At 45.4% G+C, this 57671-nt stretch carries 54 protein-coding genes, 1 pseudogene and 1 riboswitch (1 of these 56 only partly in view); of the genes and pseudogenes, 25 read left to right on the top strand and 30 right to left on the bottom strand.

The window, feature by feature from the left end; genetic code table 11:
* The 3 genes in view from CKQ84_RS09980 to CKQ84_RS09970 are tightly spaced (at most 35 nt apart) and all read right to left on the bottom strand, a layout consistent with a single transcriptional unit that may run on beyond the window.
* Window positions 1-436, bottom strand: partial view of a hypothetical protein gene (locus CKQ84_RS09980; protein ID WP_105251127.1) — the 5' portion only. 170 nt of this gene lie to the left of the window's left edge; 436 of the gene's 606 nt are visible here — the first part of the coding sequence; the start codon lies at window positions 434-436; its stop codon lies beyond the left edge, outside the window.
* Window positions 433-1386, bottom strand: coding sequence for an alpha/beta fold hydrolase (locus CKQ84_RS09975; protein ID WP_105251126.1), 954 nt, complete (start codon window positions 1384-1386; stop codon window positions 433-435). Before CKQ84_RS09975 ends, CKQ84_RS09980 begins: the two co-directional genes overlap by 4 nt.
* A gap of 35 nt (window positions 1387-1421) precedes the next feature.
* Complete coding sequence (locus tag CKQ84_RS09970) at window positions 1422-2393, bottom strand: virulence factor BrkB family protein (protein ID WP_105251125.1); 972 nt, start codon at window positions 2391-2393, stop codon at window positions 1422-1424.
* 81 nt (window positions 2394-2474) lie between these two features.
* Here CKQ84_RS09970 and CKQ84_RS09965 point away from each other — a divergent pair, with 81 nt between their 5' ends.
* The 5 genes from CKQ84_RS09965 to CKQ84_RS09945 all read left to right on the top strand — a co-directional run bounded on the left by CKQ84_RS09965 (window position 2475) and on the right by CKQ84_RS09945 (window position 7024).
* Window positions 2475-2696, top strand: coding sequence for a hypothetical protein (locus tag CKQ84_RS09965; RefSeq protein ID WP_006079786.1), 222 nt, complete (start codon window positions 2475-2477; stop codon window positions 2694-2696).
* 28 nt (window positions 2697-2724) lie between these two features.
* Window positions 2725-3378: a DUF2959 domain-containing protein gene (locus tag CKQ84_RS09960; RefSeq protein WP_105251124.1), complete on the top strand. Its 654-nt coding sequence runs from the start codon at window positions 2725-2727 to the stop codon at window positions 3376-3378.
* A 266-nt stretch (window positions 3379-3644) separates the two neighbouring features.
* Window positions 3645-4859, top strand: coding sequence for a 4Fe-4S binding protein (locus CKQ84_RS09955; RefSeq protein WP_105251123.1), 1215 nt, complete (start codon window positions 3645-3647; stop codon window positions 4857-4859).
* Between the two features lie 282 nt (window positions 4860-5141).
* Window positions 5142-5558: a hypothetical protein gene (locus CKQ84_RS09950; protein ID WP_105251122.1), complete on the top strand. Its 417-nt coding sequence runs from the start codon at window positions 5142-5144 to the stop codon at window positions 5556-5558.
* A gap of 440 nt (window positions 5559-5998) precedes the next feature.
* Window positions 5999-7024 (top strand): diguanylate cyclase, encoded by a 1026-nt coding sequence (locus CKQ84_RS09945; RefSeq protein WP_105251121.1) that lies wholly within the window; start codon window positions 5999-6001, stop codon window positions 7022-7024.
* A gap of 380 nt (window positions 7025-7404) precedes the next feature.
* Here CKQ84_RS09945 and typA read toward each other — a convergent pair whose 3' ends face one another.
* Window positions 7405-9216, bottom strand: coding sequence for a translational GTPase TypA (gene typA, locus CKQ84_RS09935; protein ID WP_105251119.1), 1812 nt, complete (start codon window positions 9214-9216; stop codon window positions 7405-7407).
* Between the two features lie 1010 nt (window positions 9217-10226).
* On the opposite strand from typA, the gene glnA reads away from it, so the two are divergent.
* On the top strand, window positions 10227-11636 hold the full coding sequence (gene glnA / locus CKQ84_RS09930; protein ID WP_105251118.1) for a glutamate--ammonia ligase: 1410 nt from the start codon (window positions 10227-10229) through the stop codon (window positions 11634-11636).
* Window positions 11637-11950: 314 nt separating this feature from the next.
* Here glnA and CKQ84_RS09925 read toward each other — a convergent pair whose 3' ends face one another.
* From CKQ84_RS09925 to CKQ84_RS09910, 4 genes are all read right to left on the bottom strand, one after another.
* Window positions 11951-12826: a hypothetical protein gene (locus tag CKQ84_RS09925; protein WP_105251117.1), complete on the bottom strand. Its 876-nt coding sequence runs from the start codon at window positions 12824-12826 to the stop codon at window positions 11951-11953.
* Between the two features lie 169 nt (window positions 12827-12995).
* Window positions 12996-13865, bottom strand: coding sequence for a hypothetical protein (locus CKQ84_RS09920; RefSeq protein WP_105251116.1), 870 nt, complete (start codon window positions 13863-13865; stop codon window positions 12996-12998).
* Window positions 13866-14105: 240 nt separating this feature from the next.
* The gene (locus tag CKQ84_RS09915; RefSeq protein WP_105251115.1) at window positions 14106-14975 is read right to left on the bottom strand and encodes a hypothetical protein; all 870 of its coding nucleotides are present in this window, start codon (window positions 14973-14975) and stop codon (window positions 14106-14108) included.
* 183 nt (window positions 14976-15158) lie between these two features.
* Window positions 15159-16031, bottom strand: coding sequence for a hypothetical protein (locus CKQ84_RS09910; protein ID WP_105251114.1), 873 nt, complete (start codon window positions 16029-16031; stop codon window positions 15159-15161).
* Window positions 16032-16661: 630 nt separating this feature from the next.
* On the opposite strand from CKQ84_RS09910, the gene CKQ84_RS24015 reads away from it, so the two are divergent.
* Complete coding sequence (locus CKQ84_RS24015) at window positions 16662-16847, top strand: YceK/YidQ family lipoprotein (protein ID WP_234420970.1); 186 nt, start codon at window positions 16662-16664, stop codon at window positions 16845-16847.
* A 165-nt stretch (window positions 16848-17012) separates the two neighbouring features.
* On the opposite strand, the gene CKQ84_RS09900 is transcribed toward CKQ84_RS24015, so the two are convergent.
* Together CKQ84_RS09900 and CKQ84_RS09895 are read right to left on the bottom strand one after the other, a co-directional pair.
* On the bottom strand, window positions 17013-18134 hold the full coding sequence (locus CKQ84_RS09900; protein WP_105251112.1) for an aminotransferase class V-fold PLP-dependent enzyme: 1122 nt from the start codon (window positions 18132-18134) through the stop codon (window positions 17013-17015).
* Window positions 18135-18138: 4 nt separating this feature from the next.
* Entirely contained in the window at window positions 18139-19317 is a 1179-nt protein-coding gene (locus CKQ84_RS09895) for a monodechloroaminopyrrolnitrin synthase PrnB family protein (RefSeq protein ID WP_105251111.1), read from the bottom strand.
* Window positions 19318-19581: 264 nt separating this feature from the next.
* On the opposite strand from CKQ84_RS09895, the gene CKQ84_RS09890 reads away from it, so the two are divergent.
* The 4 genes from CKQ84_RS09890 to CKQ84_RS09875 all read left to right on the top strand — a co-directional run bounded on the left by CKQ84_RS09890 (window position 19582) and on the right by CKQ84_RS09875 (window position 22934).
* A complete protein-coding gene (locus tag CKQ84_RS09890) occupies window positions 19582-20925 on the top strand; it encodes an anaerobic C4-dicarboxylate transporter (protein ID WP_105251110.1) in 1344 nt (447 codons plus the stop codon).
* Between the two features lie 190 nt (window positions 20926-21115).
* Complete coding sequence (locus CKQ84_RS09885) at window positions 21116-21781, top strand: CHAP domain-containing protein (protein ID WP_105251109.1); 666 nt, start codon at window positions 21116-21118, stop codon at window positions 21779-21781.
* 12 nt (window positions 21782-21793) lie between these two features.
* A complete protein-coding gene (locus tag CKQ84_RS09880; RefSeq protein ID WP_105251108.1) occupies window positions 21794-22384 on the top strand; it encodes a hypothetical protein in 591 nt (196 codons plus the stop codon).
* A gap of 37 nt (window positions 22385-22421) precedes the next feature.
* Complete coding sequence (locus CKQ84_RS09875; protein ID WP_105251107.1) at window positions 22422-22934, top strand: M23 family metallopeptidase; 513 nt, start codon at window positions 22422-22424, stop codon at window positions 22932-22934.
* A gap of 19 nt (window positions 22935-22953) precedes the next feature.
* Here the strand turns inward: CKQ84_RS09875 and CKQ84_RS09870 are convergent, their stop codons facing one another.
* Complete coding sequence (locus CKQ84_RS09870) at window positions 22954-23145, bottom strand: DUF2986 domain-containing protein (RefSeq protein WP_105251106.1); 192 nt, start codon at window positions 23143-23145, stop codon at window positions 22954-22956.
* Window positions 23146-23569: 424 nt separating this feature from the next.
* Here CKQ84_RS09870 and CKQ84_RS09865 point away from each other — a divergent pair, with 424 nt between their 5' ends.
* Window positions 23570-25747 carry a TonB-dependent receptor gene (locus CKQ84_RS09865; protein WP_105251105.1) on the top strand — a complete coding sequence of 726 codons (2178 nt, stop codon included), beginning with the start codon at window positions 23570-23572 and terminating at the stop codon, window positions 25745-25747.
* Window positions 25748-25800: 53 nt separating this feature from the next.
* Here the strand turns inward: CKQ84_RS09865 and CKQ84_RS09860 are convergent.
* Window positions 25801-27003 (bottom strand): annotated as a pseudogene (locus tag CKQ84_RS09860) (IS3 family transposase).
* A 500-nt stretch (window positions 27004-27503) separates the two neighbouring features.
* Between CKQ84_RS09860 and CKQ84_RS09855 the strand changes: the two are divergent.
* The gene (locus CKQ84_RS09855; protein WP_006083486.1) at window positions 27504-27716 is read left to right on the top strand and encodes a DUF1107 domain-containing protein; all 213 of its coding nucleotides are present in this window, start codon (window positions 27504-27506) and stop codon (window positions 27714-27716) included.
* Here the strand turns inward: CKQ84_RS09855 and CKQ84_RS09850 are convergent.
* Window positions 27713-27934, bottom strand: coding sequence for a cell division protein ZapB (locus tag CKQ84_RS09850; protein WP_006083484.1), 222 nt, complete (start codon window positions 27932-27934; stop codon window positions 27713-27715). The genes CKQ84_RS09855 and CKQ84_RS09850 overlap by 4 nt on opposite strands.
* A 179-nt stretch (window positions 27935-28113) precedes the next feature.
* Between CKQ84_RS09850 and CKQ84_RS09845 the strand changes: the two genes are divergently transcribed.
* Both CKQ84_RS09845 and CKQ84_RS09840 read left to right on the top strand, forming a co-directional pair.
* Entirely contained in the window at window positions 28114-29607 is a 1494-nt protein-coding gene (locus CKQ84_RS09845; protein ID WP_105251104.1) for a Na+/H+ antiporter NhaC family protein, read from the top strand.
* Window positions 29608-29688: 81 nt separating this feature from the next.
* Entirely contained in the window at window positions 29689-30042 is a 354-nt protein-coding gene (locus tag CKQ84_RS09840; protein WP_105251103.1) for a RidA family protein, read from the top strand.
* A 160-nt stretch (window positions 30043-30202) separates the two neighbouring features.
* Here CKQ84_RS09840 and CKQ84_RS09835 read toward each other — a convergent pair whose 3' ends face one another.
* Window positions 30203-30544, bottom strand: a complete 342-nt coding sequence (locus tag CKQ84_RS09835) for a hypothetical protein (RefSeq protein WP_105251102.1) — start codon at window positions 30542-30544, stop codon at window positions 30203-30205.
* A gap of 13 nt (window positions 30545-30557) precedes the next feature.
* Entirely contained in the window at window positions 30558-30830 is a 273-nt protein-coding gene (locus CKQ84_RS09830) for a Rho-binding antiterminator (RefSeq protein ID WP_105251101.1), read from the bottom strand.
* Between the two features lie 229 nt (window positions 30831-31059).
* Here CKQ84_RS09830 and CKQ84_RS09825 point away from each other — a divergent pair, with 229 nt between their 5' ends.
* The gene (locus CKQ84_RS09825) at window positions 31060-32151 is read left to right on the top strand and encodes a branched-chain amino acid aminotransferase (RefSeq protein WP_105251100.1); all 1092 of its coding nucleotides are present in this window, start codon (window positions 31060-31062) and stop codon (window positions 32149-32151) included.
* Between the two features lie 57 nt (window positions 32152-32208).
* Here the strand turns inward: CKQ84_RS09825 and CKQ84_RS09820 are convergent, their stop codons facing one another.
* Entirely contained in the window at window positions 32209-32376 is a 168-nt protein-coding gene (locus CKQ84_RS09820; RefSeq protein ID WP_006079767.1) for a YqaE/Pmp3 family membrane protein, read from the bottom strand.
* A 259-nt stretch (window positions 32377-32635) separates the two neighbouring features.
* Here CKQ84_RS09820 and CKQ84_RS09815 point away from each other — a divergent pair, with 259 nt between their 5' ends.
* Window positions 32636-33805, top strand: a complete 1170-nt coding sequence (locus tag CKQ84_RS09815) for a GGDEF domain-containing protein (protein WP_105251099.1) — start codon at window positions 32636-32638, stop codon at window positions 33803-33805.
* 26 nt (window positions 33806-33831) lie between these two features.
* On the opposite strand, the gene CKQ84_RS09810 is transcribed toward CKQ84_RS09815, so the two are convergent.
* From CKQ84_RS09810 to CKQ84_RS09795, 4 genes are read right to left on the bottom strand one after another with little or no spacing between them, the layout of a single operon-like run.
* Window positions 33832-34524 (bottom strand): TIGR01621 family pseudouridine synthase, encoded by a 693-nt coding sequence (locus tag CKQ84_RS09810; protein ID WP_105251098.1) that lies wholly within the window; start codon window positions 34522-34524, stop codon window positions 33832-33834.
* A 32-nt stretch (window positions 34525-34556) separates the two neighbouring features.
* Window positions 34557-35813 carry a HAMP domain-containing sensor histidine kinase gene (locus tag CKQ84_RS09805; protein WP_105251097.1) on the bottom strand — a complete coding sequence of 419 codons (1257 nt, stop codon included), beginning with the start codon at window positions 35811-35813 and terminating at the stop codon, window positions 34557-34559.
* Window positions 35814-35862: 49 nt separating this feature from the next.
* Window positions 35863-36540: a response regulator transcription factor gene (locus CKQ84_RS09800; RefSeq protein ID WP_006079763.1), complete on the bottom strand. Its 678-nt coding sequence runs from the start codon at window positions 36538-36540 to the stop codon at window positions 35863-35865.
* A gap of 60 nt (window positions 36541-36600) precedes the next feature.
* The gene (locus tag CKQ84_RS09795; protein WP_105251096.1) at window positions 36601-37122 is read right to left on the bottom strand and encodes a hypothetical protein; all 522 of its coding nucleotides are present in this window, start codon (window positions 37120-37122) and stop codon (window positions 36601-36603) included.
* 484 nt (window positions 37123-37606) lie between these two features.
* Between CKQ84_RS09795 and CKQ84_RS09790 the strand changes: the two genes are divergently transcribed.
* Window positions 37607-37771: a hypothetical protein gene (locus tag CKQ84_RS09790; protein WP_105251095.1), complete on the top strand. Its 165-nt coding sequence runs from the start codon at window positions 37607-37609 to the stop codon at window positions 37769-37771.
* Between the two features lie 38 nt (window positions 37772-37809).
* Here CKQ84_RS09790 and CKQ84_RS09785 read toward each other — a convergent pair whose 3' ends face one another.
* Window positions 37810-38550, bottom strand: coding sequence for an EAL domain-containing protein (locus tag CKQ84_RS09785; protein ID WP_105251094.1), 741 nt, complete (start codon window positions 38548-38550; stop codon window positions 37810-37812).
* 230 nt (window positions 38551-38780) lie between these two features.
* Here CKQ84_RS09785 and CKQ84_RS09780 point away from each other — a divergent pair, with 230 nt between their 5' ends.
* The 4 genes from CKQ84_RS09780 to CKQ84_RS09765 all read left to right on the top strand — a co-directional run bounded on the left by CKQ84_RS09780 (window position 38781) and on the right by CKQ84_RS09765 (window position 43793).
* Window positions 38781-39500 (top strand): hypothetical protein, encoded by a 720-nt coding sequence (locus CKQ84_RS09780; RefSeq protein ID WP_173913170.1) that lies wholly within the window; start codon window positions 38781-38783, stop codon window positions 39498-39500.
* Window positions 39501-39523: 23 nt separating this feature from the next.
* Window positions 39524-40012, top strand: coding sequence for a CS1 type fimbrial major subunit (locus CKQ84_RS09775; RefSeq protein ID WP_105251093.1), 489 nt, complete (start codon window positions 39524-39526; stop codon window positions 40010-40012).
* 104 nt (window positions 40013-40116) lie between these two features.
* A complete protein-coding gene (locus tag CKQ84_RS09770; protein WP_105251092.1) occupies window positions 40117-42585 on the top strand; it encodes a fimbrial biogenesis outer membrane usher protein in 2469 nt (822 codons plus the stop codon).
* Window positions 42546-43793 carry a hypothetical protein gene (locus CKQ84_RS09765; protein ID WP_105251091.1) on the top strand — a complete coding sequence of 416 codons (1248 nt, stop codon included), beginning with the start codon at window positions 42546-42548 and terminating at the stop codon, window positions 43791-43793. The genes CKQ84_RS09770 and CKQ84_RS09765 overlap by 40 nt, the downstream gene beginning before the upstream one ends.
* A gap of 2 nt (window positions 43794-43795) precedes the next feature.
* Here CKQ84_RS09765 and CKQ84_RS09760 read toward each other — a convergent pair whose 3' ends face one another.
* Complete coding sequence (locus tag CKQ84_RS09760; RefSeq protein ID WP_105251090.1) at window positions 43796-44434, bottom strand: response regulator transcription factor; 639 nt, start codon at window positions 44432-44434, stop codon at window positions 43796-43798.
* 163 nt (window positions 44435-44597) lie between these two features.
* Between CKQ84_RS09760 and CKQ84_RS09755 the strand changes: the two genes are divergently transcribed.
* Window positions 44598-47957: a transporter substrate-binding domain-containing protein gene (locus CKQ84_RS09755; protein WP_254053179.1), complete on the top strand. Its 3360-nt coding sequence runs from the start codon at window positions 44598-44600 to the stop codon at window positions 47955-47957.
* Window positions 47958-47997: 40 nt separating this feature from the next.
* Here the strand turns inward: CKQ84_RS09755 and CKQ84_RS09750 are convergent, their stop codons facing one another.
* From CKQ84_RS09750 to moaA, 7 genes are all read right to left on the bottom strand, one after another.
* Complete coding sequence (locus CKQ84_RS09750) at window positions 47998-49101, bottom strand: ABC transporter ATP-binding protein (RefSeq protein ID WP_105251088.1); 1104 nt, start codon at window positions 49099-49101, stop codon at window positions 47998-48000.
* Entirely contained in the window at window positions 49082-49762 is a 681-nt protein-coding gene (gene modB, locus CKQ84_RS09745; protein WP_105251087.1) for a molybdate ABC transporter permease subunit, read from the bottom strand. The genes CKQ84_RS09750 and modB overlap by 20 nt, the downstream gene beginning before the upstream one ends.
* On the bottom strand, window positions 49762-50565 hold the full coding sequence (modA, locus tag CKQ84_RS09740) for a molybdate ABC transporter substrate-binding protein (protein ID WP_105251086.1): 804 nt from the start codon (window positions 50563-50565) through the stop codon (window positions 49762-49764). The genes modB and modA overlap by 1 nt, the downstream gene beginning before the upstream one ends.
* Before the next feature lie 79 nt (window positions 50566-50644).
* On the bottom strand, window positions 50645-51112 hold the full coding sequence (gene moaE, locus CKQ84_RS09735; protein WP_105251085.1) for a molybdopterin synthase catalytic subunit MoaE: 468 nt from the start codon (window positions 51110-51112) through the stop codon (window positions 50645-50647).
* Window position 51113: 1 nt separating this feature from the next.
* Window positions 51114-51365, bottom strand: a complete 252-nt coding sequence (gene moaD, locus CKQ84_RS09730; RefSeq protein ID WP_105251084.1) for a molybdopterin synthase sulfur carrier subunit — start codon at window positions 51363-51365, stop codon at window positions 51114-51116.
* Window positions 51366-51388: 23 nt separating this feature from the next.
* Entirely contained in the window at window positions 51389-51865 is a 477-nt protein-coding gene (gene moaC / locus CKQ84_RS09725) for a cyclic pyranopterin monophosphate synthase MoaC (RefSeq protein ID WP_105251083.1), read from the bottom strand.
* Window positions 51866-51961: 96 nt separating this feature from the next.
* Window positions 51962-52942, bottom strand: coding sequence for a GTP 3',8-cyclase MoaA (gene moaA, locus CKQ84_RS09720; RefSeq protein WP_105251082.1), 981 nt, complete (start codon window positions 52940-52942; stop codon window positions 51962-51964).
* A riboswitch (molybdenum cofactor riboswitch) is annotated at window positions 52930-53063 on the bottom strand. It overlaps the preceding gene by 13 nt.
* Before the next feature lie 247 nt (window positions 53064-53310).
* Here moaA and CKQ84_RS09715 point away from each other — a divergent pair.
* On the top strand, window positions 53311-54960 hold the full coding sequence (locus tag CKQ84_RS09715; protein WP_105251081.1) for an electron transfer flavoprotein-ubiquinone oxidoreductase: 1650 nt from the start codon (window positions 53311-53313) through the stop codon (window positions 54958-54960).
* Window positions 54961-55308: 348 nt separating this feature from the next.
* Window positions 55309-57225 (top strand): methyl-accepting chemotaxis protein, encoded by a 1917-nt coding sequence (locus CKQ84_RS09710; RefSeq protein WP_105251080.1) that lies wholly within the window; start codon window positions 55309-55311, stop codon window positions 57223-57225.
* A gap of 76 nt (window positions 57226-57301) precedes the next feature.
* Here the strand turns inward: CKQ84_RS09710 and CKQ84_RS09705 are convergent, their stop codons facing one another.
* Window positions 57302-57658, bottom strand: a complete 357-nt coding sequence (locus CKQ84_RS09705; protein WP_105251079.1) for a DUF4870 domain-containing protein — start codon at window positions 57656-57658, stop codon at window positions 57302-57304.
* Between the last annotated feature and the right edge of the window lie 13 nt (window positions 57659-57671).

Genomic DNA, 57671 nt, shown 5'->3' with positions numbered 1-57671 from the left:
CTTGGATCACAGCGCCTTGGTCCAACAACACAAACTTGGCAAAATTAAGCTTCTGATTCAAGGTGCCAATCACGGCAGGCAACTCTTGGCTGGCCTGCAATTGAGGATGCACTGCATAGAAGCGATTCATTAAAATACGGTCAATGCCTGCAGAATTAATGCTCGGCTCAAGCAAAAACTGGTTATCGCCAAACTGCACCGCGACTTTCGTCGGCGCAACTTGGGTGGCCAGATAATTTGCGTCAATCAACGCTTGATACAAGCGCTCAGCGGCAGTTTCATTGGTTAACCCACCGAGTTCAACAACTTTGGGCGCGACAGGGGCACTCACGACCTCCTGAGTCGCAACTTGATCAATAGCGCTTGTTTCAGATGGGGCCGTAGTAGCACACGCGGTTAATCCGAGTAAACTGGCACTGATGAGCAATGTTTTCATTGTATTTCCCTTTGATGTATCCACGACCACATAGCATGGATTTCTGCTGTAACCGCCAAAAACAGAGACTCACTATTGAGCATATGTCCGCCATCGACAACAGATTGAATTGTAATAGCATGCTCCAACCCAGCCAAAAAATCGCGTAATAGCGTCGCTGGGCAAATCGCATCCTGCATTCCTTGCAATAACACACTACGCGCCTTCACTCTAGGCGTCACGCGCTGTAACACATTCATGGCATTGAAGTAATTATGTCGAGCAAAGTGTAACTCGATATTGGCTAATGCTAATACGGATTCGGGTAACAGCCTTGGTAACACTAACCTCGCCCCCGCAAGCTGCAACTCCCACTGCACCCAACGCCGCGCAAAATGGTATCGCACATTTTCATCGGCCGATGCCAAACCTTGATGGTACGAATCCAGTAATTCAATCAGCGATAACTGAACCGGAAAAATGTCATTGAAGAGTCGATAAGCAGCAGGTTGCAATTTTGCAGCGCCGTCAGCGCCATAGAGCCAGTCGAGACCTTCTTTGGATGGAATAAATAACGCCCACAGTACCTGTGCAATCACCCGCTCTGGGAATAATCCGCTGTAAATTAAGCCTAATGTGGCCCCAAAAGAGCCGCCTGCTAAACACCAACGCTCAATACCCAATGCAAGGCGAATCACCTCAATATCGCTAATCAAACCAGTGAGATGGTTGTTGGCTAAATCGTCAAAGGGTAAAGATTGCCCAGACCCGCGTTGATCTAAAAGCAAAATCCAATATTGATCGCCATTAAATAAAGCTAAATCACCGATATCACAACCCGCTCCAGGACCGCCGTGCAAATACAGCAGTGGGATACCTTGTGGATTACCGTATTGTGCCAGATGCAATTGCTGACCATTGCCAACGTTAAACCAGTCGCGACGGATAAAAGATGGGAAGGATTCAGGCATTTAGTGTCATCGCCATTAATAATCCTCTAATGGGGTCATTCAGATTTAGCCACCGCCTTGAGTGCCGTCACCTCAGCCGAAGTTAACACCGCAGCGGAATTATCTTGGGAGGCGTTTTCTAGGGGCTTAGCATTCAGAACGGTTTCGTCATCATCTGAGCTCGACTCATAATCTAAATATTCAGGCATAGCGGCGGTAATTTCCGCGCCGAGTAATACTATCATCCACGATAAATACACCCAGACAAAGATAATGGGGATCACGGCTAAAGCACCATAAATCGCTTCATAACTCGGAAACTGAGTGACATACAAAGCAAAGGCTTTTTTACCCAACTCAAACAAGATTGCGGCAACAATCGCCCCTAATAGTGCATGTAGAAACTTCACTTTTTGATTAGGCACCACCATATACAACAACAAAAATGCCGCCACAGAGAAGAGCATAGGTAAACGCTCAAGAAACACGGGCACCACACCCGACAACTGACCGTCAAAGACCTTCAATGACACCACGTAGGAAGTGGCGACCAAACTGGCCCCCACCAATACCGGGCCCAAAGTGATGACCATCCAATACATAGAAAAAGCCACCACCACTGAACGCTTCTCTTTAGTACGCCAAATGTTATTGAGCGATTTATCAATGGCGGAAATTAGCAAAATGGCAACCACGACTAAGGCCGCAATCCCGACCGCAGTCCCCTTAGAGGCATTGGCCACAAACTCATTGATATACACTTGCACAGTATCGCCAGCGGCAGGTAAAAAATTCTGATAAACGAAACCTTCTATCTGTCCACGTATCCCCTTAAATACCGGAAAAGCTGACAGCATAGACATAGTCACCGCCACCATAGGCACGAGTGACAACAGTGTGACATAGGCTAAATGTCCGGCGCGGATATTGATTTGATCTTCAACTAAACGCCGTCTCAAATGCAGCAGGAAGTGCCAGATCCCGAGGAATAAGGCGCGAATTTGTGCCAGTTCTATCTTCTTAGTCACGGGTTTCTCTTGATTCTGTTGGTATAGACTCGTTATCTTCGTACAATAAACACTTAATTTACAAGTCTAAGGAGTGAATTGATGTCTCAACAAGGATCTGCAGGTAACGTTATTTCCGCTATTGCTAGCCTATTTTTTCCTGGGCTAGGCCAATTATTGCAAGGCAGAATAATGGCCGCACTGTTATTTTTCATTATCACAGTGGTGGGTTATGCCCTCTGGTGGCTGATAGTGCCCGCGGTAATAGGTGCTATCTTTCATCTGTGGAGCATTATCGATGCGGCGCGATTTAAAGCCGATTAATTAATTTCATTCAGCGACGGAACACCCAATGAAAAGACTGATAGCTTCAGGGCTGATTGCCACAAGTCTCCTGCTTAGTGGTTGCCAGAGTGCCTACTACGGCGCAATGGAAAAGGTCGGTTACCATAAACGCGATATTATGGTCGACAGAGTTAAAGATGCGAAAAAATCCCAACAGGATGCTCAAAAAGAGTTCAGCTCTGCCCTAGAAGAAATGCAAGCACTGCTCAATTACAGTGATGGCAACTTAGAAAAAGCCTATAGCAGAGCCAAAGATGAATACGAATCGGCTCAAAGTGCCGCCGACAACGTCAGCAACCGCATCAATAAAGTCGAAGATGTAGCCGAAGCACTGTTCGATGAGTGGCAAAATGAAATTAGCGAGATCAGTAAAGCTAATCTACGCCGCAACAGTGAAGCTAAACTCAAAGAAACGCGCCGCGCCTATGAACAATTGATCAAAAGTATGCGCCGTGCCGAGTCAAAAATGCCGCCGATACTCACCGCCATGAAAGACAATATGCTGTATCTCAAGCATAACTTGAACGCCCAAGCCATTGGTGCGATTAAAAGCGAATTTGCGAGTCTGCAAACCGATATTTCGGCCCTGATTAAAGAGATGAATACCTCGATTAACGAATCGAGCAAATTTATCGAAGCACTCGAAAAATCAAAAAATTAATCCAAATGCCCCACTGAATTCCTAAGCCCTAGCAAAATAAATTGCTGGGGCTTTTTATTCTTTGTGTGACCTCGCCCTATGTCCCTGCAAGCCATACTTTATTTGTGCAAGACTAAAACACTTAGCTTTGTGAGCTATGGCGCGCTTTAATTGATTGATAGCGCGAATCTTAGATCTGACGCACAATTTCACTTATTACTCAAAAACTTATCCTCAGTTCACCACTCAGAGCCTGTACTTGTAACTTATTAGCTGTATTCATCACTATGACTTTTATCGAATCACTCACGCTGATGTTGGCACTCATGTATCTCGCCTCCCTCAGCTATTGGAGCGGCCAGAAATGGGGCGCGGTCGCCACACTGTTGCTCAGTATCGGTGCGGTGGCAATGAGTCTTTATTGGCCACTGGCTCTCGGGCTTCTTATTGCACTGCCACTGATGCTACTTGGGCATAAATTTGCGCCTGATGCACTCAAGGGTGAAATTAAAATCAATACCCTTCGTGAAGGGACTCAACATGTCTTAGCGCTATCGCTCTTGCTGGTTGCCATACAATACACAATCAATACCGTACTGCTTAAGCAAGGAATCACACCTTGGCTAATGCGCCCAGACGTAGTCGATGCCTTTTTACCGATTGCGGGTGGCATTGAGCTTAAGGCCATTATCAGCCTCAATTTGTGGGATCAAACCCATCCTGCGGCAGCAGTCATGCTAGCGGCGGTATTACTCACAGGTTTACTCTGCAAGCGGGCATTTTGCGGTTGGGCTTGCCCATTAGGTCTGGCAGGGGAATACCTGTATTCCTTTAGAAAACGCTTTATTAAATCAGAGCTTACACCACCCGCTTGGCTAGATTGGCCACTGCGAATGTTGAAATATCTATTACTCCTAGCACTTTGCTACATAGTTATTGGTATGCCAGCACAATCCATCCCCCATTATCTTGAAGGTAATTATCATAAGATTGCCGACTTGAAGATGGCATTGTTCTTCCTAACACCCAGCCTAATCACGCTACTGGTATTTGCGCTGATCCTCGCTTTAGCGGCATGGCGTCGTCAGGGATTCTGCCGTTACTTGTGTCCCTATGGTGCTATGCTTGGGATCTTAAGCTTTGCGAGCCCATTAAAAATTCGCCGCAATACCCAGCACTGTCTTATCGAAGCGAAAGGGATGAAATGCGACAAGTGTACCCGCGCTTGCCCAGCAAACATCATAGTGCACACTAAAACCACGGTTCGCAGTGACGAGTGCCAAGCCTGCATGCGCTGTGTCGCGGCTTGCCCTAAATCCGCCGCCCTCGGCCTTGGGCTGAAATCCGGCCACAGACTCGGTCATAAGGGATTGCTCGCATTAGTGCTTATCGCATTATTTATCCTACCGCTGGGCGCTTACTTAGCAGGTTTCTGGCATAGCCAAACACCAGACAACATCCGCATGGAATTGATCCAAGTGATTAATAGAATTGGGCACTAGAACACGCCACATCACTAGAACACCTAAAATGACACATATGATGGGATCCAATTGCGATGGAATAAAACACTAACGAAATTGAAAAACAGCAGCAGATAAGACTAGCAAACCTCAAAATGGAAACCTTTAGGTACAACTAAAGGTTGATCCACTCAGTAGGAACAATCTGAAAGGATTAAAATAAAATCATATAGAACAGATGCTTAATTGACACAAAATCTAATTACTGGTCTAATTCGCGCGCATTTAATAAAGGAATGTATTAACCAAAGGAATTATTGTGTGAAAAAATCATTATTGATCGCTCTTACTGCTCTACCATTATTTGCTTATGCTGGCCCATTCGATTCAATCGTTAAATCAGCAACTCAATCTGTCACTGACACGGTGAATGATACGGCAACCAATGCGTTAGACAGCGCAACGAATGAAGCGATTAAAAATACATTCGGCATTAAAGAAGGCTCAACCAAGCAAACAATCACTGAAAAATTAGGTGCGCCTGCTAGCACTTATAATGAAGCGGATCTAGAAGTTTGGGCCTATGATCTTAGTGCGTTAAATGCAGCTTCTCCAATGCTGGCAGAAACCACTAAGACTTTACTGAAAGATAATGAAGTCGCTCAAAAAAATGTGACTATCAGCTTCAAAGGTGAAAGTGTCAATGCGGTAAAATTGGCAGATAAAGCTAAGTCATAAGCTTGACTGCTCACTCGATAGGGCTCTAAGTCCTATCGAGTATCCCGACGTCCTCGGCCGCACCACAGCGATGATAGGCGTCAGCAATAAAGCCACTGCCAAGTAATACTATCCAGAAAAGACCTCACCTGCCGTCCAGTGACACACTCAGCTAACGCAATCCAGTAACCTCTCATCAGCAACCCCTGCTAAGCAATACCAACAAGCTTTGCCTGATTTTGAATAATCCCAGCAGGCTTGTGTTAAATAATACTTGGGCTAAATGATACATTAAGTGAATGCAAAACAATTTTGTCTCACAGACCATACTGCACTGCAGTATTTTTAATATATACGTCATAAAATTGATTACAATCAGGCAACAGCTAGACTTTATCGCAGATAATATTCCTATACGGATATTAGAAAAATGGTTTTATGTTCCCCAACGGAGCTAACCTATGCGACCCGACCGACAGCAATTGATCCATTCGTTATTTGACGAATATATTGAGATGTATGCCTCCCGTGATGACAGGCTAACTCGTCGCTTTAGTGATAACTTTAGCGGCTATGCAGGGAGCAGTGACCAGCTTGTCACCAGCAGGGAAGAATGGGTGCGAATCACTCGTCAGGACTTTGCACAAGTGCCTGAGCGAATCCACATCGAAATGTTAGATCTTTCTTTACAAGACCTTGCCGACAACCTCGTGGTTGTGACTGCCTTTTTCCATATCCACTTACCTATCCCTAATCCTATGCTTTCCCGCGAGACAGCACGGCTAGTGTTGATATTTCACCGAGAAAACAACGACTGGATGATTGTCCACAGTGGCATATCCATCCCCTACGGCTTAGCCCACAAAGGGGAAATTTACCCGATCGCGCGATTAGAGGAACGTAACGTCGAACTTGAATCCATGATCACAGCTCGAACTAGTGAACTGGCAGAAGCCAATAGGCAACTTGAAATACTCAGCAATACCGACGGTTTAACCAATATCGGCAATCGCCGCCTATTTGACATGATGTTACAAACAGAGTGGAGTCGTGGACAAAGGAGCAATTCCTCACTGGCCCTCATCATGCTCGATATTGACCACTTTAAACAATTTAACGATCACTATGGCCACCTCGCCGGAGATGATTGCCTTAAACAATTAGCGAGTACACTGTCCCAGTCCGGTCGCAGAGCGGGCGAATTAGTCGCTCGCTACGGCGGCGAAGAATTTGTCATTCTATTACCAAATGTCGATAATCAAACCGTACTTGAGACAGCACAGCACATTCATCAACTGATCCAATCCATTGCCATTCCGCATGCAAATACCGACCTAGGCATTGTGACAGTGAGCGCAGGCGTCGCCTATCTGCAACCCTCTAACAAACAAAATGCTTTAGAACTCGTTCGCCAAGCGGACGCCGCCCTCTACCGCGCAAAATCCGCTGGCCGCAATTGCATACGGGTGATGGATGAGGACTACTAATACCAATCGTATTAAATATCTGTTCATTCAGCGGGAGTTCTACGCGCTTTAGACAAGGCGAAGGCTTGAAGGCATAGTGGTGCTCTGTCGAAAGCCTTGAACGCAGTATAAAGCGCGTTGCCATGTAGTGAACATCAGCCGCCCTTCGGGAGCCACACAGGCATCCCACTCCCGTGTTGCATTGACTTAAAAGGGAATAACCATTTCTGCGTCAATGCGCCTTGGATTGAGATACCTGTGATGCTCTGAACTGATTAGCTATTTATAATACCCATTACTCAATTTATCCCAACAAAAAGCCCTGCACAGTTTCCTATGCAGGGCTTTTTAAACCGATTGACTCACCTTAAGGGCGTGTCACCTGAATTAACAGGCTGGCATTAACCGCGGTTAAAGCGCTTACGATCGTTTTCAGTCAAGTGTCTCTTACGAACACGAATGTTCTTAGGCGTTACTTCAACTAATTCATCATCATCGATGAACTCAAGCGCTTGCTCAAGTGTCATTGTGATTGGCGTAGTCAACACTTGGGCTTCGTCAGTACCAGAAGCACGCATGTTGGTCAGCTGCTTACCTTTCAAACAGTTAACAGTCAGATCGTTTGAGCGAGCGTGAATACCAACCACTTGGCCTTCGTATACTTCAGCGGCATGGCCGATAAAGAGACGACCGCGATCTTGCAGACCGAACAGTGCGAAGGTCAATGCCTTACCCGTTGCGTTAGAGATCAATACGCCGTTAGCGCGTTGACCGATATCGCCACCTTTGTGCGGACCGTAATGGTCGAATGAGTGATAAATTAGACCAGTACCAGAAGTCGCGGTCATAAACTCAGTTTGGAAACCGATTAAACCACGGCTTGGGATGATGAAGTCGATACGTACACGACCTTTACCATCAAGCTGCATGTCTTTCATTTCAGCTTTACGGGTACCTAATTTCTCGATTACTGTGCCTTGATCTTCTTCTTCAACGTCAACAGTCAACGTTTCAAATGGTTCACACAGTTCACCGTCGATAGTTTTCAGAATAACTTCTGGACGTGATACGGCTAACTCGTAACCTTCACGACGCATGTTTTCAATCAAGATTGATAAATGCAATTCACCACGACCAGATACACGGAAGCGATCTGGACTTTCTGTTTCTTCAACACGCAGTGCCACGTTGTGGACTAATTCTGTTTGCAGACGCTCCAGAATGTTACGTGAAGTCACATACTTACCTTCTTTACCTGCAAAAGGTGAAGTATTAACTTGGAAAGTCATGGTCAGAGTAGGTTCATCAACAGTCAAAGGTGGCATAGCTTCTACTGCACCAACGGCACAGATAGTGTCAGAAATTTTCAGCTCGCCTAAACCAGTGATAGCAACGATGTCGCCAGCGTTAGCAATTTCAACTTCAGTACGGTCTAGACCCATGTAACCTAATACTTGGCCCATTTTACCGTTACGAGTTTTGCCATCAGCGCCAATAATAGTCACTTGTTGGTTCGTTTTCACGCTACCACGCTTGATGCGGCCGATACCGATAACACCCACGTATGAGTTATAGTCGATTTGCGAAATTTGCATCTGGAACGCGCCTTCGGCGTCAGCATCTGGGAAAGATACTTTTTCAACGATAGTTTGGAACAGCGGCGTCATATCATCGCTCGCTACATCCGGATCTAAAGTTGCAAAACCGTTTAACGCAGAAGCGTAAACGATCGGGAAATCTAACTGCTCGTCAGTTGCACCTAAGTTATCGAACAGGTCGAATACTTGGTCAATAACCCAATCTGGGCGTGCACCTGGACGGTCAATTTTGTTGATAACAACGATTGGCTTTAAGCCTTGAGCAAACGCTTTCTTGGTTACGAAGCGAGTTTGTGGCATTGGACCGTCAACAGCATCAACCAGCAATAATACTGAGTCAACCATAGACAGAACACGCTCAACCTCACCACCGAAATCGGCGTGGCCTGGGGTATCAACGATGTTAATACGGTAGTCGTTCCACTTGATGGCAGTATTCTTTGCCAGAATCGTGATCCCACGTTCCTTTTCAAGATCGTTGGAGTCCATCACCCGCTCAGTGGCTTCTCCTCGGGTTGCAAGGGTGCCTGACTGTGACAGCAACTTGTCTACCAGGGTCGTTTTGCCATGGTCAACGTGTGCAATAATGGCGATGTTACGTAAATTCTCTAGCACGGATAAACCTCTTACCATCAAACAAAAATAGGGATATTTCAGTAATTCGTTATGGTGATCGAGCTCGATCTACCACAATAAAAAGCGTGCCATTCTACTCCAGAGCGGCCTTGGCGCACAGGATTATTTTTGAACACTTATAAAACAATCCGCCAATCCTTGGGTAATTTCCGTCAATCATCCACTGAGTGAAATCCTCTGTAGCCAGAGTTAACGCTCTGTTTAATTGCCATATTCATAGGAAAAATCTGAGTTAAGCAGCTGAATTTGCTATTTTTCGTATTCAATGTTAGCACTGCTAATGTCGATTTAAGCATCAGCAAAATCGACTTAGGTACAGAGAAATTACCACGTGAACACACTGCAATAAATTCTGCGGCACACTTAATCTAACGTTCATGTTGGCGTTTACACCCGATGACATTAAGACTCACTTCATTGTCACGGGATACCTTTTTACGCATCACTGATTTCACTTGGTCTGTGAACAGCAAAGACATTTCGCACATGAGAACGAACTCTTTCCTAATAATATGATAATAAACCACTATTGGATTGATAATGCGTGGCATAGTTGGACAGACTAGCGTGGTTTTATGACAATTATGCGGCGGTTATGCGGTGATAAATAGTCCCGTTCTGTGCTAAAAGTATGTGCGAGCTTCACAGAGGCAGTACTTACTGAGATAGTGAAAGCCAAAGTGTCATTGCCATCTCAGTGCCATATAAGCGGTGCATGTTATCGCTGTGCATCCCAGCTTAAGGTTTGCATGAATCAATTCAGTGCGCACCAAAATGGAGTAATGCACCAAAATGCCACAGACAAAAGCACTATTATGGTGCACACGCGAATCCAATTAAGTGCAACAAAGATTTTAAATCATGTTAATCAGTAAGTTAAATTATTGGCATGGATATCGCTTTATAGCTCGTAAGTTTGGCTCAAGATAAATCACTTGAGTTAAAAGATTATAGAAGGGGCATCCCTTTACCCTACCGGAGGCTTGAGAATGTCAGTTGAATCAGTTTTAAAGCAACTTGAAGAATTAGAAGTTAAGTTCGTTGATTTACGTTTTACCGACACTAAAGGTAAAGAGCAGCACGTATCTATTCCTTCTCATCAGGTAGATGCTGATTTCTTCGAAGACGGCAAAATGTTTGACGGTTCTTCTATCGCAGGTTGGAAAGGCATTAACGAATCAGACATGGTATTGATGCCAGATCCAACGACATTTGTACTGGATCCTTTCACCGAAGAAACCACAGCGCTGATCCGTTGTGACATTCTTGAACCCGGTACAATGACAGGTTACGACCGTGACCCACGCTCAATTGCTAAAAAAGCAGAAGCTTACCTGATCTCTACTGGTATCGCTGATACTGTATTGATTGGACCAGAACCAGAATTCTTCCTATTTGACGATGTCCGTTTCGGTACTGACATGTCAGGTTGTTTCGTTAAGATCGACGCTAAAGAAGCGGCTTGGAACTCAAGCACTAGCTACGAAGGCGGCAACACAGGTCACCGTCCATTTGTTAAAGGCGGTTACTTCCCAGTTGCACCGGTTGATTCATCACAAGACCTACGTAGCGCTATGTGTTTAGTGCTCGAAGAAATGGGCCAAGTGGTTGAAGCGCATCACCACGAAGTGGCGACTGCAGGTCAAAACGAAATCGCCACTCGCTTCAACACCTTGACTAAGAAAGCGGATGAAATCCAAATTCTGAAGTACGTAGTGCACAACATGGCACACGCTTACGGTAAGACGGCGACTTTCATGCCTAAACCCATCGTTGGTGACAACGGTAGCGGCATGCACGTTCACCAATCTCTGGCGAAAGACGGTGTTAACTTGTTCGCTGGCGACAAATACGCAGGTTTAAGTGAAACGGCGCTGTACTACATAGGTGGTATCATCAAGCACGCTCGCGCGCTGAACGCTTTCACTAACCCAAGCACTAACTCTTACAAGCGTTTAGTGCCACACTTTGAAGCACCTGTTATGTTGGCCTACTCTGCCCGTAACCGCTCTGCATCAATCCGTATTCCAGTGGTACCAAGCCCTAAAGGCCGTCGTATCGAAGCACGTTTCCCTGATCCACATGCAAACCCATACTTAGGTTTCGCAGCGCTGCTAATGGCGGGTCTTGACGGTATCCAAAACAAGATCCACCCAGGTGAAGCGATGGACAAAGATCTGTACGATCTGCCTCCAGAAGAAGCGGCTGAAATCCCACAAGTGGCAACGTCATTAGAAAACGCCCTTGAAAATCTGCAAGCTGACCATGAGTTCCTGACAAAAGGCGGCGTGTTCAGTGAAGATTTCATCCAATCTTATATCGTACTGAAAACAGCAGAAGCTGAGCGCGTAGCACGTACAACTCACCCACTTGAGTTTGAAATGTACTACAGCCTGTAATGGCTAGCGCTATACAACCGGCTCGCTTTATGTAATTGATACAGAAAATATAAAAGCCTCGATAGCAACGCTATCGGGGCTTTTTTGTATTTTGAAGGTATATACAACTTTTATTCTGATTCAATCATCGCGTTGCTCTCTAAATAGGCATCATCGCCAACCACTCTTTTATCATTCAGAGAAGGCACGCCAGACAACAGCAACAATAGAGATAGATGGTTAAAAACTGATCTAAATTAAACGAGGGGGCGGCATAAAACCACCTATATAGTCGGAAGTTAACTACCGCGCCATTATTGTTAAGTGTCCACGCTTTATTCAACTAGGCTGGGATTGTCAGGGGCAAAATCTGCCAGTTGGGCAGGTTCGCCTGACTCAAATGACGCAAATGGTACGCCATCTAACACGCGCTCATTTTTAAATACACGGATTTCAGAATCAGGTAACTGCGTCATCAGCAATGACAAGATAATGTGCATCTTATCCAATGGGCAATGAAGACGAATACTTGCACGTAAGCCCATTGTTCGTACATCCGATTGGCAGGCAATAAATGGACGATTCCGCGTTACCTTAATCAAATGACGATGCCCATTTTTTATAGGGCTCTCGTAAGTAGTCTCTACATTTTTATAACCAGTAAATAAAAATGCCCCCAGAGCCATTCCGCCTGCACCAATCAGCGCTGCCGGGCCTAAAAAGGCCACCCCAACAATACAAACCACCACCCCAAACCAAGCCAGCCCCCGCACGACCGCGTAGGCTGCATCCGGAATAGCGTCATGATAGGTAGTAACTAAACCCTCGGTGGTAAGCCGATAATGGTACTGTTTGTCGGCCAACCAGAGGTAGCGCATAAATGGCCCAAAAATCATCACTATGATGAGAAAATAATACCATTGTTCAAATCCATACCAGTATGTCACCAACCCAACTAGAGCCGTAATCCCGCACGGAATAAGGACCATTATCCACCCAATGCCATACACAGTCGCTACCTTAATATCCCACTCATAGAGGGTCGGTGCCTCGCGTACCCGCTGCTGACGCAACTGATAGAGCCGGTCTTGCTCCTCTTGGGGTAATTGCAGGTACTCAGTGCGCGGCAGGTCTTCATACCGACTGTCGTCCAACGGTTGTGTCTCTTGCTCTGTCGACGCCAACTGCTGCGGCGCTGCTCTCTTATTCATATAGCTATTCCTTTGCTGTGCCCACAGTACTGCATGGTCGTAGTTAACCTACTCACACGGCTTGTACTTAATGTCTTCTCACCCTTGACGACCTCGCCGCTAAAGGTCTGTTAGCCTGTATCCAGATAATGGTCGTAATTAGCGCCAATAACAGGCGCGAGAAAAAACGTTAACTGGGCAGGGGATTCTCAGGGGCAAAATCTGACAATTGGACTGGTTCGCCGTCACGGGTGCCAACTTTAGAGAGGCCAACTATTCGTTCATTTTTCAATAAAAAGAGTTCCGACCCCGGTAATTGCTTCATCAGTAGCGACAACACTTTATGCATATCTTCGGGATGGCAATAACAGTCGAGATTTGAATAATATCCGAAATAAAACCTGTCTGTATCACAGGATATATATGGCCTCTTGTGGGTCACTTTTATCATATGGGGGTGTCCACGCTTGATAGCACTTATTGAGGTGGTTTCTACATTTTTAAAACCAGTAAAGAAAAATGCCCCCAGAGCCATTCCGCCTGCACCAATCAGCGCTGCTGGGCCTAAAAAGGCCACCCCAACAATACAAACCACCACCCCAAACCAAGCCAGCCCACGCACTACCGCGTAGGCGGCATCCGGTATAACGTCATGATAGGTGGTAACTAACCCCTCGGTGGTGAGCCGATAATGGTACTGTTTGTCGGCCAACCAGAGGTAGCGCATAAATGGCCCAAAAATCATCACTATGATGAGAAAATAATACCATTGCTCAAATCCATACCAGTATGTCACCAACCCAACTAGAGCCGTAATCCCGCACGGAATAAGGACCATGATCCACCCAATGCCATACACAGTCGCCACCCGAATATCCCACTCATAAAGCGTGGGCGCCTCTCGCACCCGCTGCTGACGCAACTGATAGAGCCGGTCTTGCTCCTCTTGGGGTAATTGCAGGTACTCACTGCGCGGCAGGTCTTCATACCGACTGTCGTCTAACGGTTGTGTCTCTTGCTCTGTCGACGCCAACTGCTGCGGCGCTGCTCTCTTATTCATATAGCGATTCCTTTGCTGTGCCCACGGTACTGCATGGTCATCGTTAACCTACCCACACGGCTCGTACTTAATGTCTTCTCGCTCTTGACGACCTCGCAGCTAAAGGTCTGTTAGCCTATATCCAGATAATGGTCGTAATTGGCGCCACCCTAACACAAACAGACCTGTCAGCATCTTGGTGGTAAAGCTGCCACTGATGGACACCGAATCTCGCGCCAATAATAGGCGCGAGAAAAAACGTTAACCGGGCTGAGTATTCACAGGGGCAAAATCTGACAATTGGACTGGTTCGCCGTCACGGGTGCCAACTTTAGAGAGGCCAACTATTCGTTCATTTTTCAATAAAAAGAGTTTCGACCCCGGTAATTGCTTCATCAGTAGCGACAGCACTTTATGCATATCTTTGGGATGACAATAACAGTCGAGATTTGAATAATATCCGAAATAAAACCTGTCTGTATCACACGATATATATGGCCTCTTGTGGGTCACTTTTATCATGTGGGGATGTCCACGCTTGATAGCACTTATTGAGGTGGTTTCTACATTTTTAAAACCAGTAAAGAAAAATGCCCCCAGAGCCATTCCGCCTGCACCAATCAGCGCTGCTGGGCCTAAAAAAGCCACTCCGACAATACAAACCACCACCCCAAACCAAGCCAGCCCCCGTACTACCGCGTAGGCGGCATCCGGAATAGCGTCATGATAGGTGGTAACCAACCCCTCGGTGGTGAGCCGATAATGGTACTGTTTGTCTGCAAACCAGAGGTAACGAGCAGATAAGCACATTATTAGTGCCATGATAATTAACCCTATACCCAAGCTAGTATCGCCAGATAGCAAATAGCACCCTATAAGTGCTAAGCAACCACACGGGATCAGGAAGGTTAACCAAAATAGACCATAGACAGTCGCCACCCGAATATCCCACTCATAGAGGGTCGATGCCTCGCGTACCCGCTGCTGACGCAACTGATAGAGCCGATCTTGCTCCTCTTGGGGTAATTGCAGGAACTCACTGCGCGGCAGGTCTTCATACCAACTGTCGTCCAACGGTCGTGTCTCTTGCTCTGTCGACGCCGACTGCTGCGGCGCTGCCCTCTTATTCATATAGCTATTCCTTTGCTGTACCCACGGACTGCAAGGTCACCGTTAACCTACCCACACAGCTCGTACTTAATGTTTTCTCACCCTTGACGACCTTACCGCTAAAAAGTCTGTTAGCATCTTGGTGGCAAAGCTGTCACTGATGGACACCGAGTCTCACGCCAATAACAGGCGCGAGAAAAAACGTTAACTGGGCTGGGTATTGTCAGGGGCAAAATCTGCCAGTTGGACTGGTTCGCCTGACTCAAATGACGCAAATGGTACGCCATCTAACACGCGCTCATTTTTAAATACACGGATTTCAGAATCAGGTAACTGCGTCATCAGTAATGACAAGATAGTGTGCATCTTATCCAATGGGCAATGAAGACGAATACTTGCACGTAAGCCCATTGTTCGTACGTCCGATTGGCAGGCAATAAATGGACGATTCCGCGTTACCTTAATCAAATGACGATGCCCATTTTTTATAGGACTCTCGTAAGTAGTCTCTATATTTTTAAAACCGGTGAAGAAAAATGCCATCACAGCAAAACCACCCGCGCCGACCAAGGCGGCCGGGCCTAACAACGCCACCCCGACAATACAAACCACTACCCCAAACCAAGCCAGCCCCCGCACTACCGCGTAGGCGGCATCCGGAATCGCATCATGATAGGTGGTAACTAAACCCTCGGTGGTGAGTCGATAATGGTACTGTTTGTCGGCCAACCAGAGGTAGCGGATAAATGGCGCAAAAATCAATGCCATGAAAAAAAAACCATACCATTGGTCAGACTCATACCAGTACGCCACCAAGCCAATCAGCACCATTATCCCGCAGGGAATAATGACAACGAGCCACCCCATGGCATACACGGTCGCTACCTTAATATCCCACTCATAGAGGGTGGGCGCCTCACGCACCCGCTGCTGACGTAGCTTATTGAGCCGGTCTTGCTCCTCTTGGGGTAATTGCAGGAACTCACTGCGCGGCAGGTCTTCATACCGACTGTCGTCCAACGGTTGTGTCTCTTGCTCTGTCGACGCCGACTGCGGCGGCGCTGCTTTATTGTTCATCCTGTTACCTCTCGGTAGACTCTACTTGTAGCGTGGCCATCGCCAAGCAGTAAATCCAGTCATCCATTTTAAATCAGCAACATAATATGCTCTCGGCCTACCCTCAAGCGAATATTTACTGAAACAGTTTTAAGGAAAGTAATAAAAGTAGCTAGATGGCCAGTGAGGGAAGTGGAGACTGATTTTAAAGAGTATGTTCAAAACTCATCTGAGTTCTGCGAGGACACGGCATACAAACCTCCATGATTAATACCAATCCAAAACTATAGTCGCCGTTAACAACTAGGTTATTGAGCTTGGTTGTATCTCGTTTCTGTTGATGAATAATTGACAGATATAATCATATAGTTAGAATTCCAAGCTGTTGAAACAGAACAGGTTGGCGTCAAATGAAACCTGATCTGGTTCCACATCACTAACGCTCTCAGTTGATCAAGTGAGTAGATCATACCGAAGCAATGCAGTTTTTCACATATAAACAATGGAGTGGTTATGCGTTGGTTGACTTGGTTGGTCGTGTGCTGTTCTCTCACGGGATGTGCAACGATAACGTCGAGGATGGGAGAAGATTCAACTTGGGGCCACTCTTTCTCAAGTGTGCAAACGGCTGTTGATAATGGCGAGGAGTGTATGATTATCTCCGCGTTGGCGGCCCCGCCCTTGCTGCTCTTTACCATCCCGCTGACACTCGTTGATATGAGCAGTGCGTTGATCATCGATACTGTTATGCTACCTGCAGATTTAGCGATCACGCCCAGCGATCCCAAGCTCCACACCCCGCGACCCATGGTCTGCCGCTATGACTATAAGATTTAAGCATGATCGCACCCAATAAATAACCTCAAGTTGCCCGTGTGACGGTGAGTTAACGCCAGCATACGGGAACGACCATGTCGCGGTTTGCCTCCCAGAGTGTTGTGCCTTGTTAGTTGTAATTACGTGGTACAACTTAGCCTAGCAAGCCATTTTAAATCATTTAAGTTAGCGATTTGCTTTAATCACATCAAGTAACAACTTGATATCAGCCATATTGTTATAAATATGCGGAGAAATCCGGATCCCCATACTGCGGGCGTCGACACTAATATTCGCGTTCGCCAATGCCGTCATCATTTGATGCTGCTGTTTACCAAACTGCAGAATAAGCGTACCGCTGCGCTTTTCAGTATCCCGCGGCGACACAAACTCATGGTCGAGCTCTTGCGCCACAGCATCAATCAATTGCTGATTGTATTTACGCAGCAACGGAGTACCTAAACCAGCAAGATAATGAATGCTATGGGTGGCAATGGCATAAGGCGCGATTGATGGTGTCCCTCCCCAAAAGCGCAGCGCGGAATGCTGGTAACGAAAATCATGGATATCAAATTCGAACGGATTCTCGTGGCTAAACCAACCCACATCCTTAGGCTGACAACTCTCCAATATGGCGGGATTAACCCAAAGATAAGCAGCACCAGGGCCGCCGCAGAGCCATTTCACACTCGAACCGATTAAAAAATCGGGTTGTAGGCGCGCGAGATCCAGCGGAATAATCCCCGCCGATTGCGCTACATCCACTAAGCTCAAACAACCTCGCTCACGGGCTATAGTGAAAATATTGGCTAATGGCGCCTGCTGCCCCGTATTCGAGTAAGCATGGCTGACAAACACCAGATCCACATCGCGGCTGATATGCGTATCCCACACATTAGGATCGGTGATATCGAGCCCTTTAGGAATAAAGCGTACTTCGCAACTGGCAGGCAGCGCTTTTTTAAGGGCAAAACCCATGCTGGGAAAATCAATCTCACTCATTAACACAACGGCGTGTTCGCGGTTCAATCTGTCGAGGGACATGACAATTTTAGTCAGCGCACTGGAAAGATTGACCTGAGGGCAAAAATCCTTTTGGTGGCCGTTAAATAGTTTAGATAAAGCAAAGGTAAAATCATCAATCACACCCAACCACTGGCCCCAAGGTTCACGCCCCGACTCCTGCCAAGGCGCAAAAAAGGCTTCTTTAAAGACCTGCTCGGTCGATTTTAATGGCCGGCCAACGGAATGGTTTAATAGATATCCTGGACCTGCTAGGTAAAAGTCCTTTTTAAAATCTTCAAACATAGTGTTATCTCAAACTCTCTTTTAGTTTTTTAATATCACAATAACGAGTCCGAATATCGCTGCGCTGAGCGGCGGCGCGTCTGTCTCTGAGTCGCTCCAATGAGCCGAGTAGCACATGCAGTGGCGGACCACTCGCGGTAACTTTAGCTAAATGCTGCTGCTCCATACTTGTCGAAGGCTCAGCTATATATTTAGTTACTAACTCATTATGATGCTGAATCGCAGTCTCGCCATGTAATTCGCAGACTTCGATAAAGAGTCGCAAGTTTTCTTGATACCAATCTTGGGTTGAGCAGTCTTTTGCCTGCAGGAAGTCATCCATCAAATTCGGCCGACGCATGCACTCACGCAATATCTGTTGATCCTCTGGCATCATGTACAAAAACTTGTCCACCAGCATTTGCGAGTAGGAAGCTTCATTGGCGAAACAAAGACCTAGCGTTAAATCGATGACATTAATTCCTGCAAAATCCCCGGCGTTAGCGCCGCGATAAATGACCGAGCCCACCCGATAAGGTTTGTAGTAAGGGCGAACACAGTAAAAGAAACGATCCGTATCTAATCGATTGAATAATTGGGTATTCGACTCAATCACATCCTGTAATGCTTGTTTCGCGACTCGCAGTAAATCGTGACTGATGGGATGGGAAATGCCCAAAGGCTGGATCTTCAATAGCGCATCGGCGGCGCGTTTATAGGCCAAAATGCCCTTAGTGTTGTAATCCACAAACAGCTTTTCGGCGCTCAGATCGGTAAAGCGCTTATAAATGCCATTGTGGGCACGATTGTGCGTGGTTAAATGTGCGGTGGCAAAGCGCGGCGTGACGCCTATTGAAGCGCCAATATGCATGGCGAGCGCAGAAGCCTCAGCTAATGGCGATGTCGTTTCCCGCGAGGGCTCGGTAATTTCATGGCGCCGACAGGCCGCCATATACAAGCCCACATTGCCGAGTAAATCGAAGGCACTGTCGAAACCTTCATCAGTATTCCCCTCATCGAGCAAGGTCTTAATCAACTCTCGCCCTTCGCTCTCCAGCGCCAACTTAGCTTCTGCGCCGATATCGAGCACATTGGCCCGATCTGTTTGTTGGTAGTAAAGCTGTTCTAGCTCGGAATTGAGTTCCACAAAGCGGCTGCGGATCCAATCATCAAAGGCTTCGGTATTAAAGGTGGCAGGTTTCACGGGCTTATCCTTGAGTATTGTTATCGTTCTTTTAAACGGAGTGAGCTCAAAGCGTTAGCCCAATCCGTAAAACTCGTAACCAGAATGCAACTTATCGCCACATGTTTCTAGCGTTAGGTCAAATTTCCGAAAAAACTAATGCCATTTTTTATTTACACCATGCGCCAGCGCAATTTTTCAAACACTTTTACTCCGCAGAATGTTCCTGAAGACACTCATCACTCAACTAATAGCTAAGCGGTAAGTTCCGCAGAGGTAAATCGGATGATTTTAATGGAATTTATAGTAGTGCTTAGCTGCCTACTGCTAGGTACCCGCTACGGCGGCATGGGATTAGGCCTCATCAGCGGTATTGGCTTATTTTTACTGATTTTTGTTTTCGGTTTAGCGCCGGGACAACCGCCAGTGCAAGTTATGCTAACCATACTTGCAGTCATTGGCTGTGCAGCCGTATTGCAAACCGCGGGTGGATTAGATGTGATGATGCAGTATGCCGAGCGCTTACTGCGCCGTCATCCACAATACATCACGATTCTAGCGCCGCTGACCACGTGGACGCTGACCTTCCTTTGCGGTACTGGCCATGTGGTTTACACCATGTTCCCGATTATTTCCGATATCGCGCTGAAGAAAAATATTCGCCCAGAGCGCCCAATGGCGGTGGCCTCTGTCGCCTCACAAATGGCGATTTGTGCTTCGCCCGTGTCGGTAGCGGTGGTGTCTATGGTGTCGATTCTGGCATCACAACAGGGTGTAGGCCGCGCTTACAATCTGCTCGAAATTTTAATGGTGTCAGTGCCAGCATCGCTTTGCGGTGTCATGGCTGCTGCACTTTGGAGTCTGCGTCGTGGTAAAGATTTAGATAAAGATGAAGAATTTCAAGAACGCATTAAAGATCCAGTCCAAAGAGCCTTTATCTATGACAAGAGCGAAACCCTGTTAAATCAAAAATATCCGAAGGAAGCTTACTGGGCAACGGGGATTTTCTTCACCGCTATCGCTGCTGTGGTACTGTTAGGTTCATTTAGTGAATTACGTCCCGCCTTTGACGTTAAAGGTAAATCGACCTTGCTCTCGATGAACTTAGTGATCCAGATGATGATGTTAATTGCAGGTGCATTTATCCTGATGACCTGTAAAGTCAAACCGACTAACATCTCTAACGGTCCCGTTTTTAAAGCGGGCATGGTAGCAATTTTCTCAGTATTTGGTGTGGCGTGGATGAGCGATACTTTCTTCATCAGCCATATGGATGTACTGCAGGAAAACCTGTCCCATGTAGTACAAAGCCAGCCTTGGACCTATGCCTTAGTGCTGTTTCTCATCTCTAAGCTTGTTAATAGCCAAGCGGCAGCACTCACTGCAATCGCACCTATGGGACTCGCCTTAGGGGTCGATCCAAAACTCTTAATCGCCTTCCTCCCTGCAAGCTACGGTTATTTCGTGCTACCAACCTATCCAAGTGATCTGGCCTGTATCGGCTTTGACCGTTCAGGTACGACTAAAATAGGTAAGTTCATTATTAACCATAGCTTTATCATTCCAGGCTTTATCGGTGTAGCGACAGCATCGGCTGTCGGTTATCTACTCGCAACCGCTTTACTCTAACCGCCACAAATAACAAAGGCCGCTGATGCGGCCTTTGTTTTAGATAACCTTAGATCACACAAAAGTATTAACCTGTGCCAATATAAAACCCATACCCTAGACGTCCATGTTCTTCAGAACATAAAATACGCAGCCCGAAAGTGAGATAAGTATCTTACTCAACAACTCTTTTTAGCTTGCCGTACTAAAGATGATTAGACGCTTATCCATTCTATTAGCTTTTTTCGCGATACTGATGGGGCTCGTATACTGTGCCTACAGTCTGATAACTCGGATTAACTTTAATTCCCACCATCAAGTAGGAGAAGTCATCGACACTCTAAACGGGGTTAATATCTATTATAACGGAGGAGTTAATACCCATTCAGGACGCAACCTATCTATAGATGGTTATAACTTAGGTATTCAATATCAATGTGTTGAATTTGTTAAGCGCTACTTTTACCAACGCTACCAGCATAAAATGCCTGATGCTTTAGGCCATGCTAGAGACTTTTTTGATAACAAGTTAAGCGATGGCATGTGGAATGAAAAACGCGCTATGCGGCAATACACTAATGCGAGTCAGACCAAACCTATGCAGGATGATCTACTCGTGTTTTCTCCATGGATATTTAACCCCTACGGTCACGTTGCAATCATTGCCTCAGTTACCGATAGCAGTATTGAAATTGCCCAGCAAAATCCCGGCCCCTTTGGCCCATCACGCGAACGGTTGGCATTAATTCAACAAAACGGTCTCTGGTATATTGATGCGCCTCGAGTAAAAGGTTGGTTAAGATGGCAGGCCCCGGAAATCACAGCATCCCCGATAGCAGAATCCGCAAATACGCCATTCACCAGTAAAGTTCACTGAGAAATAACAATAATGTCAGTATTAACTTGGATTAAACAACGCCTTGCGCGTAATAGTGATAGCCTCGAGCAATCTAGGCCACAAACTGAGTTACACACTGTTTTTCATCAAACCCAGATGCCCAATATCAGCTTGCCAATCATACAAACCTATCCACTCGTTGTACCTATGGACAGAGCAGATATTTTTGCTTATCAATTGCATTGCTTGCTGACTTACCAAGGGAAAGAGGCCTTAAACACTTTACTTAGCCAGGCAGGCTTTAACATATTGCCCGAGCAAACGGTCAACTTTAACGGTTTTATCGAACATCCAACCCAAGCGACCTGCGTATTACTGAACCAATATGACGATTTTGCGGGTGTGTGCATAACCTTAGTGACCAATGACAAACCCTTGCTAGAAGCATTAATCAGATTCAAATCTGCCCCGCCCAATCCATGGGAAAGCTTTCCTAATATCGATCCCGATACCCTCGGCAGTCTTCAAGGTAATATCGACTTTTGGTGCAGCTATTTTTGGCGCCCCTATTGGCTATCACTCTCAGAAACTGAGCGCTTGCAATATCCTGAAAATTGGCGGGAATTTAGCGAGTTTCATTAAAACTTAAGGTACGCAAACACTTAATGCAGGATAAAAAATGAAATTGAAATATGTTGGATTAGCACTGACGTTACTGCTACTTGGTGGTTATCTGATCCCTGAGTCACCCGCGATCCCAGTAAAAGGTGCCAGCAGTAAAGATTGGAACAGCCAAACCTTTTGGTATGAACCTTGGGGTCCATCGGGCGTTCACAAGGGGATAGATATTTTCGCCGCCAAAAACACCGCAGTGATTGCGCCAACGCCTATGCTGATCTTGTATCGAGGTGACTTCTTCAAAGGAGGAAATGTGGTGGTTGGTTTAGGTCCTAAATGGCAAATTCATTACTTTGCCCATTTAGCCCAAATTGAATCAGCCACAGGATTGATTACCTACCAAGGTGACACTTTGGGTACTGTCGGCGATACGGGCAATGCACAAGGTAAACCGCCCCATTTGCACTATTCCATTTTGAGCTTATTGCCTAAACCTTGGCTGATGGATACTTCAACCCAAGGTTATAAAAAGGCCTTTTATCAAAACCCTATCGAGTATTTAACTGCACTATAGGCTTAACGACTTACTTTAATCAGCTTATTGGCAGTCCAATATCAAGCTGAGGTTCTGCGGTTTTTGATGGGGTTTCATGCTCAACTGCCGCAGCTAATGCTTCTCTCTCTGCCTTTGCAATATATTTAGGTTTATTGCTAGATTGCAGTTTGGCATTGGCCTTTTTTGCCTTGCTCTTCAAGGTTTGATTAATCTTCTTTTTACGGTTCATCAGAGTACCAATGCGAGATACAGTATAAAGGGGTGCGATTATAGCCTTCCATCAACACGCCAGACAATCGAAAGCACTAAGGCAAACGCGTAGCCCAATCAAATAATCAAACCTGCGACTAAAGCATAGGTCTCCTAAATCAAAGACAAATGCCAAACAAGGTAATGCCTTACCGACATAAACTCGCACTATATGTATGTCCTTTACGGTAAAACCTCTCGATACCGAGTGCTGTGTCGCAATTTATTCATACTGTCGTCAAATCATGCAATTTCCTGTATGGCGTGACTAGACAAGCTGTAATTCCTCCCCTAAAATCGCGAATAATAAAAATCGTTATCATTTGCAATACAATTTAATGGAATATTAACCTATGCCAAGGGAGCCGGTGTAACAAACTCATTCGCCCTTAGCAGGAAGTTATATGACATTCAAAACCTCGTTTGTTGCTTTAGCCGTATTGGCAGCGTTAACCCAATCCGCTGCGGCCCAAGATGCCACCGACAACAGTCCAAACAACAAAAATAAAGACATAGAAAAAATCACTGTCACCGCGAGTCGAATGGATAAATCTCCCAGCTCGATCCCCAATACTGTCACTATCATCGACCGTGCCCAATTAGAAGAACAGTTCCGCACCACTAAAGATTTATCGACTATTATCGGTAACTTAGCGCCTAGCTTTTCACCGAGCCGCCAGAAGATGAGTAACACAGGTGAAACCCTGCGTGGTCGTCCGCCATTGATTATGATCGACGGAGTGCCTCAATCGAACCCACTTCGCAGTGGTGGTAGAGAGGGACAAACTATAGATCCTGCCATGATTGAGCGCATCGAAATCATTCACGGCGCCAATGCCATGCACGGTCTCGGTGCCCAAGGCGGCATCATCAACTACATCACTAAAAAGCCAACAGGCGACAGCGAACAGGTTGCTAGTTTCGATGTCACAGTGCCTGATTCAATGAAATCCAATGGCTTAAGCTTTGGTGCTAGCTATGCGTTTTCTGGCGAGTCAGAATTTATCGACATGATAGGTTCGGTTAGCTACCGCAATAATGGCGTCTATTACGATGCCAATCATAACGTAGTGGGTGTCGACACGACTCAAGGCGAGTCGATGGATAGTCAGAGTAAAGACTTCTTCATCAAGCTTGGCCATAACTTCGATGAGTCTCGCCTTGAATTAATGGTTAACCATTACAATGCAGACAACAATGGCGATTGGATGCCCGTTGTAGGTGACAAGCCCAATGGTGTCCCCACAGGTGCAGTTAAAGAAACTCAGCCATGGGAAGCCGCCAACAACCAAGTGACCACCACAAGTTTGACTTACACCCACGCCAATATTGGTGGTCAACAACTTAGCCTACAACTCTTTAATCAAGATTTTAAAGCGGTTTATGGCGGTGGCTGTTTCGACAGTTTCTACGATCCATCCTTCGAAGGCAGCGATCAAGTCATCCAATGCGGTATCGGCAGTAAAGGCGAAAGCTTGTACTACGAGCAATCGCGTAACTCTTCGGTTAAATGGGGTTTAAAAAGCGCCTTGATCGCTAAGGATATTGCCGGCTCAGGAATTGATGCGGCCTACGGTGTCGACCTTTTCCGCGACACCACTGAGCAAGACTTAGTAAAAACTGGCTTTTCATGGGTTCCCGAAAGTACCTATGACAACGTTGCGCCATACTTGCAGTTAGATTATGACTTAATTGAAAATTTAACCTTATCGACCGGTGTTCGTTACGAACATGCCGAGTTAAGTGTCGATGACTACAAAACCCTATGGGGTGCAGGCAATAAGCAAATTGCGGGCGGTTCAGCCACCTTCGATGAAACCTTATTTAACGTCGGTATCTCTTATAAAATCACTCCTGACATTCGTGTTTATACCAGCTATAACCAAGGTTTTGGCATGCCGGATATCGGCCGAATTCTGCGTGATGGTAAAAGCTTCCCCGGCGACAATCCCAGCATAGATGGCTCACTGGCGCTCACACCGATCGTCACAGATAACGTTGAAGTCGGCGCCGATTACCAAGGTAAATACTTAAGCGCTAAGCTAGCTTACTATCGTTCCGCCACTGATTTTGGCTCACGTTTGGCCTTAAATAGTGATGGTTTCTACGACGTGAAGCGTGAAAAGAGTGTGATCGATGGTATTGAAGCGAATGTCACCGCCTACATTACCAGCAATGATGATCTCGGCATGAATATCGCCTTCCAGCAGGGCGAATACGATTCAAATGGTGATAGCCAAGTCGATACCGATCTCGATGGTGCTAATATTTCGCCAAACCGTATCAACCTGTTCTGGACCCATAACTTCGATAATGAAATGTCGACCCGCGTTCAAGCCAATTACTACATGGACCGCGATTTTAAAAACGCGGCGGGCAACAAGTATGCAGAGTTTGATGGCTACACGACAGTCGATGCTTCCTTCTCTATGCCGCTTTACACTGGCACCCTGAGCCTAGGTTTGCAAAATCTATTTAATAAGGATTATTTCAATTATTACTCACAAACCATGGGTACAAATGATCGTTATTTCAAAGGGATGGGGCGTACTGCAACAATAGGCTACACCTTGCCTTTCTAAGTGAAAGACCCATTTTGTGTCTAGTCCTGAAATAAGTTGACACTTATTTCCACCTAAAACGCCTGATGAACCTCATCGGCGTTTTGTATTTTAAGGTCAAATGGGGCCGTCGTTGATTATAGATGGCGACCGCTTCTGCCACCATCTGTCGCGCCTCCTGCAGCGTTGCTGGCTTATGTGTTAAAAACTCCTGCTTCAATATACCATTTACTCGCTCTGCTAACGCATTTTGATAGCAGTCATATCCGTCTGTCATTGAGCATGTCACGCCATGATGAGTGTGAACCGCTTGATAAGCGTTTGAGCAGTATTGTATCTAGGTCTCAGCGGTTTATCTTTGTCTTACCGCTGCCTCAGTGCCTGTTTGTACGCTGTTAGCACACCATCTGTTTTGAGATTATCATCAACATGATAACCCGCGATTTTTCGTGACCAGGCATCGGTCACCAGGCTTCAGTAGGCTTCATTATTTTGCAGTGGCAGATAGGTAATATCAGCCACCCAGACTTGTTCTGAGCGAGTGATGTCCACTTGTTGCTCACTGGGCTTAAGCAAGTTGGGATGACACCGAAATCGATGATGACTGTGAGTCGTTTTATGGTACGCCCGTTTAGGCGCGACCAACAAACGATGCGCTCTGAGGCTGCTAAATAACCGGTCTCGCCCAATCACTATTTGATGCGATTTATTCAGTAAATATTGTAACTTGCGTGTACCTATTCGAGGTTGAAACAAGCGTTCATATTGCACCGTTTGCAATACATGTTGCTCCCTCTGCTCTGATATTTTTTGCCGCTGACATTGCTGATAATACGCCTGACGGCTAATCCCGAGGTAGCGGCAGCATTGGGTGACGCGATACCCTATGGCCGTTTTTTCTTGGAGCGTTTCGCGCGTGGCTTTTTTACGACAGAAATCCCGTAGTCAGTGCTAAGTTTTTCGACAATGGCTTCGAAGAACGCGGCTTTCATGCGGGTATCCTCAAGTTCGGCTTCGAGTGCTTTTATCTTTTGCTCGGGAGTGAGAGTGGTGGGCTCAGTCATTAAATGTCCTCGCATTGATGTAGACGGTGTCCCTTGGGACCAATCCAGTTTTCCATGTTTGCGAAGCCAAACTAACACGGTGGAACGACCTTGAATACCGTACTTGTCTTGGGCCTGCTTATAGGTCAGCTCGCCTTTTTCAACTTGGTCGACAACGGCCAATTTAAAAGCGAGGGAATAATCACGTTGAGTTCGTTTAATTGTTGAAGTCATTACACTCTCCAAAATGAGTTTGAAAAGTGTCAACGCTATTTAGGACGGGTCAATTGCATTTAAAAAGAGCCTAAGGGCTCTTTTTTATTGGGCGGTTGGCAACAACAAGGCAAATAAAGCTTTGATAGGGATCTTAACGTACTGAGTTAGGCCTCTGTAGGCTAGTCGTTTGAACTTATGGAATAAAGACGAGGCAAAAAATGGGCAAAAAAAACCGTACTTCTTGTAAAAGAAAGTACGGACTTGAGCCAGAGGACTCATTTTTACCCTGAGTAACGCTAATAATTTAGCAGAGCGTCAAAAAATTGGCAAGTGACATTATTATGGCGATCTTCTTTTTTACTCACAGGGTGACATATTCATAGTTTAACTAAATCAAACGATTAAGTATTTTTGGCGATAAAAGATGAAAAATACCATTCTAACGATGAAACTCAAGTGGCAAAGCTTCTGTCAAACAACTGTAATCAATAACAACAAGAATGCTTGTAGGTGGTCATATGAGAGTTTTTCCTGTCTACGCACCTAAGCTTATCGTTAAGCACGCGCGTATTTTTCTCACTGGTGTTATTTGGGTTAAAGATTTAGGACGATTGGAATTTGAGAAGGGACGGTTTTTACTGCCAAGAAAAAGCCTGCCAAAAGTGAAGCAGGCTATTTTAGAATTGAACGAACTGATCGAAGCGCAGCATCATCAAACTAATGCAGTTTAGATTTCGCTGTTTAACAAGCCAACAAGGCCAGTCACTTTTTCGTTCCAAGAAGTGAGTTCTTCTTGTAGTTGCTGGTTTTGCGCATTCAATTGTTGATTGTGCTCACTCAGCGTAGACGCTTTTTGCTTCTCTTCTTCAAGCTCCATTTTTAGAAGCTCGATAGTTTCGAGTGCAGCCTGGATTTTGGTTTCCAGTTTGGACAGTAATTCAAGGCTCATCTGGAGAGTCCTATGGTTTCTGGATGGGACTGTGATTCTAGCAGTGCCTAGAACTTAAGGAATAGCGATTCTTGCCGTTTGGTTAAAAAACACCCTATTACTGGGTTCTAAATTAAGTTTTTTTGCATTTGTTATTAACTCGTTAGTATTCTTGGTTTTATTTTTTATCGGAATGGTCCATGTCGCCTAGTTTGCTCGCCATACTCCCGCTACTGTTGACCTTAACCTTAGCCCTATTTTTACGCCGCACACTGGTGGCGTTAGGTGTAGGTATTGTCTCTGGTGCCCTATTAATCGCCCAATTTGATCCTCTGCAAACTGGGTTGTATTTGCTTGATATAGGTGTAAAACAATTTTATGCCCAAGGTGCTTGGCAAGCGTGGCATCTCAATGTGCTGTTCGCCATGTTACTCCTCGGTAGCATGACGCAATTGTTAGCACGTGGTGGTGCCGTGGGTCAGTTTGGTGATTGGCTATATAGCCGTATTCGTACTGAACGTCAGGCGCGTCTTGGGGTCGTATTTCTTGGTTGGTTAGTGTTTATCGATGGGATTTTCAGTTGTCTTGCTGTCGGCCATGTGTGTCAGCCGCTCAGCCAGCGTTATGGTATTCGCCATGAGCAGCTCGCCTATTTAGTTGATTCCAATGCTTCGCCTTTATGCGCGCTATTGCCTTTCTCCAGTTGGGGCCCCTATGTGATGGCGCTTATCACGGGGATCAGCTTTTTGCCCGTGTCGCCGCTGGAAGCCTTTATTGAGGTGGCCTTATTTAACTTTTACGCCATCGTGACCTTAGGCTTGTCCGTACTCGTCGCTTGGTATGGCGTAGGTTTTCACTCTTTTGTTGCTGTTACTGCTGTGGAATCCTCCAATACGGTCGAGGTTAAGGGAAATCCTTGGCTGCTCGCAATCCCTATGCTGACTCTGCTGTCTGCTTCAGTGGGATTAACTTTGTGGTCTGGGGCTCAGCAGGTCTCTTCTTGGGATGTGTCACTCTGGCTTGCTAAGGCTGATATTGGCGCTTCTATGCGCGATGCTTGTTTGTTGGCAACCTTAGTCACTCTTGCCATGTTAGGCTTGTCTGGGCGACGTTTAACGGCATTAGTGGGGGATTTGAGCCACGGAGTTCGCATGATCGCCTTCGCCATTGCGATTTTACTCTGCACTTGGATGATTGGCGCTGTGATCCAAGATCTTGGCGTCGCTAAATTGTTGGCTGCTTGGGCTAAGGCTTATCTTTCTCCGCACCTGCTGGTAGCGGGAATGTTTTTACTCTGCGCGATAATGGCTTTTGCGACGGGTTCAAGCTGGGGAACATTTGCAATTATGATCCCTATTGGCGCAGAGATTGCCCATAACTTAGATCCTCATTTGTTGTTACCTGTACTGAGCGCTGTGATGGCTGGGTCGGTTTTTGGCGACCACTGCTCGCCCATTTCAGATACCAGCGTGCTCAGTGCGACCAGCTCAGGTTGCGCTCCCCATGACCATGTGGTGACTCAGTTGCCCTTTGCTTTGATCGCGGCATGTGCAGCCTTAGTCGGATTTCAATTAGTCAATTTAGCCGTGGCGACGCCGTTAGTGTGGCTGGCCGTGGTGAGCTGTAGCCTAGGATTATTTGCCTTGATGGCACGTTTTTATTCACCTTTGCCCAGATTCGTGGCGCAGACATAAAGCCAGTTTATCGCTAAAATAGCCGATTCGGTTCTTGCTGAACCATTTATTTAAGTGCATCTGATTTAAGAGATTATCAATATGAGTATTGCCCGTTTAGATGTAGGTACCCGCATGAGCAGTATAGTGATCCACCAAGGTACTGTTTATCTGTGTGGTCAAGTGGCGAAGGACAAGTATCAAGGCATCACCGAGCAAACTGTCACTATGCTTGAGGAGGTCGATACCTTGTTAGCGCAGGCGGGAAGTTCGCGTGAGCATTTACTGTCAGCGACTATTTATCTGAAAGATATGGGTGATTATGATGCGATGAATGCGGTATGGGATGCTTGGGTGCCTAAAGGTCATGCGCCAGCCCGTGCTTGTGTGCAAGCCGCTATTGCCGAGCCAGAATATTTGGTTGAAGTCTCAGTGATTGCGGCGGTTGCGGTTTAAGCGCTAAGCTATTTTTCGTCCCGTTTAGAAGCCTGTTTCGATCCCTATTTCGAATCCTGTCACCGAGTGTCATGACTCGGTGAAGCTTTTCCGCAATACACCTCGCTAACTAAACTGTATTGTTCAGCACGCCACTCTCTTCTAACAAAACCCTTTAGCTTTAACCTAATAAGTATTCCATTAAATGTGCAGGGACAAGCGGCGGATGATCCCCATATTGTTCTGAGAGTGCGCTGGCGATAGTCTCAATATCTTGTTGGGCTAGGCCTTGTTCGATAATGGCAAACGCCCAAGGAGCCTCGGTTTTGAGGTTGAGGAAATAAGGCGTTTCGACAAATTGTGCGAGTGAGTAAGCGGAGCCTCCTAAACCATGCCCCCAACCTTCGCTGACCTGAAAGGGTCTATCCAGATGTGCCATATCAAATTCAATGAGATGGGGGTATTGGCCGTTATGCCCACCGATCCAATGACCGATTTCAACCGATAAAATCATAGTTGCCATGTTATATCCTTTGCTAGGGTTGCTTGGCCGCAATGAGTACTCGGCTAAATTCAGCATTAGGCTCGAGGGGTGTGATGGCGGCGATATGGTCGAGTCTAAGGGATTGTTTAGTTTGTTGCAGTTGGATGATAAGCCACTCAGTTTTGTCGGCTCTTGTCTGCGTGGTGATGGCTTTACCTTGGCACTGGGTGCCATCAATAAGCTCAATGTTGAGTTGATAACCACGCAGACAGGCGAGTTCGAGATAGTCGTAGTGGGCGCAGGGGATCATTTTATAATCTGACATAGGATCATCTCATTGGGAGTTCGACCCTATTGTGGCAAAAATACTTGCCATTGGCATTAGGTGTGACCCAATGCGGATTGTTTTATCTAGTATCTAAGGCAGTGTAAAAGACTGAGCCAAGCATGTTAGCGAGTTTTTTATTTGCTTAGACCTTTAGATATGCGCGCCCCTCTTGACTTTATTCCTGTCGCTCCCTAGTCTGCTTGTTCAGTAATCAAGGTGGTATGCGATGGAAATAACCTACAATTTAAAACTTGCGTCCGAGCGCCGTACTGAGCAATTCAAGCCCGAGGGGAATGTGGGCTTTGGTAGCCTCAGAACCGATCATATGTTTTTGATGGATTATCATGATGGACAATGGTGCGATCCGCGCATCGTTCCTTATGGACCATTTGAAATGGCACCGGGTGCAATGGCGTTGCATTATGGCCAGTCGATCTTCGAAGGCGCGAAAGCCTTTATGCACGAAGATGGCGAGATTTATACTTTCCGCATTAATAAGAATGCCGAGCGGATGAATCGCTCCGCCGATATCGTCTGTATTCCCAATATCGATGAACAAATGCAGATGGATGCGATCAATGCGTTGATCGATGTCGATCGCCTCTGGTTCCCGATGCAAGAAGGCGCGTGTCTGTATATTCGTCCTTTTATTTTTGCGACCGAAGACCGCCTCTCTGTGAGCCCAAGTTCGCGTTATACCTTCTGTGTCGTGTTAAGCCCAAGTGGCGCTTATTACGCGGCTGGCGTGAACAAAGGTATACGCTTACTGATCAGCAAAACTTTCCATCGTGCAGTATCGGGTGGCACTGGCGCCTCAAAAGCCGCGGGTAACTATGCGGCTTCGTTGCGTGCGGGTAAAGCGGCGGCAGCCTTTGGTGCATCGCAAGTGCTATATCTCGATTCAACCAATCAACAGATTGAAGAAGCAGGCGCGATGAATCATTTCCACATATTAAAAGATGGCACTGTGATTATTCCAACCTTCACAGATACTATTTTGAAGTCGATCACCTCGCAATCCATTATGGAATTGGGTGAGATACTCGGTTGTGAAGTGCGCCAAGAGACTGTCATGCTTGATAAATTTATCGCTGATATTGAATCTGGTGAAATTATTGAGGCGGGTGGTTTTGGGACGGCGGCTGTGGTTTCTGCTGTGGGCTCCTACATTTTTGAAGATGGCCATGTTGTCACTGTCGGTAATGGTGAAGTGGGCGAGCATGTTCAGCGTATCTATAAACTGTATACCGAAATCCAAAAGGGCCATATTAAAGGTCCTGAAGGCTGGGTTAAGCGTGTTGAACGTTTAGCAAAGTAAGGAATTTGTGGTGATGTTTAAAGGCTCCTAGGAGCCTTTTTTATATTTCAAGGCAAATTATGCCTTGGTCACGACCCAGAGTGCGTGTAATAAACCAGGGAACCAGAACAGTAAACATAACACGATGTTTATTAGCAGATCTTTACCCGCTCCCGCCTTCAAAAATACAGCAACTGGCGGCAATAAAATCGCAATAATGACTAAAAGTAGTTTATTTGTATCCATAACAGAACATCCTCAAAACGGAGATTGTAGGCAAATCAACAAGATCTAACTTCGCAGGAAGACTCAGAATTTGCAAACCTTTTAGTTTGCAAGGCGTAAATAATCCCAGCCGCAGCCTAAATGAAGGCCCTTACCATTCCCTAAAATGAAAAAGGATATTCAACCCATTATCCGTCCAGAGTAGACTAAGATATCCAGTAAACTCCAACCGAAAATCCCTAAAAGCATCTATAGTTAAAGAAAAATATAAAGTAAAAGAATGATATTTGATCCCCAAGCCTTATTACTCATCAAGTTTATTTGTCTGCTTACTAGCACGGCTGCCGTCGCATGGGGACTCATTGCACAACCTTTAAAAATTGCCACTCAAGCCAGTATGCGCTTTTCTCTGGCGAACTTATTCGTCCTCCTTGGCATCATACTCAACAGCCAACGCACCGAAGCCTCCAGTTACTTTTTTTGGTTCTGCTCGGATATGGCGATTTTATTTGGCTTCATTCTAGCGCGTTGGGGAACAAAGGCGCTTTTCAGACTCAAGCCCAGCGTAAAATCGGATCTTATTCTTTTAGCACTCACCGCTGGTGTGATGCTCTTGGTTCCACCTAATTTCAGCTCCGAACGCATTTTGGCCATCGTATTCTCAGCCTGCGCCGCGCTCATTTTCGCCATGTTAACTCGAGATAACTATCTTGCCATCAAACGCGATACGGGTAATCGAGTCGCCATCGCTATGGTTATGCCTTTAGTCGCCATGGTCGGTATTTTTATCATTCGTATCTTTATCGCCTTACTCTCTCCCGAAGAAAGTCCGATGTTTATCGCCATGCACACACAAGAAGCCATACCTGTGCTTTGGTTCTATGTCTTTCTGGCCCTATTGATCAATATCGTGATGATAGGTAATGCCATGACGCGGCTTGTCAGTAAAATCCGCATGTTAGCGGAGCGGGACCAACTCACAGGCCTGTGGAATCGCCGTGCTATGCATAAGTTTTTAAACAATATCCATCAACGCTGGCTGCGGGATAAAGTACCTTACAGTATGATTTTATTGGATCTTGATCATTTTAAAGACATAAACGATCAATACGGGCACGATGCGGGCGATCTCGCCCTGCTGACGGCGGCGAGACTGTTTGGATCGGTATTGCGAGAAAATGACGCCCTATGTCGTCACGGTGGAGAGGAGTTTCTAGTGATTTTACCCGCAACTGATGCTCCCGCGGCCAGAGTCGTCGCCGAGAAATTGCATCAAGTACTTAAGGATAATTCATTTATATGGCAAGGTGTTACGATAAAAATCCATGCCAGTTTAGGTTACGCCACGATTTATCAAGGATGCCAACCTGACAAACTACTCATTCAAGCAGACCAAGCTATGTACCGCGCAAAATCTGAGGGCCGAGACCGTATTTGCCAAGCTTGTTAGGCTTTTGCAACATAACGCTGCAAAGATTAATCTCCTTTCGCAGGCCAAGCCAAAGTATCGGGCTCACGCCATGAAACTAGCGCCTCAGTGACACCTTCAGCGTCAAAATGCTCACCTTGAGTCGGCAAATCCCGATAAGCGTAATCACGCCAACCTGTCACGTCATCACCATAGCGAAAATGCAGACAATATGCATGCAGATAACACCGATCCGCGGCCTCTCCGCCGTATAAATCATCCCCTAAAATGGGTACACCTAAGCTCGCCAAGGCGACTCTTAATTGATGGGTTTTACCTGAGTGAGGTTTAAGCAAATATAAACGCAATCCCTCGCCAACACTCAAGGAGAAAAACTGCGTAATCGCTGGATTCTCTTTAGTCCGCAGTAACTTAAACATGCTACGACGCGACTTTGCCATGTCACCAATCACCCAGCCTTGCTTCTTCTTCGGCTTGCCTTTCGCGAGGGCGAGGTAATATTTCTGCACTTTATGGGCGGTAAACAGCTCAGTAAATTGCTTGGCGGCGACCGCACTCTTAGCCAGAATCAACAGACCGGACGTGGGTGTATCGAGTCGATGAACAGCAAAAAGCTTAATCCCTAAATCTTGCTCAGCCTGCGCCACCACGCCTGCAGTCCCATCCTGACTGTGGAAATGCACTTTGGCTGATTTGGAAATAACAATAAAATCAGCCTCATCGGCTATGATTTGATACATGGAGTACTCGGCGTTGTAATGCGGACATCGACTTAAAACTGAATAGTGACGACTAAGCCAGGATGATTATCCGTGAGATTAATTTTGGCATTGTGCCGTGAGAGAATCGCTTTGACCATAGATAATCCTAAACCAGTGCCCTGTAAATGCCGGCTAGGGTCGAGGCGCACTAAGCGTTCGAACACTCTTTCTTTACTCTCGTCTGGAATACCGGGCCCATTATCGCGGATCTGAATTTGTGGGCCTGACTGAATAATCTCAATCCGCGCACCTTGGCCAGAATACTTCATCGCATTATCGACAAGATTATATAAGGCTTGGAATAATAAGTATTTATCACCAAAAACCTTATGATCTGTCAGTAACGATAAACTCAAGGTTTGCTCGTTAGATTCAGCCACAGCATCGGCCATATCCAATAAGTCAGTACACAGTTGCGCTAGGCTTAACTCCTGCAAATCGAGTGTCTGCTGACCTTCTTCGATACGCGTGAGCGATAACATGGCATCAAACGTCGCTAAACAATGATCGAGTTCCTCGGTCAAAATGGCGCAACCTTCGCTAATCTCATTGCTCGGCTTACTCGCCAACTCTTCAATACCAATACGGATATGTGACAGTGGAGTACGTAAATCATGGGCGATATTATCGGTCGCACCACGCACTGCCATCAGGTTATTTTCGAGAATATCTAGCACATTATTAAACTGCAGCGCCAACATATCGAACTCATCCTGACGCCAACTCAAGGGTAAGCGGGTGTCATAATGACCGCGTTCAATCTGTTCACTCAAGCGGTTGTATTGCACTAATCGACGTAAAATCGCCTTAGAAAATAGATAGCCGAGCGCTAAAGTCAACACTACGGTAAGCATGACGGCCGTCGCGGCGGCACTGATAAACTTATCAATTAACGTCGCTAAGTTATCGGTACGGGTCGCAATCAATACTGGGCCGTAGCGGGTCATCACCAGACCGCCGGTAAGAATATGCAGCTTATCCGGGCCACCGGTTAAGATAGGAAAATCCCGCGTTTGCGGCAGCATGGGCATGCCTTCGGGCATAAAGCTCAAAGCACCGACCATATCGTAGCTATTACGCCAAGCGATCAGGGCAGTTTGTGGATCGGCGGCGCGGATTTGAGCGGCAAAACTACGGCGATCAACCGTTAGGGCAAGTTGCTGATAACGTTGGGTCTCTGACTCTAAATATTGAGTCACTTGATACTGCTGCTCAATAATCAACTGTCGATAAAGGGCAAATAGCAACGCCCCGATGATCACTATCACTAAGGTCGAAAAAACGATTGTGATGCGCCAGGCGCTGCTTTGGTAAGGCTTAATGCCTTTGTCGTAAGCGATAACCCGCTCCCCTCACGGTTTCGATAAGCTCGCCATGGCCTAACTCTTCAAATTTACGGCGTAATTTTGCGATATGCACATCGATGACGTTCGTGCGCGGATCGAAGTGATAATCCCACACTGCTTCGAACAATAAGGTGCGGCTAATAACTTGATTAGCATGTTCCATCAGATACTTAAGTAACTGGAACTCTTTTGGCTGTAGCATCAACTCCTGCCCGTCTAAAGTGACATTACGGGTCAGTAACTCCATCTTCAAACCACCAACAACGAGATCAGTGGTCACAGGCACAGATTGCCCACGGTGCATCAGTTTTTCAGCGCGGACTAATAACTCGGAGAAAGCAAACGGCTTAGTCATATAGTCGTCACCACCTGCCCGCAAGCCTTTTACTCGCTCATCAACGTGCGCTAAAGCGGATAAAATCAGCACTGGTGTTTGATTACCCGTTGCCCTTAAGGCGGCCAGCAATTTTAAGCCATCGAGCTGAGGTAACATGCGGTCAAGGATCACGAGATCGTACTGACTACTCGTGGCGAGTGACAAACCTTGGTGGCCATCGCTCGCCGTTTCGATATTGTGGCCCTGCTCAAGAAATCCTTTGACGATGTAATCAATCGTCGTCGCATCATCTTCAACTAAAAGTATTTTCATCTGTATGTTGCGCTCCTCAATCTTAAGCACTCGTGTGAGCACTCGATTGACTTAGATATTTCAATCCCACTTGAGTAAAGGTAACGGTCGTAAATTTTCGACATCAAAAGCCAACTTAAACTTACCCGTATCGTCTAGCAGCTTAAGTTCTAAGTAACTGATACCTAAGTCGTGGTCTAATTTTGCTTCGGTTAAGAAGGCTTTATGATCTTTAGTGGCCTTAATGATTAGACCTGAAAAGGTTTGATCTTTTGCCGCGATCATACGCGTTGCCTCAACCTCACCCAGATCATCGGCGCTTACTTTACTCGCCTTTTGTTTCAGTAACTTACCATCACTGGCACGATATTCAAACCGCGTTATAGAGTTTGCCAAAGGATTAATCAACTCAAATTGATAGACTAATTCACCCTCTTGCTCTTCCATATGAAATTCGGCAATCACACCGGAGAACCCTTTTTCAATCTGCTGCATAACGCTCAACGGCGGTACATAGTCTCCACCCGCAAACATCGAATACATGCTCTGAGCCGCCGTTGCGACACCAGATACCAACATGAATCCTAGCAACCATAGTCTCATGGCCCCTCCATATAAATCAGCTAAGTTTGTATCTTATGAGACAATCAGTTAGAAGTCGATGGACCTATTGCGCCTGTATGCAATTCCAAGCTAATCCCTCACAATTTACCACTGGATATAGCATCACACTGTGTCAGCGTTAACTCAGGTTCGGCCATCAATTGATCTGAAATCCAACGTCAACAGCACCTAAATCGCTGATAAGCCAAACACTAAATCATTTTGTGGCTAATGTGTTAAGTCTACCTAATACCAGCTTAAACACCGATGGAAACAAGATTAAGCTTTGATCATCTGGGGATTTTTAAACATGACATTTTCAGTGATAACCCTCAATTTCGCCATTTAGAATCAAGAGGATTGAATTTTAGCGGATATTTTAGTCTATCTGTGTCATTAAAAAGTGGGATTGGTAAATAAATCTCCCTCGACTAAAGTCAGATAACTTAGCATCAGGTAACGGTATTTTTTAATCGGAGCGAAAATGAAACCAGTCATACGATGGATAAGCTTAAGCTTGTTACTAATAGCAGCATTAAGCGCTTATGCCTATGGCAGCGCCACCAGTGCATTGGTGTTCATCATCTTAGGCATGCTATTGGAAGGGACATTTTGGATTGGATTACTCGGTAAGCGAAAAACAAAATAAACAGCCTCAGTTAATTTGCAGCTAATGCGTGATTCGCCCTAACGAGCCCAGTGTGAAATCGGCGCAGGCATAGCATAGGCATACCCCTGTTGATAATCGCATCCCAATAAGGTTGCCACATCAATGTGCGTCAAAGTCTCCACACCTTCACAAACAACCTGCATTCCTAATCGCTGTAAATACTCAACTAAGCTCGTCAACATACGCATTGAATGTGAAGAGCGACAAGCTTGCAGCAAAAGGGAACGGTCTAACTTGATGACATCATAGGGCAATACCATCATACGCAAGAAATTACATTCTTGGGTGCCAAAATCATCCAGTACGATGCTGGCTCCTCGTGCCCGTAACATTTCAATCAATTCATGCTGTTTATCATCTAATAAAGTGTGTTCTAACACTTCAAACCAAATTTTGATGCACAGCACTTTTGCTTGAAGCAACAGCATTTGTAATAAATTTTGGTAAGTCACACTGTATGGCATAGGATTTAAATTAATGGACAGTATGCCAACGCCTTGATCGGCTAATCGAGGTAAGTCTTTGATAATCGACCTCAACATCCATATATCAATATGCAAAGCAGCATTTTTATCTAACAATAAAAAATCAATACCTGTATATGCATGACGCTTGGCATCCCAACGGCGTGCAAGTGCTTCATATCCTATAACGGTTTTATCAACCCCGATAATAGGCTGATAAAAAGGCATAACCACATCAGACATAATGCAGCTTGCAATATCTTCACTCACTTTTTTACGCTTAACTGACAGCATAGATACCTACAGAATATTAATATATCTGACTTATTTTTAACTAAATTGGCACTCGTTTCTATCAGATAAATCCTAAAAACAAAAAAATCACTGCACTTTATTATAGGACTATTCCTATTAACGCATAAAAATCACCCATATAAAATACAGCTAAAATGTTGTTCCAATCGAACAGCAACATCAACCAAAAATGAAATAAAGGCAACTCAATACAAGGTAACTCAATAATAATGCGATTATATTTAGCGCTGTTTGGTATTATTTTTTATAGCTCTCAAGTTTATGCTGCGGCAGAAATAAGCATAGGAACCTTATTTGACTATATGCCTAGCAATAAAACCACTTATTTGAAAAAAATAATGAACATGGGTGATTCAACCGCATTTATTAAAATATCGATTAACGAAATAAAATATGATGAAAATGGCCAACCCTATGAAGTGCCAGAACAGGAAACAGAAAACCGCGCCTTGATAGCGAGCCCGTCTCGCTTAATTATTCCAGCCAAGGGAGTACAAGCAACGAGATTGTTATTCTTAGATAAAAAAGACACAGAACGTTACTTTAGAGTTCGCTTTGTACCAGTGCAGCCAAAAAACAATGATGGATTTGATGAGCAAAAAACTGAGCAAACGCGTGAAGAACTCACTGCCGGAATACAAATACTAACAGGTTATGGGGCATTTTTATTTATCACCCCAGAAGAACCTAAATACTCAACTGAAATAACGGAAGACACAAATAGCGCAGAAATAAAAAATAACGGGAATACGACTATTATTTTAGATTTTTTTGAATCATGTAACAAAAAAACCAAAGAGTGTTCCACTGCGACCAAATTGCACATCTTACCCGGTTCAAAAAAACAACTGGTAAAGAATAGTAACGAAAGCTATCACTTTCAATTGATTGAAGGTGATAAAACCAAAAGCATAGTTATTGGTAACTAATGCATCCCTAAAAGGAGACTGTAATGAAAATATGGAAGGCGGCCCCAATAACCTTATTAGTGGCCATGAACTCATTTGCGGCTGAAAAGATTGAACATCAAGTCACTGTGATTGCACAAATTCCGTCAGAGAACTTTTTTGTGCAACCAACAGGCAATGATAACTGGATCAACAGCCAGCAAAAGTTAGCATATAACGCCCATACAAAAAAGCTAGATCAATTAAATAAGCAACTAGAAGTTAAAAGTACCATTGGTGCTATTACGGGTTACTTATCAAACCCAGCCATTATCGCCAGTGGCAATGATAATATTGCACTAACAGTTAAAGTGGGCGGTATTGAACTGAAGACATCTGCGACAGAATTAGTCGATGTCGACAATGCTAAAACGGGTAAAACCCTTGGACTAGAGATCATTCCAACTGTCCCTGCAAGCGGCTATGTCGCAGGTAACTACCAAGGCATGGTCAATATGATTTTCGAATCTGAAACACCACCTAAAAAACCATAGAGATTTATTAAGTTAAATTTCAAAAAAGCTCCCGCGAAGGGAGCTTTATTAATTTTCAAGTTAACGACTCATGCTTTTCATTTTTTCGATATGAGGCAACACACTTGTCATCTTTGATCCTGACGATTCTGATCGCAACGCTAATCTTTAGCTCTTGCTCTTTGGCTAATAGCACACCATCAGACTCACTCAAGCTGCTAAAGCAATATCAAGACTTGCCCGATGGATTTTCTGAGCATTTTTTTAATGCCCCATTAACAGTAAGAATCACCATCGATAATAAATTGCTTGGCGAAGGTGAAATAGTGTTAGGACTCGATACCAGCGTGCAACTATTAAAACTCATTGACGTGAGCGAAAGCGATCTTGACGAACGCCAGCAACAATTATGGATAGCGCAATTAAACCAAAAACATAAGTTGGGTTTGTGCCCAAAAGGCTGTCAGGACGGCATATTAGCGATTGAATATAATTTGGAGAACTCTCAATTATCTATTTTAACGGCCAATATCGAAAAGCAGCCATTAAGCTCGCACTACTATGCCTTACCTGAACAGGGAAGCTACGGCGCGCTATTTCGACAACAACTCAATTGGAGTCAATCCAATGAGAGCGATTACGCAGGCCGTTATAATTTGCAAGCCCAAGCAAGTTTAGGCCAGTGGACCACACTACTTGAAGGTGAAGTCACTCAAAATAATGAAGAGACACTCAACTCGACTATTCAACAGTTGTATACAGAACGTCAAAAGGAAGGACACTTCTATCGACTTGGGTATTTCTCCCCTTATGCCCAAGGTTTAGTTCGTCAGCCCATCATTTATAGCGGCAGCTCACAAGCTGTGATGGGCGTGATGTTGGGTGACTCTAATCAGTTATTGGTCGATCAAGCCTATGCCAGTGCCACACCCATTTATGTCACTCCGAATCGTGCAGGTGTGGTAGAAATCTACCAAAATGGACAATTGATCAACTCGCAACAGATTAACGCAGGCGTACAAGCCATTGATACTAAAGTATTGCCATCTGGCATATATGAAGTTGAAATTCGGATTCTAGAAGATGGCCAAGTCACTGAACGTCGCCGAGAAATCATTAACAAACCCACTCAATGGCAAAACACTGAAGAACCCTTTCGAGTGAACTTGTTTGCTGGAGAAAAGTTACAAGATATAACGAATTGGGATGATGAAAGCAGACGCGGACTCAGCACGGGGGTACTCGCAAACTACTTATTAACACCGGCGATCATCCTTGGCGCCGCGGCTCAATTTATGGATAAAGGCTGGCACTACAGCATTTCGGCCGATTGGGACTGGAACCAACAACTGCGCTTTTTTGGTAATTGGGTGATGAATGAACAACAGGGCAGCGATTTTGATTTGCAAGCAGTTTATAGCTATAGACACGGCAGCTTTGTACTCAGCCATCAGCAACAGCTCAATCAATCGCAAAGCAGTGATATCACGAACTCTAATCCCCAAAAGACGAGTGTATCTTTGCAACATAACTTAGGAAATGGTCACTCTGTTTCGGCCTATTTGTCACATCAATCTGAGCAAGGTCAAGGCATTGACTTAGGTTGGCAGTACAGCGGCAAACTCTGGGGACGCCAAATGAGCTGGAGTTTAAATGCGTTCGATCGTCCTAGCAGCATTAACACTTCAGGCCAGCGCGACCAAGGCGGAGCACTTTATTTCAGTATGAACTTAGGCGATCAAACGCGTCGAATGGGTGGTGGCTTAGGCAGCAGAACTTCACGTTCTGGCGGGCAAGAACAGCATGCCTATGTTGATTACCAACAGCAACTAGACTGGCGTGGCATTGAAACCATAGGGATAGGGCTAAACACGGATAGCTATGGTGTTGGTGCAACCGCCAATAGCCGCTTTAGCAACGATATTGTTAGCGGGGATGCCTATGCACAGTCATCCTCCTATAACAGCGGCATCACAGGAGGTATCAACCTTGATAGCATGGTTGCACTGGGGCAACAGGGTGAACTCAGCATCTCAGGCCAAAGCCAAAACCACGATGCGGGCATGATAATCGATGTCATGGCTGATACCCCAGACATCCTTTTACAAGCAGAAGATGAGCACGGTGGCAGTGTCACCTTAAAGCCTGGGCGCAACTTAGTGCCAGTGACCGCCTATCGCAGTGGTAGCGTACAACTCGCCATACAGGACTTTGATGACACACCTTCAGTCATCCAACCGAGCGTATTGCACTACCACCTCAATAAGGGCGGCGTCAGTTACCAACAAATCAGAGTCATGAAGACTGTCACTGTGATTGGCCGCTTAGTGAATCAACAGGGATTGCCGCTTAAAGGCGCGCTTATCGCCAACCATGCGGGGCGCAGCTTGAGTGAGGCCGATGGCTTTTTTGCCGTCGAAATGAGTGAACACCATCCGAGCTTGCAAGTGGAGTATCAAGGTATACAAGAGTGCAACCTTGAACTCGATTTACACCGAGTGAAACGTGAACAGAACCTATTGCTATTAGGCAATATCACTTGTAATGCCCAAACATGGGCACAACAAACATTAACAGAGAACCTAGCCAAGTGAATTATCGTTACACTTTATATACTTTGATGGGATATCTACTACTCAGCCCATTAACAGAAGCGGCTACCATTCAAGTCACCGCTGAATATAAACCTGCGCCCTATGATATTAATGGTAGTAAGTTTATTAATACCACCCCTTGCTCAGTTCCTGAAGAAATGACTGGTGATTTCTGGTGTAAAGGCACAGCCTCACTAGAGAAAGAACAAGCCATTAGTATACCGACAAACATCACCTCAAGGCTCATTAGTAACGATGGTAAATTAGAACATGCGATCACATATCAAAAATTCACCGGAGAGAAAACTATTGAATTAACTAAGGTAGGAAGTGGCAATGTCCATAAAATGAAGTTTCAATTAACGCAAATAGGTGCAGGTCAAACACCCAATATAATAAAAGAGGCTGGTACAACTGGAACGTACTGGCCTGAACATAATGTGCAAGGTGATTGTAACTTTAGACTAAACATATGGGCAGGCTCTTGGTCACTTGAATATTTTTACGATATAAAAAATGCCAATCAAAAATCTGGTGGAGTATGTTATTACAATAAATTCAAATCATCTTTCTCTTCAGATAAAATCACCCTTAGAAGAATTTATATTGGCTATAAGCTACAACCTCCCGATCCTTTAAAGATGGAAAATGGCACTTATAAAGGCAGCTTAACGTTGAGCCTTGGACGCAATAAAGATCTCGATTTTGGTGATGCAACCTATTCAGACTCAAACGTAACGATAGAATTTACTTTAAGGGTAACGCATCAACTTAAGGTAGAATTCCCTGCTGGCAGCAATAAAGTGATATTGCAACCGCCCAAGGGCTGGGCACCATGGATAAACAGCGGTAAAACACCCCCGAACTTGAAGGCTGAATTGCCATTTAAACTCTGGAGTAGCGCAATATTTTATGTATCATTGAGTTATTGCCAATATCAAAACGATGGCCAGTGCCAACTTAAAAATATTAAAAACAGTCACAAAACAAATATTGAAATCAGTTATATCAATGGTGAAGGAAAATCAATACCTCTATCAACAACAAAGTACAAGTTTATAAATACAGATGGAAAATATATCAATGTTGCAAGAAAATTTTTATTTGAAATTAGCAAAACCAACTTAACTGAAATGATGAAATATCCAGGAAGCACTTATCAAGGAGATGTAACGATTATGTTCGAGGCTGAAATCCCTCCACTTTAACATTAAAATAAGCCCTGTTGCTGTGCATAATGAAACAATTCACTGTCACTCTTTAACCCGAGTTTTTGCATTGCATTGGTTTTTTGGGTGCTAATGGTTTTTACACTGCGGTGTAAATAACTGGCGACTTGAGTCACTGACATGCCATTTGCCAGTAAGCGTACCACTTCGAGTTCTTTCAATGAAAGTTCAACTGGGGTGATATATTGATTAATACCTTGTTCATTTAATAATTCACGGACAGTTTCGCCAATATAAACAGAACCTAATAATACTTTTTTAACTGTTTTCTCTAATTCGGCAATAACTGATTTTTTTAATAACAAGCCTTGTATTCCAATCTGTAACAGCGCTTGTAATACACCTAAATTATGTACTTGAGTCAACACTATTATGGGTAAATTTGGATATTTTCGCCTTAGCTGTTTAATCATGGCCATACCATCGACATTGTCATCATTAGGCATACTAAAGTCTGTGATCAATAAGTCACATTCATGTTGTTCTAATGTACGCCATAATTCGGAAACATTATTTGCTTCAGCAACAATGTCACAACTTGGCTGCATTTCAGCCATCAAACTACGCACGCCAGTGAGTATAATAGGGTGATCGTCGGCAAGGATGATCTTAAAAGCCATATATAACTCCTCGTGATAATGTGAACTTATGGATGCCTTATCTATACTACTTGGCATCGGTGTTTTTTTCGAGACTTAATACACTTTGGTCATAGAGATGAGTGCTACTCAAAAAATGCGTTACCAACTTCTTTGCATCTTCAGTTGCTTATCCCTGCTATGCATGACTTTTATCACTCATGCCGAACAGCCCAAAACCACAACAATTAGAGTAGGCGTACTCGCCAATGGCTGGGGGCCTTTTCAACAAATTAATGACCAGATAACAACGGGATTTAGTGTCGAACTCATACAACTGCTCGCCAAAAATCTTAATTATCAAATTGACTGGAAGGTTTATCCCAATTGGATGAGCCTCTATTCTGCTGGCTGTAATGGGGAAGTCGATGTCTTGCTTGACGCTTTTCGTACTGTTGAACGTACTCAATGCCTTATGTTTAGCCGCTCATACTACACCTCCCCTACTGTTGTCGTTATTCGTTACGACAGCCGATTTTTTCGCGATGTGAGTGAATTTGGCCAAGCTCGGATTGCCGTTGAAAAAGGATTCTCGACGGAGAAATTAGTCAAACTGCATTATCCAACCGTAACAGAAGTAACATTTTCTAATACAGAACAAGCACTTTCCTCCGTCATTGATAAAACGACCGATGCCTATATCGGTAATCTTCATGTTGCTAACCAATACATTAGTGCACACCCTGAACTTCTTATCGTTGCCCAAGCCCCCCTGATGATGGAAAACTTACATTTAGGGATCACGAAGAATAATAGCCTGCTTATAACACAACTCGATAACGCCTTAATGGCTCTGAGTGTAGAAGAGCGCAATGCTCTCGAAGTAACTTGGCTGGGTATGGGTGATCTTCATTTTTTAGGCCACAGTAATTTTCTACTTAGACCCAATGAACGCGAATGGCTGGCAGGTTTACCTTCACTCAGAGTCGGATTTGTAAGTCATTGGATGCCATTCTCTTCGGTTAACAATAAAGGCATCTTGGTTGGTTTACTTGCTGATTATCTTGAACAATTCAGAGAAAAACTAGGGCTTGATTATGCGGCACAAAAAACCAGAACGTGGGATGAAATCCAAACCGCACTCGTTAATCATGAGATTGATCTCGCCATTATTCCAACACGATTGAAAGCACAATATCCAGACTGGCACATGAGCGAAGTGTTTACGTCTTTCCCTATTGTTATAGCCACTGCCCGCAACAGTCCGCGAATCGCGGGGCTGTCAGAACTGAACTTTCAACGCGTGGTTATCACAGATAATCTACTGCTGCCAAGCATTAAAAAAGCCTATCCGAATATCGATGTTGTAGTTTCAGCCAACCCTGACGAAGGTCTGACCTTAGTCGCAAAGGGCAAAGCAGCGGCTTACATAGGTAATTTGGCCGTTGTGACTATGCTCATCGACGACAAATTTGACGATGAATTACGAGTAGCAGCACCAACGCCTTATAAAGATGAACTCGCTGTTGCCGTTCGTGAACCTTATTGGCCACTTATCCCATTAATTAACCGTGTTTTCTCCAGTATGAGTGAGAAAGAAAAACAGCAGATCCGCAATACTTGGCTAGCCGTAAATTACAGCGAAGGCATCTCTTGGCACACCTTACTCAAAACACTACTGCCGATTGCGATAGGGTTACTGCTTTTCATTGGCGGCTTAACCATAGCCTATTTAAAACTCAGGCAAGAAATCAATAAACGGCGCATCGTCGAAAATGCTCTAGCCATCGCAAAAGAAAACGCCGAGCAAGCCACTAAAAGAAAAGCTGAATTTCTCGCAGCCATGAGCCATGAGATCCGCACGCCCATGAATGGACTCGTGGGTATGGCAGAGCAACTCAGCTTTACCCCTCTTGGCATAGAACAAAAACAAATGGTGCAAATCATTAGTAATGGCGCGGAAGAAATCCTCCAAATCATTAATAACATTCTCGATTTTTCTAAAATAGACATGGGGAAAATGCGCTTAGAATCAACTCCTATTCTATTGCGTGAAGTTCTCGATAGTACGCTTAATATGGTCATGAATGATTTACGCACTAAAGGCTTAAGCCTCTACTTACACGTTGACCAAGGCGTAGCTGCACGGGTAACAGGAGACAGTCTTCGCATAAAACAAATCCTATTCAATTGGGTAAATAACGCCATTAAATTCACTGAACGCGGATTTATTGAAGTCTCAGTCAAGCTTGAAGCCGAACAAGAAGGTCAACAATTACTGCTCATTGGCGTACAAGATACGGGTATCGGCATGAACACTGAGACTCAAGCGCGAATATTCAATATTTTTGAGCAAGCTGATGTCTCGACAACACGTAGCTATGGTGGTGCAGGTTTGGGCCTTGCCATTAGCCATACACTCGCCGAAATGATGGGCGGCGACATCATCCTGAATAGCGCCCCTCATTTAGGCACATTTATTGGTTTACGCATTCGCTTACCTGTGGTGGCTCAGAATGAATTTGATGAGCAATTGCAGGGATTAAAAACATATATCGCCATCGGCGATATAAAACTACGTCACACTTTATCTTGGCATTTAGCTTCATTAGGCATTGTATTAACAGAGAATAAAGCCAATGCAGACCTGTTGTTTACTGATAATGCTTCGGATGATCGGCAACACATACTCTGCACTCACTTTAATGAAGCACTGGGTTATAGATATCAAAATGAGCAATGTTTATTGAATGCAAATCCCTTAACATCGCAAGCTGTGAAGGATGTTTGTTACATCAACATGGGGTGGATTGATACTATTGTCTCAACCCCGCAAAGGGATATTCAATTTAAGTTTAACTGGCCAGAATGCAAAATATTATTAGTTGAAGATCATCAACTTAATCAGATATTGGTGCAGCGACAGCTGAAACAGTTACGCCTAACATGCGATATCGCAGATAACGGTGCCCAAGCGCTCGCCCTCATGCAAAAGACTCAATATGACTTAGTGTTATGCGATTGCCGCATGCCAGTGATGGATGGCTACACTTTTTGCCAACAAGTGAGATCGCAGGAAATCGAGGGGCAACATATTCCCATCATCGCACTCACGGCCAACGTGCTAAATGAGCAGAAGCAAAGGTGCATCGCAGTTGGGATGGATGACTTACTGGCAAAACCACTGCACTTAGATGAGCTGTATGAAATGCTTTTGAAATGGCTACCGTCTGCAAAACCAGCACTTATCGATATAAAAATATTAGAGGATGCCTTTGGTCGGGAAGAGACATTAAGCAAAATGCTATTAATGTTTAAAACTGAGCTCGAAACCTCACTTCAGGATATTCAACTTAAAACACCTCAACTTGCGGATAAGATCCATAGATGTGCAGGAACTATCAGTATGTTAGGGCTCACATCAATAGCAGAGCACGCTTGGATACTCGAAGAAAAAATGAGGCAACAGGGAAATAATAATGCTGAAGCGGAATTGGCTCAATTTCAAACGACAATAGCCCAATTGATAACTGAGCTAGATGCGATAATGCGAAATCGCACCTAAATGGTGGCTGGTTTACTCAGAGTTATCATGGTGGACTAAGCTATTCCAAAATATGAATTTGTTCGGATTTGAGTGCCACCGTAGTTTGCATCCCCTTAGTAAGAGCAAGCTTTTGGGCAAAATGCAGCGAGACTTCGGTGTTAAGTTGTAATGGGGTGCCTGTGACGTAGCAGATAAGCCGAACGGATTCGCCCATCACCAGCATAGCGTCGATCGTGACATCTAATTTATTAAAACTGCGGCATAAACGCCCTTTGGAAATCGAATTAAAACGAATACCTTGATTGGGGATAACCCAACGGACTCGACTTCCCACAGGGCGCTCTTTGCCATAGTCGCAGGCAATTAGCTGCTCACCAAATTTAAGCCAAGTGAGATTTTTAGTGCTGTCTTGAAATACCACTTCACCATCAAAAATATTTCTTAGCCCCATCTGCCTAGCCACAGCTTCATTTCGTGGTCGCGACAATACCTCGAAAGGTGCACCCTGCTGCAGCATCTTGCCTTGGCTGATCAAAATCATCGAATCGGCCAGCAGTAAGGCTTCATTTAAGTCATGGGTGACCATAATCACTGGGCAGAGTAACTGCTCTTTGAGGCGCGCAAGCTCAAGGTATAAACGCTCGCGAGTTTCCCTGTCCACCGCAGAAAAAGGCTCATCCAGCAACAAAACCGACGGTTCGCGGGCAAGCGCTCTGGCAAGCGCAACGCGCTGGCGTTGGCCGCCCGATAAATGCGCCGGTAATCTATCGGGTAATCCCTGTAGATTGACCCGTTCGAGCCAATCTTTCGCGCGCGGTATGCGCTCCGATTTGGGGATATGGTCAAGTCCAGCGACTACATTTTCTAAGGCAGTGAGATTCGGAAATAAGCCAAAATGCTGCGGCATATAACCGATATGGCGTTGCTGCGGGCTTAAGGCGATACGCGCTTTATCATCAAACCAAGGCCGATCGCCAAAGTGGATTTGTCCCGTATCGGGATGATTCAACCCAGCGATCATTCGTAGCAGCGTGGTTTTTCCACCGCCAGACGGCCCGACCACAGCAAGTACTTCACCCGCTTTACAGCGAAAATCGGCGTTGAGTTTAATGTGTTTATGATTTTGGATCTGACACTGCAGATCAGCGATGATTTGCGCCACGCTGACCTCCTAAACGCCGCGATAGGCTGGTTGTTAGTGCTAACGCCGTCACTGCAAACAGCAATAAGACTAATGACATAGTGCCAGCGGCATTAAAATCGAATGATTGCACACTGTCATAAATTGCAATCGAAATCGTCTTAGTCTCGCCAGCAATATTGCCGCCCATCATCAGCACAACGCCAAACTCCCCAAGCACATGGGAGAAGCACAGAACTAATGCCGTTAGCACACCCGGCCACACCATAGGCAATTCAATTTTAAGTAGAATTTTAAGTCGACTCATGCCGCAACAAGCCGCTGCGTCGCGAACATCATTAGGTACAGTTTCAAAGGCGCGTTGTATCGGCTGCACAGCAAAAGGAATATTGACTAAAACGGAGGCGATAACCAGACCTGAAAAGTGAAACACGAGTTGCTGACCCATGACTTGCTCAATCCATTGTCCGAGCCAACTTTGACTGCCAAGCCCCACCAGCAAGTAATAACCAATCACAGTCGGCGGTAATACTAAGGGCACCATGATCAGCGCCTCGACCCAAGATTTGCCGACAAATTGACGATAGGCTAATGCTCGTCCAGCCAAAATAGCTAAAGGAATCAACACTAAAACTGTGATGCCACTCAGCTTGACCGATAACCAAAGTGCCTGCCAATCCATCATGGTTGCTCTGGCAATGCAAAACCATAATCGGCCAAAACACGACGAGCACTATCGGCTCTTAAATAATCGTAAAAATGCTGAGCTGTTTCACCCGCCTTGGCCATTAATGCCATACGCTGAAACAGTGGGCTATGCATTTTTGCTGGCACTATGGCGTAATCACTATGTTTGGCAAAAGTAGGAGACATAGCTAAAGAGAGCGCAATAATCCCGCCCTGGGTTGAACCACTAATCGCAAACTGCCCTGCTTGGGACACATTTTCCCCAAGGATCAATTTAGCTTGAATCGCATCCCACAACTGCACAAACTGCAATGCTTCTTTGGCCTTTTCGCCATAGGGAGCGTGATCAGGATTAGCAATAGCAAAACGGGTAATTTTTCCTGCAGCGAGTGCTTCGGCTAACCCCTTAAGTTCAGGATCAACGGACAAACGACCGGTTTTAGGTACAACGATGGCGAGTTGCCCTTGGGCATAAAGCACCCCAGCATCACGGGCAACGCCAGCACTATGCAATTGCTGAATATATTTTTCATCCGCAGATAAAAATAATTCATAGGGCGCACCGTTTTGGATTTGAGTAGCAAAATTGCCCGATGACCCATAGGATATTTTTACTTTTAGCCCAGTTTCATTGGTAAATTTTTGGCTAATATCATCGAGGGCAAAACGTAAATCTGAGGCAGCGGCAATTGCGGGAATCGCTGTATTATCAGCCGCTCGGCTGCTAGATGGCGCGACCGCCAAGCACCAGAGTAATGCAAAAACACAGGTATGGAAGAAACGGGTCAAACTCTGCATTGGGTCACCTTAGTGCAATATTCGCGCGGGTCTTAAACTGGCAAGCTGCGTTGCGACTACGAGTATCTCTGCCACGCGACTAGTCTTTGTGTTGCCATAGCTTAGCCGCTTGTTCATCGGCATCTTTCGCTTCAACCCAACTTTTACCTTGCTCGCCCGCTTCTAATTTCCAGAATGGCGCTTTGGTTTTTAAAAAGTCGATTAAGAATTCACAGGCAGCAAAAGCGGCCTTGCGATGGGCGCTGGTTACGCCGATAAACACAATCTGCTCACCCAAAGCCATAGTACCGACACGGTGAATAACCGTAACTTTATTAAGCGGCCAACGGCTACGCGCCTCGGCAACGATTTGTTCTAACACGGCTTCGGTCATGCCCGGATAGTGCTCTAAGGTTAAATCTGTCACCGCGGCGCCATCGTTAAAATCACGCACTTTGCCGACAAAAGTGACTACGGCACCATCGCTATCATCTTGAGCTAGCTGGCGATATTCGTCAGAAACACTAAAATCGACCTCTTGCACTCGAACTGCGGGTAATAAACGCATATTAACCTCCTGTAACCGGTGGGAAAAAGGCGACTTCATCACCATCGCTTACAGGTGTATCCCATTGGCTAATGGTCTGATTTACCGCCACCAGCAATTTGTCAGAGGTTAATACTTTAGCCCATTTGTCGTCGGTGGCCGCCAGCGTTGCCCGTAATGCTTCGGCAGTTTGTGTCTGCTCGCTCGCCTCTAGACTTAATTTAGCTGTGCCCAACAATTCTCGAACTTGAGCAAAAAACAACACGTTAATCATAGTCTTCTCTCGTTTTTGATCCGCTAAACCTTAAAATGTCCCGACTTGCCGCCACGCTTTTCCAACAGACGGACTTGGGAGATCACCATATCTTTTTGCACAGCCTTGCACATGTCATAGATAGTTAACGCCGCCACTGAAGCTGCAGTTAACGCTTCCATCTCTACGCCCGTTTTGCCGGATAACTTGCACAGGCTAGTAATACGCACGCGGTTATGTTCAGGTTGTGCCTCTAAATAGACTTCAACTTTCGTTAGCATCAGCGGATGGCAGAGAGGGATAAGGTCTGAGGTTTTTTTTGCGGCTTGAATGCCCGCAATACGCGCGGTCGCAAACACATCACCCTTGTGGTGGCTGCCACTCATGATCATCTCGAGTGTCGTGCTCGCCATCTCAATAAAAGCTTCTGCACGGGCTTCGCGCTCGGTAACGGCTTTTTCAGTTACATCGACCATATGGGCATTGCCATCGGCATTAATATGGGTAAATACATTGCTCATCGGAGCGATCCTTTAATTGAGGTCAAAACAGGATACAAGGGAAATTGAGCTTATACTCGCGCTAAATTGGCTATGGCAACAGACCTAAAATCAGGTCTAGCCGCCAATAGAGGCAAGATGCTGAGTGACACCTGTGATGCCTTGATGCAAGTAATGGGTTTCTTTCTTCTGGGCTAATTGACCGTGCAGACGCTCAATTAATTCCGCTTGCTGGTTAGAATGCTGTAGTAGATCACGTAAATCGACACCGGATTCCGTAAAGAGGCACAAGTGCAATTTACCCTTAGCAGATACCCGTAAACGGTTACAGGTAGCACAAAAATTATTGGCATAGGGCATGATCAAGCCGATACGGCCCTGATAATCGCTGCGGCTGAAATTTTGGGCTGGACCATCGGAGGCACTTGGCGTATCTAATTGCCAGCCATCTGCCAGTAACTGTGCTTTGATGTCGGCGCCCGCTAGGTGATGGGCTTCAAAATACTCACGACCAAGACCCGTTTCCATCAGCTCGATAAAACGCAGGTCGATTGGCGTGTGTTTAATCCAGTGTAAAAAACGTGGCAAATCTTTATCGTTTAAGCCTTTAAGCAGTACGGCGTTGATTTTTACTCGCTCGAAACCTGCCGATAAAGCGGCATCAATCCCCCGCATCACTTCGTCAAACTTATTTTCGCCGGTGATCTGGTAAAACATTTTGGGATCTAAACTATCCACGGACACATTGATACGACGCAAGCCAGCATCGAACCATTCTTTGGCATGCTTTTCGAGTCGATATCCATTAGTGGTCGTCGCAATAGTATGAATGCGCGGGTTATCAGCGACGACACGAATGATGTCGGTAAAGTCTTTACGCAGGGTAGGTTCACCGCCTGTAATGCGGATTTTTTGGGTGCCGACTTGGCTAAATGCGGAGACTAAGTTTTCTATCTCATTGAGAGATAAGAATTTTGGTTTACCTTCAGGATGATAACCATCAGGGAGGCAGTAACTGCATTTGAAGTTACAAACGTCAGTGACTGACATCCGTAAATAGTGAAATTTTCGACCAAAGCTGTCTTGTAATTGAGACATGATCACCTTTCCAAGTGTGGGAGGTGAGAGCATTTCTTATCCCACCCCGGTGGCATTATTACCACGGCTACACCTCCATATCTTTCGACTTAGGCAGGCAAGCTCGGAGAACCGTCGTCGGTGATTATAGGCCGAAAGTACTCACTAGCTATACCCCTAAACAGGTATTTATTAACCTAGATCACGCTAGCGTGAATAATCTGTGACAGTCCTCACCTAAAGATTTGTATTGAATTAGACTAAACAGCAGCTTAATCCACTGTGACCTTATCTTATTTTCAGGTAAGGTGGTGCAAGCAATAAAACGCCCGTTTACAAACTACAACACTCGATAAAAATCGGGGAAACGTGAAGGAAGAGGTGAACTGATGGAACGCGAATCAATGGAATTCGATGTTGTTATCGTCGGTGCTGGTCCAGCTGGCTTGGCCACGGCATGTCGATTAATGCAAATATCACAGGATTCAGGTAAAGAAATTACCGTCTGTGTGGTAGAAAAAGGCTCAGAAGTGGGCGCGCATATTCTGTCAGGCGCAGTGTTCGAGACAAAAGTGCTAGACGAGCTATTCAGCGACTGGCGCGAAAAAGATGCTCCAATAAAAACCGCTGTCACCCACGACGAAATCTACCTACTCAGCTCAGCCACCGACGGCCGAGTGATGCCCAATGCCTTTGTGCCAAAAACCATGCACAACGACGGCAATTTTATTATCAGCGTCGGTAATCTGTCCCGCTGGCTTGCCAATCGCGCAGAAGAACTCGGTGTCGAAATATTCCCCGGCTTTGCCGCCAGTGAACTGCTATTTAACGCCGATAACAGCGTTAAAGGTATTTTAATTGGCGATATGGGAGTGGGTGCCGATGGCGAACCCAAAGATAGCTTTATGCCAGGCATGGAGTTGCACGCTAAATATACCGTTTTCTCCGAAGGTTGCCGCGGCCACTTAGGCAAGCAACTTATCGAAAAATACCATTTAGATAATGGTAAAACACCACAGCATTACGGTTTAGGCTTCAAAGAAATTTGGAAAGTCCCCGCCGAACAACACGAACAAGGCAAAGTCGTTCACACAGGTGGCTGGCCATTAACCGAGGGCGCATCGGGTGGCGGCTTCCTTTATCACATGGAAGATAACCAAATTGCGGTCGGCCTTATTATTGATTTGAACTACAAAAATCCGCATCTGAGCCCATTTGACGAATTCCAGCGCTATAAAACCCACCCTGTGATTGCTAAGTATTTAACGGGTGGCGAACGCCTTAGTTATGGCGCCCGCGCGATTACTAAAGGCGGCTTAAACTCGCTACCTAAGATGAGTTTTCCTGGCGGTCTTATCATAGGCTGCAACGCGGGTACTTTGAACTTTGCTAAAATCAAAGGCACTCACACTGCGATGAAGAGCGGGATTGTTGCAGCAGAAACCTTAGGTAAAGCCATGATGGCAGGGGTTGAAGGCGGTAAAGATCTCGACTGTTACCAAACCCACCTTGAAGAAAGCTGGCTATACGAAGAATTGCATAAATCCCGCAACTTTGGTCCAGCAATGCACAAATTTGGTACCTATCTAGGCGGCGCATTCAACTATATAGATCAAAACTGGTTTGGCGGAAAGTTCCCTATCACACTGCGTGATGAGCACCCAGACTATGCGCAAATGGCACCTGTGAGCGCTTACAGCAAGATTGATTATCCAAAACCCGATGGCAAGCTTAGCTTCGATAAACTGTCCTCAGTGTATCTGTCGAGCACTTATCATGAGGAAGATCAGCCCTGCCATTTACGTCTCAAGGACAGCAGTATTCCACTGGGCATTAACTTGACTCAGTTTAATGAGCCAGCACAGCGTTACTGCCCAGCCGGCGTGTATGAAATCGTCGAAGAGGCGGGTCAACCCAAGTTTGTAATCAATGCGCAAAACTGCATTCATTGCAAAACCTGCGACATTAAAGATCCGAGCCAAAACATCACTTGGGTTACACCGGAAGGCGGTGGTGGTCCAAACTACCCCAACATGTAACATTTGGATGATAAATGTAAATAATGGCGCTCAGTGGAGCGCCTTTTTTTCACCTTTTACACGAATAGTTCACTTTTTTTGCTTGCCCTTACTCGCGACATTGGCCACAATTGCCACACAAAAAAGAGTTCGTTTTCAATCACCATCTCATTTCCATCTATACTCTACATAATTAGATCTACAGCAAGACCAACAGGTTAGGCCAAATAAGTGTTCTATACGCTGTTTTATTCGGCAACCGGCCTAGACTAAGGTTAACTTTTCACATTTCTGTCCGATAATCTTTTACCGTACAAGAGTGCGTTGACCGATAACTCAAAATAGTCCAACACAGGCATATTGATATTTATGATATTTAATAACCTCACCATTAAGCAGAAAATTCTGTTAACAGTGACATTTGCAGTACTGTTGTCGACCATACTCGTCGGCGTATTAAGCCAACGTAGCGCGAAAAATGTCGTACAACAAAGGATGTTAGGTTCGGAATTACCGAGCTTAATGATGCAAATTCGCAATAAGATCGATCTCGACATTTCCACTTTAATGAATGCTGCAGAACAATTGGCCAGTAGCCGCATGTTACTGCAATGGCTAGAAGACGGTAGACCACAGGCCCAAGAAACCCAAGTCGTAGCCCAACTCAAAGACATCACTCGTCAGTATAAGCTAGCGCAAGCTTCCTACGCTGATAGACAAACTGCCGCCTACTACACTCAGGATGGTTTTCTGCGCGTGCTCACTCCTGCGCAGGATGGCTGGTTTTTTGGTTACCGAGACAGTGGCCAAGAACGTATGTTGAACGTATTTACTGAGGCCAACGGCGAAGTCAAACTCTTCATTAACTACCAACAACCCAATGGTCGCGGCTTAGTCGGGCTCGCTAAATCACTCGATGACATGGTGCGTTTGCTGAGCTCGTTTAAGATTGAAGAAACCGGTTTAGTCTACTTAGTGGATGCTAAAGGTGAGGTGAAACTCCACCCAGATACGAGCCAAATTGGTAAGAGCAGCCTAAGCAACTTATACAAGGATGCGAGTTCAAGCTCATTATTAAACCGCAGTGATTTCAATCTGATCAATACCAAAATCAATGGCGAAAACATGCTGGTTGCCAGTAGTTATATCGCATCTATGGATTGGTACTTAGTCGCACAGGTGCCAGAGGCCGAAGTATTCGCACTATTAACCGAAGCGGCTTATCAGATCTTAATCTGGACGCTAATAATTGCAGCAGGCTTTATTGTACTCGCCATCGTGGTGGCAGGTTCTGTGAGTCGTCCTATTGCCCAAGTTGCCGCCATGTTCCACGACATAGGCGAAGGCGAAGGTGACTTACGTCAACGTCTACCAGTCAATGGTGAAGATGAAATTGCACAGCTCGCCAAAGGATTTAACAGCTTTATCAGCAAGATACAGGAATCTGTCATCGAAGTGGCACAAACCAGCGAACAGCTCGGTTTCTCGGCTAAGGATGTGTCGAATCAGGCACAGCAAACCTTAGAAGACAGCCACGAGCAGAAAGATCGCACTATGATGGTGGTAACGGCCATTAATGAAATGGGCGCGACGGTTAACGAAATTGCCAGTAATGCCGCCCAAGCTGCGGTTGCCGCCAGAGATGCAGATACTGAAGCCAGCAGCGGCCAAGTTGTGGTAACCCGTGCCCGCGATACCATTAACCAATTGTCGAAAGACGTTGGCCAAGTGGGTGAAGTGATTGAGTCCCTCGCGACCCACACTAAATCCATCGGTGGTATTTTAGATGTGATCCGCGCTATCTCTGAGCAGACTAACTTGTTAGCACTTAACGCGGCCATTGAAGCAGCACGTGCCGGCGAAGCTGGACGCGGATTTGCTGTCGTGGCCGATGAAGTACGTAACTTAGCCTCACGCACAGCAGCATCGACCAATGAAGTGCAAGGCATGATCGACAAGCTGCAATCGGAAGCCAGCCGCGCGGTTAATGCGATGGCCCAGAGTCGTACCCGCTCCCACGAAGGCGTTGTAGCCGTCGATGAAGCCAGCAAATCGTTAATTGGCATTAGCGATCGCATTGGTCTTATCAGCGACATGAACATCCAAGTTGCTGCGGCAACGGAAGAACAATCCACAGTGGTGGAAGACATAAACCGTAACGTCACTGAAATCAATGACATTACTCAACGTACTGCCAATACTGCACAAGCGGCGGCACAGGCGAGTTTAGCCTTGAATCAACTGTCACACCGCTTAGATACCTTAGTGGCCAAGTTTAAGGTGTAAAATCTTAAAACTTACGCCATAAAAAACGCCTTAGATGTTTCCATCTAAGGCGTTTTTCTTTAACTCGCAGAGGTAATTAATCCATAGCAATAAATTTAATCGTTAATGGATAGCGATACACTTTACCTTCGCTGGCCTTAATAATCGCCAGCACAGTGCACACCAAATCGAATATGCCGAGTATGGCTAAAAAGATGAAACCAATGCCGACCAAAGCGAGTACGCCACTGATGATCACATAAATCAACAGGCTCAATTTAAAGTTCAAACAACTACGGCCACATTGATCGACAAATGCGGACTCTTCACGCTTCATCAGCCAAATGATCAAAGGACCAAGAATAGAGCCCAACGGCACTAAGTATCCAATAAAACTTGAGGCGTATACCAGTAAGCCAAAATCTTTATCACTTTTTGTAACGGGTTCAATCATAGGTCATCCCTGT

The sequence above is a fragment of the Shewanella sp. WE21 genome (assembly GCF_002966515.1).
Lineage (GTDB): Bacteria > Pseudomonadota > Gammaproteobacteria > Enterobacterales > Shewanellaceae > Shewanella > Shewanella oncorhynchi.
Note: the sequence above shows the minus strand (reverse complement) of the source record. Positions and strands in the feature narration are given on the sequence as shown.

Coding starts and splice junctions, on each gene's coding strand:
- CKQ84_RS09975 (WP_105251126.1), bottom strand. CDS start 1,386: ATGCCTGAATCCTTCCCATCTTTTATCCGTCGCGACTGGTTTAACGTT.
- CKQ84_RS09965 (WP_006079786.1), top strand. CDS start 2,475: ATGTCTCAACAAGGATCTGCAGGTAACGTTATTTCCGCTATTGCTAGC.
- CKQ84_RS09960 (WP_105251124.1), top strand. CDS start 2,725: ATGAAAAGACTGATAGCTTCAGGGCTGATTGCCACAAGTCTCCTGCTT.
- CKQ84_RS09955 (WP_105251123.1), top strand. CDS start 3,645: ATGACTTTTATCGAATCACTCACGCTGATGTTGGCACTCATGTATCTC.
- CKQ84_RS09945 (WP_105251121.1), top strand. CDS start 5,999: ATGCGACCCGACCGACAGCAATTGATCCATTCGTTATTTGACGAATAT.
- glnA (WP_105251118.1), top strand. CDS start 10,227: ATGTCAGTTGAATCAGTTTTAAAGCAACTTGAAGAATTAGAAGTTAAG.
- CKQ84_RS09925 (WP_105251117.1), bottom strand. CDS start 12,826: ATGAATAAGAGAGCAGCGCCGCAGCAGTTGGCGTCGACAGAGCAAGAG.
- CKQ84_RS09920 (WP_105251116.1), bottom strand. CDS start 13,865: ATGAATAAGAGAGCAGCGCCGCAGCAGTTGGCGTCGACAGAGCAAGAG.
- CKQ84_RS09915 (WP_105251115.1), bottom strand. CDS start 14,975: ATGAATAAGAGGGCAGCGCCGCAGCAGTCGGCGTCGACAGAGCAAGAG.
- CKQ84_RS09910 (WP_105251114.1), bottom strand. CDS start 16,031: ATGAACAATAAAGCAGCGCCGCCGCAGTCGGCGTCGACAGAGCAAGAG.
- CKQ84_RS24015 (WP_234420970.1), top strand. CDS start 16,662: ATGATTATCTCCGCGTTGGCGGCCCCGCCCTTGCTGCTCTTTACCATC.
- CKQ84_RS09900 (WP_105251112.1), bottom strand. CDS start 18,134: ATGTTTGAAGATTTTAAAAAGGACTTTTACCTAGCAGGTCCAGGATAT.
- CKQ84_RS09890 (WP_105251110.1), top strand. CDS start 19,582: ATGATTTTAATGGAATTTATAGTAGTGCTTAGCTGCCTACTGCTAGGT.
- CKQ84_RS09885 (WP_105251109.1), top strand. CDS start 21,116: ATGATTAGACGCTTATCCATTCTATTAGCTTTTTTCGCGATACTGATG.
- CKQ84_RS09880 (WP_105251108.1), top strand. CDS start 21,794: ATGTCAGTATTAACTTGGATTAAACAACGCCTTGCGCGTAATAGTGAT.
- CKQ84_RS09875 (WP_105251107.1), top strand. CDS start 22,422: ATGAAATTGAAATATGTTGGATTAGCACTGACGTTACTGCTACTTGGT.
- CKQ84_RS09870 (WP_105251106.1), bottom strand. CDS start 23,145: ATGAACCGTAAAAAGAAGATTAATCAAACCTTGAAGAGCAAGGCAAAA.
- CKQ84_RS09865 (WP_105251105.1), top strand. CDS start 23,570: ATGACATTCAAAACCTCGTTTGTTGCTTTAGCCGTATTGGCAGCGTTA.
- CKQ84_RS09855 (WP_006083486.1), top strand. CDS start 27,504: ATGAGAGTTTTTCCTGTCTACGCACCTAAGCTTATCGTTAAGCACGCG.
- CKQ84_RS09850 (WP_006083484.1), bottom strand. CDS start 27,934: ATGAGCCTTGAATTACTGTCCAAACTGGAAACCAAAATCCAGGCTGCA.
- CKQ84_RS09845 (WP_105251104.1), top strand. CDS start 28,114: ATGTCGCCTAGTTTGCTCGCCATACTCCCGCTACTGTTGACCTTAACC.
- CKQ84_RS09840 (WP_105251103.1), top strand. CDS start 29,689: ATGAGTATTGCCCGTTTAGATGTAGGTACCCGCATGAGCAGTATAGTG.
- CKQ84_RS09835 (WP_105251102.1), bottom strand. CDS start 30,544: ATGGCAACTATGATTTTATCGGTTGAAATCGGTCATTGGATCGGTGGG.
- CKQ84_RS09830 (WP_105251101.1), bottom strand. CDS start 30,830: ATGTCAGATTATAAAATGATCCCCTGCGCCCACTACGACTATCTCGAA.
- CKQ84_RS09825 (WP_105251100.1), top strand. CDS start 31,060: ATGGAAATAACCTACAATTTAAAACTTGCGTCCGAGCGCCGTACTGAG.
- CKQ84_RS09820 (WP_006079767.1), bottom strand. CDS start 32,376: ATGGATACAAATAAACTACTTTTAGTCATTATTGCGATTTTATTGCCG.
- CKQ84_RS09815 (WP_105251099.1), top strand. CDS start 32,636: ATGATATTTGATCCCCAAGCCTTATTACTCATCAAGTTTATTTGTCTG.
- CKQ84_RS09810 (WP_105251098.1), bottom strand. CDS start 34,524: ATGTATCAAATCATAGCCGATGAGGCTGATTTTATTGTTATTTCCAAA.
- CKQ84_RS09800 (WP_006079763.1), bottom strand. CDS start 36,540: ATGAAAATACTTTTAGTTGAAGATGATGCGACGACGATTGATTACATC.
- CKQ84_RS09795 (WP_105251096.1), bottom strand. CDS start 37,122: ATGAGACTATGGTTGCTAGGATTCATGTTGGTATCTGGTGTCGCAACG.
- CKQ84_RS09790 (WP_105251095.1), top strand. CDS start 37,607: ATGAAACCAGTCATACGATGGATAAGCTTAAGCTTGTTACTAATAGCA.
- CKQ84_RS09785 (WP_105251094.1), bottom strand. CDS start 38,550: ATGCTGTCAGTTAAGCGTAAAAAAGTGAGTGAAGATATTGCAAGCTGC.
- CKQ84_RS09780 (WP_173913170.1), top strand. CDS start 38,781: ATGCGATTATATTTAGCGCTGTTTGGTATTATTTTTTATAGCTCTCAA.
- CKQ84_RS09775 (WP_105251093.1), top strand. CDS start 39,524: ATGAAAATATGGAAGGCGGCCCCAATAACCTTATTAGTGGCCATGAAC.
- CKQ84_RS09765 (WP_105251091.1), top strand. CDS start 42,546: ATGGGCACAACAAACATTAACAGAGAACCTAGCCAAGTGAATTATCGT.
- CKQ84_RS09760 (WP_105251090.1), bottom strand. CDS start 44,434: ATGGCTTTTAAGATCATCCTTGCCGACGATCACCCTATTATACTCACT.
- CKQ84_RS09755 (WP_254053179.1), top strand. CDS start 44,598: ATGACTTTTATCACTCATGCCGAACAGCCCAAAACCACAACAATTAGA.
- modB (WP_105251087.1), bottom strand. CDS start 49,762: ATGGATTGGCAGGCACTTTGGTTATCGGTCAAGCTGAGTGGCATCACA.
- modA (WP_105251086.1), bottom strand. CDS start 50,565: ATGCAGAGTTTGACCCGTTTCTTCCATACCTGTGTTTTTGCATTACTC.
- moaE (WP_105251085.1), bottom strand. CDS start 51,112: ATGCGTTTATTACCCGCAGTTCGAGTGCAAGAGGTCGATTTTAGTGTT.
- moaD (WP_105251084.1), bottom strand. CDS start 51,365: ATGATTAACGTGTTGTTTTTTGCTCAAGTTCGAGAATTGTTGGGCACA.
- moaC (WP_105251083.1), bottom strand. CDS start 51,865: ATGAGCAATGTATTTACCCATATTAATGCCGATGGCAATGCCCATATG.
- moaA (WP_105251082.1), bottom strand. CDS start 52,942: ATGTCTCAATTACAAGACAGCTTTGGTCGAAAATTTCACTATTTACGG.
- CKQ84_RS09715 (WP_105251081.1), top strand. CDS start 53,311: ATGGAACGCGAATCAATGGAATTCGATGTTGTTATCGTCGGTGCTGGT.
- CKQ84_RS09710 (WP_105251080.1), top strand. CDS start 55,309: ATGATATTTAATAACCTCACCATTAAGCAGAAAATTCTGTTAACAGTG.
- CKQ84_RS09705 (WP_105251079.1), bottom strand. CDS start 57,658: ATGATTGAACCCGTTACAAAAAGTGATAAAGATTTTGGCTTACTGGTA.